Below are 57,372 nucleotides of genomic sequence, written 5' to 3'. Positions count from 1 at the left end.
GTTGACCCATCGTGCCCGCGGGTCCATCCTGCCCCCCGCCAGTGGCCTACCCGCTGGCAACACCCTTCCGGAGTCCAACCCCCATGTCCAGCGACAGTAGAAGTCGACCTCGTTCGACGCCAGCGACGGCAACCGCCTGACAGGGACGGTTCGCCTGCGTTGGCGTTGCACCTGCAACGACGAAAGGCGAACCACGATGAACCAGAAGCAGATGCTGCGTCCTGCCACGGACGCTGCCACCACGGCCGCCCCCCTGGCCAACTTCAACACCGCCGACGCGGTGGAACATCTCAACACCCTGCCGCTCGCCGGCGCGGTCGAGCTGCTCGCCGCGCTGCCGCTGCCGCGCGCGGTGAAGCTGCTGGAGGCCCCCGAACTGCATCGCGCAGGCGAGCTGGTGGCCGCGTTGCCGCCGGCGCGTGCTGCCGCGCTGCTGGGGTTGATGGCCGACGACCGTGCCACCGATATCGTGCACGAACTGGACCAGGACGAGCGCGCGCGGCTGGTGCCGCTGATCGGCGCCGAGGCGCGCCAGGTCATCCAGACCCTGCTGAGCTACCCGCCGGATACCGCCGGCGCACTGATGACCACCGAGTTCGTCAGCGTGCCGGCCCACTGGACGGTGGGCCAGACCCTGCAGCACATCCGCGAAGTGGAGCGCACGCGCGAGACCGTCTATGCCATCTACGTGCTCGACCCGGCCAGCCGCCAGCTGCGCCAGGTGGTGACGATGCGCCGGCTGATCACCGGCCTGCCCGATGAATCGATCCTGGACGTGGCGCAGGTCAACGCGCCGGTGACGGTGGACGTGGCGATGGACCAAGAGGAAGTGGCGCAGCTGATCCGCCGCCACGACCTGCTGGCGATCCCGGTGGTGGATGCCGGCATGCAGATGCTGGGCATCGTCACCGTGGATGACATCCTGGATGCGTTGATCGAGGAATCCACCGAGGACGCGCACAAGTTCGGCGGCATGGAGGCGCTGGAAAAGCCGTACATGCAGATCGGCTTCGTGGAAATGCTGCGCAAGCGCGGCGGCTGGCTGAGCGTGCTGTTCCTCGGGGAGATGCTGACCGCCAGCGCGATGCAGCACTACGAAGACGAACTGGCCCGCGCGGTGGTGCTGACCCTGTTCATTCCGCTGATCATGAGCTCCGGTGGCAACTCCGGTTCGCAGGCCACTTCGCTGCTGATCCGCAGCCTGGCGCTGCGCGAACTGCGGCTGCGGGACTGGTGGAAGGTGGCGCTGCGCGAGGTGCCGACCGGCATCGTGCTGGGCACGATCCTGGGCAGCCTGGCGATGCTCCGCATCGTGGTCTGGCAGCTGGGTGGCCTGCATGACTATGGCGAGCACTGGCTGCTGCTGGCGCTCACCGTGGCCGCCGCGCTGGTCGGCATCGTCACCTTCGGTTCGCTGTCCGGATCGATGCTGCCGTTCGCGCTCAAGCGCCTCGGCTTCGACCCGGCCAGCGCTTCGGCGCCGTTCGTGGCCACTCTGGTCGATGTCACCGGCCTGGTGATCTACTTCAGCATCGCCGCCACCATCCTCCACGGGACGCTGCTGTAAAAAAGGGGACGGAGGGGATTAAGTCGCGTTCGGCCAGTGGGGCAGGTCCGAATAAGACTTAATCCCCTCCGTCCCCTTTTTTGCTCTACTAGCGGCATGAGCACTTACAACCTGCAGTCCGTGTTCCGTCCGCAGTCGGTCGCCGTGATCGGGGGTAGTCCGCGCGATCGTTCGGCCGGCCGGGCGGTGATGCGCAACCTGCGCGGGGCGGGATTCGCCGGCAAGGTCGCCTGGGTCAACCCGCGCCATGCGGAGATCGACGGCATCCGCACCACCAGGCGATTGAAGGACCTGGATTGGGTACCGGAGCTGGTGGTGGTGACCGCGCCGGCCAGCATCGTGCCGCAGGTGATCGCCGATGCCGCCGCGCTGGGCGTGGCCGCGGCGATCATCCTCACCGCGCACCTCGGTGAAGGGCCCGGCTCGCTCGCCGCACAGGTGGAAGCCAGCGCCCGCGCCAAAGGCCTGCGCATCCTCGGGCCGCATTGCCTGGGGGTCATCGCACCGCATGCGCGCCTGAATGCCAGCATCGCCGCGCATGTTCCGCAGGCCGGTGACCTGGCGCTGATTTCCGAGTCCAGCGCGATCGCCGCCGCGCTGGTGGAGTGGGGCGTGGCGCGCTCGGTGGGCTTCTCGGCGGTGGTGTCGCTGGGCGATACGATGGACGTGGACTTCGGCGACCTGCTGGACTACTTCGCCACCGACTACCGCACCCGCGCCATCCTGCTGTACGTGGAACAGATCAAGGACGCGCGCAAGTTCATGTCGGCCGCGCGTGCCGCCGCGCGCTCCAAGCCGGTGATGGTGGTCAAGTCCGGCCGTGCCGAGCGCATCATGCCGGGCAACGATACCCACGTGCAGGCGCTGGCGCGCGCCGATGATGTCTACGGCGCGGCCTTCAACCGCGCCGGCCTGCTGCGGGTGAGCGCGCTGGACGAACTGTTCACCGCCGCCGAGACGCTGGGGCGGCTGGGCTCGTTTCCCGGGCGCAGGCTGGCCATCCTCAGCAACGGCGGTGGCGTCGGGCGGCTGGCGGTGGACCAGCTGGCGGCGCTGCGCGGCACCCTCGCCACGCTGTCGGACAGCACCGTGCAGCAGCTCGATGCGGTGCTGCCGCAGGGCTGGTCACGCTCCAATCCGGTGGACATCGTGGTCGACGCCGATGGAGACCGTTATGCCGCCGCCATCGAAGCGCTGCTGGCCGACAATGAGAACGATGCGCTGCTGGTGGTCAACGTGCCGACCGCCTTCACCTCCTCCGCCGATGCCGCGCAGGCGCTCACCCGCACCCTGGGCCTGCGGCCGCGCCACCAGCGTGACAAACCGGTGTTCGCGGTGTGGCTGGGCAACGACGAGCGCGCCACCGCGACCCTGAACGCTGCGCGCGTGCCGACCTATCCCACTGAAGCAGAAGCCGTGCGCGGCTTCCAGCACCTGGTGCGCTACCGCGACGCGCAGAGCGCGCTGATGGAGACGCCGCCCAGCCTGCCGCAGGATTTCGTGGTCGATGCGGTGGCCGCGCGCGCGATCGTCGACGCGGCGCTGGCCGCTGGGCAGCGCTGGCTGGATCCTCTGGCCACGCATGCGTTGCTGAAGGCATACGGCATTCCTTCGGCGCCGGTGCTGCATGCGCGCGATGCGCATGAGGCCATGGACCTGGCCCAACCCCTGCTGGAACAGGGCGCCAGCGTGGCGTTGAAGATCCTCTCACCGGACATCCCGCACAAATCCGAAGTGGACGGCGTGCGCCTCAACCTGTCCACGCTGGCAGCGGTGCAGGCGGCGGCGACCAGCATCCTGGCGCGTGCGCGCGAACTGCGCCCCGATGCGCGCATCGACGGCCTGCTGGTGCAGCCGACCATCGTGCGCCCGAAGTCGCGCGAGCTGATCGCCGGCATCGCCGACGATGCGACGTTCGGCCCGGTGATCGTGTTCGGTCGTGGCGGCACGGCGGTGGAAGTGATCAATGACAAGGCACTGGCGTTGCCACCGCTCGACCTGCGGCTGGCACATGAACTGATCGGCCGCACCCGGGTCTCGCGCATCCTCAAGCCGTACAGCGATTTCCCGGCCGCCGACGAGCGTGCCGTCGCCCTGGTGCTGGTCAAGCTGGCGCAGCTGGCAGCGGATATCCCGGAAGTGCGCACGCTGGACATCAATCCGCTGCTGGCCGATCGCGAAGGCATCCTGGCCCTGGACGCGCGGGTCGCGATCGCGCCTTCGCGCATCCTGCACAAAGGCCGCGGCCACCCGCGGTTCGCGGTGTTCCCGTATCCGAAGGAATGGGAGCGCACGCTGCAGCTGTCCGATGGCAGCCATGCTTTCGTGCGGCCGGTGCGACCGGAAGACGATGCGCTGTTCCGCGCGTTCTTCGCGCGCGTCAGTGATGAAGACCTGCGCCTGCGCTTCTTCCAGTCGGTCAAGCATTTCAGCCACGAGTTCATCGCCCGGCTGACCCAGCTGGACTACGCGCGCTCCATCGCGCTGGTGGCGATCGATCCGCGCAGCGGTGACATGCTGGGTGCCGTGCGCCTGCATGCAGACGCCGATTACCATCGCGGCGAGTACGGCATCCTGATCCGCTCGGACCTGAAGGGCCACGGCATCGGCTGGCGCCTGATGACGATCATGATCGAGTACGCGAAATGGCTGGGCCTGGACCTAGTGGAAGGCCAGGTACTGCGCGAGAACAGCACGATGATCGCGATGTGCCAGAGCCTGGGCTTCAGCACCCGGCTGGATCCGGATGATTCGACGGTGATGATGGTGAGCCTGCCGGTGCAGCAGGTGGCCGCGCAGCTGCTGGAATGATCCCGCTTCCGGTAGTGACGGCCGCTGGCCGTCAGGCTCCTGCCTGCCGCTGCCCGCGGCGCATGCTTTCCCGCGACCTCATTCCCGCAGCAACCATTCGCGCATGGCCGCACTGACCTCGCCCGGCTTCTCCATCGGGGCCAGGTGCCCGCACCCGGGCACCACCACCAGCGTGGCCTGTGGTGCCAGTGCCTGCATTTCCCGGCTGATCGGCAACGGGGTGATGCGATCATTCTCACCGCACACGATCAGCAGCGGGTCACGGTAGGACGCCAGCAGCGCATGGCCGTCTTCGCGGTCCAGCCCGCTTTGCCGCAGGAACACCTCCGCGCCAAGTCGCGCGGTCATGTCGCGGACGCGTTGCACCAGCACCTGGTCATCCAGCCGCGAAGCATCGATGTAGCTGCGCATCAGCGTGTCGCCGAACCCATGGAACCGGCCGGGCAGACGGACACTGGCGATCTGTGCGGCACGCTGTGCAGCACGTTGCGGCGAATCGGCATGGATCGAGGTGTCGATCAGGGCCAGCCGCAGCACCCGCTGCGGCGCACTGCGCAGGATCTGCTGGGCCACGAACCCACCCAGGGAGAAACCGGCAAGGGCAAAGCGGGGCGGTGCCTGTGCGAGCACGGCGTCGGCCACTGCCTGCATCGTTTCGCCGTGGGTGAGGTCACCGACGGTCGCCTCGGCGATGTCGGCCAGGTCGGTCAGCTGGTCACGCCACAGTTCGGCGTCGTTGAGCAGGCCGGGAAGCAGCAGCAGGGGAATGCGTTCTGTCATCGTGCCATTGTAGAAGACCAACCGGCCAGCGCCGGGGCATGCTCGGCGAGCGCAACGGCAAGCAGGCGCGTGACGACCAACGGTCGTCACCCACAGTGCAGCAGCGTGACGACCAACGGTCGTCACGCACCAGGGGAGAGGTCAGTCCCAGGCCGGGGCGATGCCGTCCGGATTGGCCAGCCGATGGCCGCGGTCCAGTACGGCGATCTGGGCGAGGTCTTCGTCGGTCAGGCGCAGGCTGGCAGCTTCCAGGTTGCTGGCCAGGTTCTCGCGCCGGGTCGAAGACGGAATGACCGCGAAGCCCTGCTGCAGCGCCCAGGCCAGCGCGACCTGCGCCGGGGTGGCCTGGTGGCGGCCGGCGATCGCCTGGATCACGGGATCCTTGATCACTTCGCCGTAGGCCAGGCTCATGTACGCGGTGACGTGGATGCCCTGTTCCTGCAGGAACGGCACCAGCAGGCGGTTCTGCAGGTACGGATGGATCTCCACCTGGTTGGTGGCGATCTCGCTTGCCCCCAGGATGCCGATTGCGCGGCGGGTCTGGGCGATGGTGAAGTTGGAGATGCCGATCCCGCGCGTCAGGCCCTGTGCCTTGGCTTCGGCCAGCGCCGGCAGGTATTCCTCCATCGGCACCGCGTCATCCGGCGACGGCCAGTGGATCAGGGTCAGGTCGACGCGGTCGGTACGCAGCTTCTCCAGGCTGCGGTGCAGGCTGGCCAGCAGCGCGTCTCGCTTGAATTCGCTGATCCAGATCTTGGTGGTCAGGTAGATGTCATCGCGTGGCACGCCGGATTCGGCGATCGCCTGGCCGACTTCGGCTTCGTTGCCGTAGATCTGTGCGGTATCGATGGCGCGGTAGCCGACGTCGAGCGCATTGCGCACCGAATCGATCACCGCCTGGTCTTTCAGGCGGAACGTACCGAGGCCAAAAGCAGGAACGGTCATGGGGATACTCCAGCGGGGGACAGGAAGAGGGTAGGGCAGCTGCCGTGTGCATGCGGGCAACGCTGCGTTGTGGTGCCCGGCCGCAGCGGGCGACCCGGCAGCGGGCTGTTCAATGCGCCGCCACGGTGATGCCGTCGGCGCGGTCGTCGATGCCATCGCGGCGGTCCAGCCGGCCGCTGAGCGCGGTCAGGGCGTAGGCGCCCACCACCACCAGCGCGCCCAGCCACGGGGTGTGCATCAGGCCGATGTGTTCCACCACCAGCCCACCCAGCGAGGCGCCGAGGGCGATGCCGATATTGAACGCGGCGATGTTCAGCCCCGATGCCACATCGGTTGCCTGCGGCGCATGGCGCTGCGCCTGCTTGACCACGTAGACCTGCAGGCCGGGCACGTTGCCGAATGCCACCGCGCCCAGCGCCAGCACGGTCAGCAGCACCAGCCAGGTGTTGTACGCGGTGAAGGTCAACACCAGCAGCACCAGTGCCAGCAGCGCGAAGATGCGCTTGAGGGCCGGAATCGGGCCGAGCCGGTCGGCCAGGCGGCCGCCCCACACGTTGCCGAACGCTACCGAGATGCCGTACACCAGCAGCACGCCACTGATCGCATTGGCGGAAAAACCGGTGACCTCCTGCAGGATCGGCGCCAGGTAGGTGAAGGACAGGAACGTACCGCCGTAGCCGAGCGCGGTCATCGCATACACCATCAGCAGCCGCGGCTGCGCCAGTACGCCCAGCTGCTGGCGGAAGGTCGCCGGTGCGCTCTGCGCCAGGTTGCGCGGCACGAAGGCCAGGCTGCCCAGCAGCGCCACCACGCCCAGCCCGGATACCGCCAGGAAGGTCGCGCGCCAGCCCAGGTGCTGGCCGATGAAGGTGCCCAGCGGCACGCCGGTAACGAGGGCGACGGTCAGGCCGGTGAACATGATGGCGATCGCGCTGGCGGCTTTTTCCTTCGGCACCACCGACGTGGCGATGATCGAGCCGATGGAGAAGAACACGCCATGGGCGAGGCCGGTCAGGATGCGCGCGACGATCAGCGAGTTGTAGCCCGGTGCCAGGTAGGCGACCAGGTTGCCCACGGTGAACACCAGCATCAGCGCCACCAGCAGGGTCTTGCGCGGCACGCGGCCGGTCAGCGCGGTCAGCACCGGCGCGCCGATCGCTACGCCGAGCGCGTACAGGGACACCAGCAGGCCGGCCGAGGGCAGGCTGACCTGCAGGTCGGCGGCGATGGTGGGAAGCAACCCGACGATCACGAACTCGGTGGTGCCGATGGCAAAGGCACCGAGGGTGAGCGCCAGCAGGGCGAGGGGAATGCCACGGGTCATGACAGGGTCCGGCAGGAAAGGAAGGAGCGCAGTCTGCGCCGCTGACCTTTGCCGAAAAACACGTCTTCACGCCAATCACTCTTGCCTGATGGTCAATAATGCGGCGATGAAGATCACCTTGGATGAAATGCAGGCCCTGTTGGCGGTCATCGACAGCGGCACCATCAGCGCGGCGGCCGAGCAGTTGGGCCAGACCCCGTCCGGGGTCAGCCGCGCGCTGGGCCGGCTGGAAGAAAAGCTGGGCACCACGCTGCTGACCCGCACCACGCGCCGCCTGCACCTGACCGCCGAAGGCGAGGCCTTCGTGCGCCAAGCGCGGCAGATCGTCGAGGCAGTGGAGACCGCGGAGGAACAGATGGCGCTGCGTCGCCAGCGTCCGGCTGGTCGCCTGCGCGTGGATGCGGCGATGCCGTTCGTGCTGCATGTGATCGCCCCGCTGGTGGCCCGCTATCGCCAGCAGTTTCCGGAGGTGGCGCTGGAAGTGAACAGCTCCGAGCGTTACATCGACCTGCTCGAGCGGCGCACCGACCTGGCCATCCGCATTGGTCCGCTGGCCGATTCCACCCTGCATGCCCGCCTGCTCGGCCGCTGCCGCCTGCAGCTGGTGGCCAGCCCGGCCTACCTGCGCCAGCACGGCACGCCGGACAGCGTGGCCGCCTTGTCGGCGCATACGCTGCTGGGCTTCAACGAACCCGAATCGCTGAACCGCTGGCCGCTGCCCGGCGACGACGAGGGCCAGTTGCGGGTACGCCCGGACATCGCCGCCTCCAGTGGTGAGACCCTGCGCCGGCTGGCGGTGGAAGGCGCCGGCATCACCTGCCTGTCTGATTTCCTGACCCACGCCGACCGCGCCAGCGGCGCGCTGGTGCCGGTGCTGATCGCGCAGACGCTGGATGTCTACCAGCCCATCCACGCGGTGTACTACCGCAACACCGCCGTATCGGCGCGCGTGCGGTCGTTCGTGGATGTGCTGGCAGATGGCATGCAGCGCGAGCCGTTCGCAATGTAGCCCGAAGCGTGACGACCAACGGTCGTCACCCACCGGGAGCGCATCGGCTGACGGCCAGCGGCCGTCACTACGGGGCCAACGGCGCCATGCGTCAGGCCAAGGTGAACACGCCCACCGACTCGACCAGGCGCGCAGCCTGCTGTTCCATGCTGCGCGCGGCAGCGGAGGCTTCTTCCACCAGCGCGGCATTCTGCTGGGTGGCGCCGTCCATCTGCACCACGGTCTGGTTGACCTGTTCGATGCCTGCGCTCTGTTCCTGCGAAGCGGCGGAGATGTCGGCCATGATGTCGGTCACGCGCTGCACCGAGGCAACGATCTCGCCCATCGTGTTGCCCGCCTGGCGCACCAGCGCCGAGCCATCGGCAACCTTTTCCACCGATTCATCGATCAGCCCCTTGATCTCCTTTGCAGCGGCCGCCGAACGCTGTGCGAGCGTGCGTACTTCACTGGCCACCACGGCGAAGCCGCGGCCCTGGTCGCCCGCCCGCGCGGCTTCCACGGCCGCGTTCAAGGCCAGGATGTTGGTCTGGAAGGCGATGCCGTCGATCACCGAAATGATCTCGGCGATCCGCCGCGAAGACGTTTCGATACCGCCCATCGTTTCCACGACCTGACCGACCACGTCGCCACCCTGCGAGGCCACGCCCGCCGCGCTGCGCGCCAGATCGTTGGCGGTGCGCGCATGTTCTGCGTTCTGGCGCACGGTGGAGGTGAGCTCCTCCATCGAGGCAGCGGTTTCTTCCAGGTTGGCGGCCTGCTGTTCGGTGCGCTGTGACAGGTCGCTGTTGCCGCTTGCGATCTCCATCGCGGCTTCGCGGACGCCACCGGCCACCTGCTGGATGTCGGCGACGATCGTCGCCAGCTGCGCCGCCGTGGTGTTGGCGTCGCCGGCGATCCGCGCGAACACGCCATGGAACTCACCCTCCATGCGCGCACGCAGGTCGCCATCGGCAATCGCGCGCAGCATGCGCGATACGTGGGCCAGGTTGCCGTCGGTGGTCTGCATCAGCTGGTTGAGGCCGGCCACCATGTCGGCGAAATCATGCTCGAAGCCGGCCACGTTGCCGCGCTGGCTGAAGTCACCGGCGGCAGCGGCACCTGCCAGTCGCTTGATCTCGGCATTGATCGCGCCGAGGTTGGCCTTGGCGGCATCCAGTGCATCGGTGATCACGCGCTTCTCGCCCGGCAGGCGGTCCATGTCTTCGGACAGATCACCGACGGCATAACGACCCATGACGGCGATGGCACGCATCTTCACCTGGATGTGCGCAGCGACCAGTGCATTGCAGTCGGCCACCATGCGGCCGTAGGCGCCGGGGAACGCGGCGGCGTCCATGCGATGGCTGATCTGCCCCGCCTCGTGGGTGCGGGCCATTTCCGCCTGCGCTGCCAGCACACCGCGCAGCGTGCCCTGCACGTCCTGCATGGCCGTGGCCAAGCGGCCGATCTCATCGCGCCCCTGCACCTGCACGCGGTAGTCAAGGTCGCCAGCGGCCACGGCGCGCGCGGCGACTTCCACCGCCACCACCGGCCGCACCACGGCGCGGCGCAGCCACCAGGACAGCGCGAGCAACAGCAGCACGGCGCTGATGACCGTCACCACGGCACTGGACACCAGCAGTTCGCGTGCGTGGCTTGAGCGGCGTGCGATGGCCGCATCCGCGACCTGTGCGGTATGCGCGGCCAGGCCATCCAGCGCCTGTGCCAGCGGGCGGTCGCGGCCGCGCACCCGCGCATCACCGGCGGCCGGGTCGTAACCCGATGCGATATAGGCCTGCAGTGCGGCCTGGTAGTCACGCTGCAGCGCGGCCTGATCGGTCATGAACGCGGCGACCAGCTCGCGTGTCCGCCCATCGTCGGCACGGCCGACCTTGGCGGCCAGTTCCGCTACCTTGCGCCCCTCTTCGGCCAAGGCGGCCGCGTGCTTTTCGCGCAGCGCATCGTCCGCACCCCGCAGCAGCACGTTCTTCCACTCCTGCACCTGCAGGCGGAACTCCCGCTGCAGCTGCTCGGCGTCGCGGCTCACCGAATAGGAGGCCGGCATCGCCGCGCCGAGGTCGAACCAGGCCGATGCCAGGCCGGCCAGGGCACTGACCACCAGCAGCAGTACGCCCAGCGAGGTCGCACCGATCAGCTTGAACTGGATGCCGCGGGCAGCGGGGGAAGGAGCGGGAGAAGCGTTCCGCATGAGCGCACGGGTCCGGGAAGGGGAGACTTCCTTATCGGATTGACCCTTCAATGCTTAAGTGCGCAGTCCGTCACGGTTTGTGTTCCATTCAATGACGTGAAAGATCTGTGATCTTCACCGTGGCCCATTCAGTAGAACAGTGGGGGCGTGGAACAGCGGTCCTGCGCGATATTCGAAAGCCCGCGCCACGCTGGTTTACGACACTTCCGGTCACCTTCCGCACACGAAGAAGCTCCGCCCGACGCGCGGCAGTGCACGCGTCCAGCGACCTCTCACCTGCCATGATGACGCCTGTACCACACCCCTCGGCAGCGGCCGGAGCCTTTGCCAGGCCGTTCAACCCGGCGCGCTGGTTGCAGGACATCGCCCAGCCGCTGCTGCCGGGGCGTCTTGTCCCGCGGCTGCAGAACGCGCCCGTGCCGCCGCCGCGCGCGGAGCCAGGCCTGTCGCGCGAGCTGCATGCGCTGTGCGATGGCGCTTCCAGCCAGATGTTCAGCTGGGGAGCCTCGATCGGTGTCGCGCGCCTGCTGCAGTTCGCCGAACGATTGGCGCCGGGGATCTCCTGCCCGCTGGTTGCCTACCAGGCGTTCTGTGCGCTGTCCGATGTGGCGCGCGGCAACCTGCTGCGCGCCGTGCAGGCGATGCCGATGACCGCCCTGACCCCGGCAGTGCTGCAGCAGCGGATCGCCGATGGCCTGCGGCCGTTCCTGCCTGCAGGGTTCCCGGCGGCAACCGGTCACCAGGAGCTGGTCATGGGACTGGCCTGCTGCGCCGCGGTGTACGAACTGACCCGCAACCATCCGGTGCAGACGCCGCGCAGTGCGTGGGCGGCGACCCTGCTGCAGACGCTGGGCCGGTTGCGCGCCGCGCTGAACGTGGTCGGCGGCCTGCAGGCCATCTGCAACCCCCCGGCGGCCGATCCCCATGCGCTCGCCGGCGCCCGCACCGGGCCGGCAGCCTGCACGGCGCTGCTGCCGGGGGCCGATGCCGGGGGGGCGAAAGCCAAGCCTGTCGTGCCGGTGCGCAGGCGACCGCAATTCGCTTCGATGGGCCGGCCCCGGCTGCGGTTCAACGTCAGGCGCATTACGGCGCGGCAGCGCAACCTCGGCCGGATGCGCCAGCGACACGGCCCCGGCGGCCAATCCGGGCCACCGATCCACACCACCGCCAACCGCAACAAGGAAAGCCTGCTCTGGCCCCTCCCGAAAAGGCCCGCAGTGCGTGCGCCCCCCTCCATACGCGACCACCATGCCAGGCCCGGGGAGACCAGATCCCGCATCAAGCAACCCGCCGGTACGGACGTGGGCCGTCCCGACAGGCCGCCACCGGCAAACGTCGCACCGACCACCACCGAGCCAGGCACCCTGGCGCCGGTCACCACCGAACCCACGCTGACCGATGCAGCGGATCAGCCACCCTCCTGCCTGCACTTCCACCGGCTGCACGAGGCCGAAGTGCAGGTGAAGAAACTGCGCCGGGAGCCACAGCCCGTGCGTTTCTGTGTCCACGACCGCGCACGCCCGGCCTTCGAGTGGATGCTGGAATGGCCCCGCCCGGGCAGCGACGACCCGAGGCACTGGATGGTCGCGCTGCCGGTGCATGAACGCTACGACCCCGCCCTGCGGGAGGCGCAGATCAGCAAGTACAGCGGCCTGGGTCAACTGCAGACGCGGGCGCCGCGCAACACGAGCGCACTGGGCGATGATGAACTGTTCGTCGTGCTGACCGTGTCGGTGGTCCCCGACCATCGTCTGAACCACCTCGAGGTGCCCGGCAACCAGATCCTGCCGCGCAACAGTTTCAGCCTCATCGAGCACACCGAACTGGACGGCGACACGCGGCAGTTCCTTGTCTGGTTCATCCACCGCCCGGCAGGCGTGGCCCGAGGCACGCGCGCCGGTTTCATCGAGATCGAGCGGGACGATGGGAACTACATCATTGCTGACCAGGAGACGGGTTTCAGCTTCTTCAGCGACAACCTGGACGACCTGCTCGCGGGTGTGGAGAAGGTATCCGGATGCCGCTTCCGTCCCGATGCGGATGATCTGCCGGTGCTGCAGCGCTACCGGGTCGACGACCTGCCGAAGATGCCGACGCTGAACCGCTTCGTCGGCGAAGCGGCCGCGCACATCAGCGGTGCGTCTGGCATGGGGACGACCGGTTTCAACCGGGAACTCCGTTTTTTCGAGCCGGTCGCCTTCGGCCACCTCGGTGGCCACAGTGGCCGGCTGCTGCCCAGCTGCTTTACCCTGGTCGGGCAGGACCTGGTCGCCGTGGACGAAACGGGCACCCTGTGCACGCTCAGATTCCTCGCAGATCCGCAACAGCCGGAACTGCACATCCTGATGCGGCACCAAGGAACCGACGCACAGTTCATCCGCGAGCATGGACTGCTACAGGACGAACGTTATCTGCGGCAGGAGATCATCGACATCGTGGAAAACTACGGCATGACCTACCTGCCATTGGACCAGACCGTCCCTGCCGAGCAGCGGTCACGCCTGGACGCCTTCTACATCGATGCCTCGGTCGCGCATCCCGGGCGCCCTGGCGACCCCGGCAGCCTCAAGGACGCGATCGAACCGCTGCCCGTGCGGTTGCTTTCAAGCTTCCGGGTGGTCGATGAGCGGATCCATTACGTCGACAACGACGGTATCGACGGCACGCTGATCCTGGCCGTCGACAACCAGCAGGGACCGCGGGTGAGGGTAGCCGCCCACAACACGCCGGAAGCCCTCGCGTTTGCCCGCAGCAACGACATCCGCGTCGACCGGTTCTACGCGATGCCTGCCATTCTGGCGGCGCTGTTCCGTCACGGCTACGTGCAGACCGAGGACTGACCAGGGCCAGGCCTGCCTGTCCCGCGCGGCTAGGCGCTGGCCGCGTCCAGTTCGGCTATGTCCTGCGCCGACAGCGCCAGCGTTGCGGCCGCCAGGATCTCGCGCAGCTGCTCCACGCTGGTCGCGCTGACGATCGGCGCGGTGATCGAAGGGCGCGCGACCAGCCACGCCAGTGCAACCTGCGAGGCGGTCGCGGCGTGCTTGCCGGCGATGTCGTCCAGCGCCGCCAGGATACGGTTGCCGCGCGGGTTGAGGTACTTCGCTACCACGGCCTCGCCGCGCGCAGGGCTCCTGGACGCGTCTTCACTGCGGCGGTACTTACCGCTCAGGAAACCGCTGGCCAGCGAGTAGTAACTGATCACGCCGAGCTGCTCACGCTGCACCAGCGCTTCCAGCCCGGCTTCATAACCGGAGCGGTCGTAGAGGTTGTATTCCGGCTGCAGCGTTTCATAACGGGGCAGCTGGTAGTCGGCTGATACCTTGAGTGCATCGGCCAGCCGCTCGGCACTGTAATTGGAGGCGCCGATGGCGCGGACCTTGCCCTGTTCGATCAGCCGCGCGAAGGCGCCCAGCGTCGTTTCCAGTGGCGTGGATTCGTCATCCTCGTGCGCCTGGTAGAGATCGATGACATCGGTCTGCAGGCGACGCAGCGAACCTTCCACCGCCGCGGTGATGTTGTCCGCCGACAGGCCGGGCTGTTCGGACCACTTCGCCACCTTGGTGGCCAGAACCACTTTGTCGCGCCTGCCGCTACGCGCGAACCACCTGCCGATCAGTGTTTCCGATTCACCGCCCTGGTTTCCCGGTACCCATGCCGAATACGCATCGGCGGTATCGACCAGGTTGAAGCCGGCATCGACAAAGGCATCAAGCAGGGCGAAGGTCGTTTTCTCGTCCGCACTCCAGCCAAACACATTGCCGCCGAAGGCGATGGGATGCACCTGCAGGCCGGAGCGGCCCAGTTCGCGGGTTGCCGTCATTCGAAATCTCCTCGGGTAGCGATCACAGCAGCATACGGGCAGGGAGATGACGCTGCTGCGGCAGCTGCCGCAAAACTGTGTTCCGGCGTGCCGCGTGGCGATAACGCTTTGTGAACACCGGAACCGCTTGGGCTGCTAGTCTGCGCCCACCATCCAAGGGAGCCCTGCCATGAAGAACCTGATCAACGTGTCTGCCTGTTGCCTCGCCGTGGCAGTGGCGCTGTCCGCATCGCCGCTTTACGCGCGCACGCCCGCTGCCGCCGGCGCGGCGTCGCAGGTACAGGTCAGCCCGGCGATCGAGGCGGCGGTGAAGTCCACCACGCGTGATCCGGCCAATGTCACCCGCGATGGCTTCCGCCATCCGGCGCAGACGCTGTCGTTCTTCAAGCTGACCCCGACCAGCACGGTCATCGAGATCACCCCCGGCAATGGCTGGTATTCGGAAATCCTGGCACCGCTGGTGCGCCAGCAGGGCCAGTACATTGCCGCGGTGGTGGATCCGGCAGCGGTGCCGGAAGGACGTGGACGCGACTACCAGCAGCGCAGCCGCGACGGCCTGCAGAAGAAATTCAGCACCGCGCCCGCACAGTTCGACAAGGCTACCGAAGTCGCCTACGACCCGGCCGCGCCGGTGTTCGGCAAGCCTGCTTCGGCCGATGTGGTGCTGACCTTCCGCAACGTGCACAACTGGCGCAAGTCCGGCCAGGCACCGGGCATGTTCAAGGGCTTTTACGACGTGCTGAAGCCGGGCGGCGTGCTGGGCGTGGTCGAACATCGCGCCAAGGCTGATGTCGGCGACGACGACGGCACCGGCTATGTCGGACAGCAGCAGGTGATCGCGATGGCCGAAGCCGCCGGCTTCAAGCTGGATGGCAGCAGCGAGATCAACGCCAACCCGCGCGATACCAAGGATCATCCCAACGGCGTGTGGACGCTGCCGCCGTCCAACAACCATGACGCAGCCGACGCGGCGAAGTACCGTGCCATCGGCGAGAGCGATCGCATGACCCTGCGCTTCGTCAAACCGCGCGGTTGAAGCGGGAGGGCCGGCATCCAGCGGCATCCGGCGTGCGCCGTCGGATGCCGGGGATGTCAGAGCAGTGACGCGATTCCGTTGCGGGTGACCGGTACCGGCTCCTGTTGAACGCCGAACGCCAGCGCAAGGGCGTTTACATAATGGGTGGCCAGGGCGTCCCGATGGGCACGCAGGCCCAGCTGCGACAGCAGCGCCTGTCCGGTGCAGGCGGCGTCGCCCGGCTGGTCCACGTCCAGCGTGGCCTGGCGCAGCGATGACGGACAGTCTGGCGCCCGGGACTGGTCGATCGCCCAGCGTCCAAACGCGGTCACCCGCTCCACCGTCGAGGTGTCCACGTGCTGCAGCCAGTGCAGCGTTGCGCCGATCAGCTCCAGCCCTTCCGGCGGCAGCTGATGGGCATGGCGCTGGCACAGTTCACCGAAGCGGAGGATCAGCCGGGGTTCCATCCGCGCTACACGGTTCACCAGCGGCACAAGGCCGGTGGCATGCGCGAACGCGCCGTCGGCCCTGCCCAGCGCCAAGTCCTGCAGCAGGACCAGGTAGGCGGTGGCCCCCATGTCGAACACCTGCGCGGCGGCGCCGGCGCGCAATGACGGCAGCGAACGGATCAAGGCGATACCAGCGGCATACGGACCGGCCTGTGCATCCAGCGCCAGCGGCAGCTCGGCAGCATGGCGTAGTGCCCAACCGCCCACTGCCACCAGCCGGCTGGTGCTGCCAGCAAAGGCGCTGTCGATCTGCGCGACCGTTGCCGGCATGTCGGCTCTGCGCAGCGCGATGTAGGTCTGGTCACGCTGTGTGGCATCTGCGACGGCCGGAAATCCGGGGAGCGGCACGGTCTGCGGTGCGGCCGGAGGCGTCGATGCAGCATTGGCTACGCCACGAATCACGCCGGCCAGCGGCGCGGCGGGCGTGCCGGGCGGGGTGCGTGCCGGTGGCGCAGCAGGGCGCGTCGCGGCGGCTGCCACACTGAATGGGGAAGGGTACAAGGCGGCCTCCAGCTGATGCAGGGGGGGACGGTCATGCCGGCTGGCATGACTGTACTGTCCGTCGCGGTCGGCACCGGCGACAATGGTCAGTGACGTCATTCCAGCCCGCATGACCGCGTTGCCGGTCATTTTGCAGATCTGCCCATGCCCCTGATTCTGTTCAACAAGCCGTTCAACGTCCTGTGCCAGTTCACCGACCGCAGCGTGCCGCCACGGCCCACCCTGGCGGGGTTCGGCTTACCGCCGGACGTGTACGCCGCAGGCCGCCTGGACCACGACAGCGAGGGGCTGCTGCTGTTGACCGATGACGGTGGGCTGGCCCACCGCCTGACCGATCCGCGGCACAAGGCGGATAAAACCTACTGGGTGCAGGTGGAAGGCGAACCGTCGCCGGAACGGCTGGCACAGCTGCGCCGTGGCGTGCTGCTCAACGACGGACCCACCCTGCCTGCCCGGATCGAGCAGATCGATCCACCTGCGCTGTGGGTGCGTGATCCGCCGGTGCGTTTCCGCAAGACGGTGCCCGATGCTTGGCTGTCCGTGACACTGCGCGAAGGGCGTAACCGGCAGGTGCGACGGATGACCGCCGCCGTCGGCCTGCCGACGCTGCGGCTGGTCCGTGCATCGATGGGGCCGTATCAGTTGGGCGGGCTGCAGCCGGGACAGTGGCGGCAGGTGGAATAAGGGCAGGTGCGGGGGGCGGGCAGCCCGATTGGCCAGAACCCAGCGGCCGAACGCTTCCAAGCGCAGTGCAACCAAGGCGTAAGTGGCCCCTATCTGCGCAATCAGCGGGGCGTGGATGGCATCCACTATGCTGGCGTAACGCCGGTCTCTTGCCATCGCCACGGCCATGTCGGCAGCGGTAAGCGCAGGGCCCAATGGCCGCAACGGCGCCGGCGGGCAGGGTGAGGCAAGCAGGCGCGGATCGAATTCGGCTGCCGGTGAATTGCCCACGGCGCAGGGGCGGAGTGCAGGCGCTGCAGGGCCTGGGGTGCTGGCCAGCGGGGCGTGCCTTGCCGGCGCAAGGGAGGCAGCGGCGGCGGCGCTGCTGGCGGAAAACATAAGCGGCTCCTGCGCACGACGGTGGATGGTCCACCGAACATGCAGGCACTGCAGCGGCCAACGCAACTGGCAACAGCGACATCGCCACCGCGAAAACGACGAAGGGCGTGGCATCCGCCACACCCTTCGTATCTGCCGAACCGGCCAGCACAGCGGCGGGTCTTCACCCCCGCGGCAAACGCTCAGGCGTCGCTGCCGATATCGCTGTGTTCGTCCACCACCGTGTTGACGCGGCGGTCACGTGCGGCAACCCGCTGCGCTTGTCCGTTGACGACATGGCCACCGGCCAGCTTCTTCTTCTGCTGCTTGCGATACAACGCGTAGCCCAGCAGACCGACGCCAACGGCAGCAGCGGCGATGGTCACCGCCGGGTTGCGGCGCACTGCCTTGGTGGCGATCCGGCCGCCGGTCTTCACTGCGCCCAGTGCTGCGCCGGTCTTCAGCCAGTCTGCAGCGGTGGGGCCGAGATGGCGCAGGCTGCCGCCCAGGTTGCCGCCTGCGTGCTTGATGCCATCACCAGCGCTATGGGCCAGGTCCAGCGCGCGTTCCAGTGCACGGTCGGTGATTACGGTCAGTCTGCTCATGTGGGGTCCTTTGCCTCGGGTCGAACTTCAGTGTCGCGCGGTTGCTGTAAACGGCATGTCAGTCAGGGCCGGATGGGGCGTGAGGCCGCAGCCCCCGTTCAGCCTGTCACGTCCCCCGCGGCTTGGCACGGTGCGTGGCCGTCGCGGTCCACGGGTCGTCAGGCCACGGATGGCGGGGATAGCGCCCCTTCATTTCCTTTTTTACTTCGGCATAGGTGTTCGCCCAGAAATTGCGCAGGTCCTGGGTGACCTGCAGTGGGCGACCGCCCGGCGAGAGCAGATGCAGGGTGAGCGCGACACGGTTGTCGGCGATGCGGGGCGTGTCGGCCAGCCCGAACAGCTCCTGCAGCTTCACCGCCAGGATCGGGGGCAGCGGTTCGCCGGATTCGCTGTCCAGGCTGTAGCTGATGCCACGTTCCAGGCCGGACGGCACACTGATCCGGGTCGGCGCATGGCGGTCCACCAGCTGTCGCTGCGACCAGTCCAGCGGGGTCTTCAGCGCCTCGCCGAAGCTGGCTTCGTCCAGTGCGTCCAGGCGCGTCCTGCCGGCGAAGGCCGGCTGCAGCCATGCCGCGCGGGTGGCCAGCAGGGCGGCGTCGCTGACATCAGGCAGTCCCAGTTCGGGCATCCAGCGGCGCAGTCCTTCCACCCGTGCCTGCCACTGCCGCAGGCCGTCGGTCCACGGCAGGGCCTGCAGGCCGAGTTCGGCCACCGCCTCGGTCAGCGCCGCGGCGGCCTGCGCCGGATCGACGCGTCCGGCCGATCGGCTGTCGAACACGATGCGTTCGAAGCGGCTTTCGCGCAGCGCCACCAGCGCCCGGCGCTCGGCGTCCCAGCGCACGATGTCTTCGCTGACGAAGCGCGACGCGAACACGCGGCGCAGGTACTGCTCATCCACCGGCGAGGCGCGCAGCAGCAGCCCATCACGCGCTTCGAAACGCAGCTCGCTGGCCACCAGCCAGGGTTCGCCGCGCAGGTCGCTCAGCTCGTGCAGGCGCGCGCTGCGGCCGTTGGCCAGCAGGTAGCGCAGCGGATCGTTCGGGTGGCGGAAGGCGATGCGGTCCGGGAACGCATGCGCCAGCAGGTCACCCAGCTGGTGCGCTTCGATGCTCGACGGCGGCGCGGCGTCACAGCGCAGGCGTCGCCGCCACTGTCGCGCTGCTGCATCGATGGCGGCCAATCCGCCGCGGTTCGCCTCATGCGGCGCGCGGCCACTCCGGAACGCCGCCAGCGCGCGCCAGCGGGGTGCCAGCGCGTCGCCGCCCTGGCGCAGCGGATCACGCGCTTCCAGCAGGGCGGCGACATCGGCCGCCAACGCCTGCTCGGTGCCGGCGGTTGCGGCCAGCAGCATTGCCGCCAGCCGCGGATGGGTGCCGATCGCCAGCATCCGCCTGCCCTGTGCGGTGATCGCATGGGTGGGTGACAACGCGCCCAGGCGCTGCAGCAGCTCACGCGCGGCGGCCAGTGGCCCGGCCGGTGGCGCGTCCACGAAGCGCAGGTCACTGCTGCCCCACGCCGCCAGTTCCAGGGCCAGCCCGGTCAATTCGACCTGTTCGATTTCCGCCCGGCGTTGCGGCTCGAGCCGCTGTGATTGCGGCCACAGGCGCCATGCCCAACCGGCTGCCACGCGGCCGGCACGCCCGGCGCGCTGGTCGGCCGACGCCTGCGCCACGGCCACCACGTCCAGCCGGGTGAAGCCGCTGTTGGGGTCGTACTGCGGCTCCCGCGCCAGCCCGCTGTCGATCACCACGCGTACCCCGGGCAGGGTGACCGATGATTCGGCCACGTTGGTGGCCAGCACCACGCGGCGGCGGCCATCGGCCGCAGGCTGCAGCACGCGCCCCTGCTGTTCCACCGGCAGCTCGCCATGCAGCGGCAGCACCTCGGTGGCCGCATCCACGGTGTCCTGCAGGCCCGCCAGCACACGCTGGATCTCGCGTTGCCCGGGCAGGAACACCAGCACGTCACCGGGATGGGTGGCCAGCGCCTGCTGCACCGCGCGGCGCACCTGCAGCTCGAGGGCTTCGTCGCGGCGGGCGGGGAAGTGCGAGACCTCCACCGGGAAACTGCGGCCCTCGCTGGACAGGCGCGGCGCATCAAGCAAGCGCGCCAGCCGCTCGCCGTCCAGCGTCGCCGACATCACCACCAGGCGCAGGTCGTCGCGCAGCTGCGCCTGCACGTCCAGCGCCAGCGCCAGGCCGAGATCGCCGCTGAGGTGGCGCTCGTGGAACTCATCGAACACGATCGCACCGATGCCCTCCAGCATCGGATCGTCCTGCAGCATGCGGGTCAGGATGCCCTCGGTGACCACCTCCACGCGGGTGCGCGCAGAGACCTTGTTCTCGAAGCGGATGCGGTAGCCCACGGTGTCGCCGACCTCCTCGCCCAGCTGCCGTGCCATGAACTGGGCGGCAGTGCGCGCGGCGACCCGGCGCGGTTCCAGCAGGATGATCTTCTGCCCGGTAAGCCACGGCGCATGCAGCAGCGCCAGCGGTACCTGGGTGGTCTTGCCGGCGCCCGGCGGGGCTTCAAGGACCAGTCGCCGGTGCTGGTCGAGGCTGTCCTTGACCTGCGGCAGCAGCGCGGAAATCGGGAAGTGCGGGGTGCTCATCGCACAAGGATAAGGGGCCATGGGGCCGGCAGGTACAATGAGCCGGCGTTCCCCACTGCGATGACCATGCAATTGATCGATATCGGCGCCAACCTCACCCACGACTCCTTCGACCGCGATCGCGATGCCGTGCTGGCGCGTGCGCGCGATGCCGGCGTGGCGCAGATGGTGATCACCGGCGCCAGCCGCGAACATTCACCGTTGGCGCTGCAGCTGGCGCGCCAGCACCCCGGCTTCCTGTATGCCACCGCCGGCGTCCACCCGCACCATGCGGTGGACTACACCGACGAATGCGACGCGGAAATGCGCGCGCTGCATGCGCACCCGGAAGTGGTCGCGGTGGGCGAGTGCGGGCTGGATTATTTCCGCGATTTCTCGCCGCGCCCTGCGCAGCACCGTGCGTTCGAGCGCCAGCTGCAGTTGGCGTCCGAGGTCACCGCTGCCGACGGTGCGCGCAAGCCGCTGTTCCTGCACCAGCGCGACGCGCACGCCGATTTCATGGCGCAGATGAAGAACTTCGAGGGCCGCATCGGCGCGGCGGTGGTGCATTGCTTCACCGGTGAACGCCAGGAAATGTTCGATTACCTGGACCAGGACTGGTACATCGGCATCACCGGCTGGCTGTGCGACGAGCGCCGCGGCGCGCACCTGCGCGAGCTGGTCAAGCACATCCCGGCGAACCGCCTGATGATCGAAACCGACGCGCCGTACCTGCTGCCGCGCTCGCTGAAGCCGATGCCCAAGGACCGCCGCAATGAGCCGATGTACCTGGCGCATATCGTGGAAGAGCTGGCCCGCGACCGCGGTGAAGCGACCGACGTCGCGGCGGCCACCACCACCGCCGCTGCGCGCGCATTCTTCCGACTGCCGGGCTGATCCCGGCAGGCCCGTGGGTGACCACCGGCGGTTCTGGTGGGTGACGACCGCTGATTCTGGTGGGTGACGACCGTTGGTCGTCACGCCCCTGCGGGCAAGCGCTGCCCATCCCCGTGTTCCCACGCATCCTGCAGTCCCTCGCGGTAGCTCGGAAAGCGCGGCTGCCACTGCAGCATCGCGCGCGTGCCGCGGCTGTTGATGCGTTTGTTGCCCTCGTAGAACCGCCGCAGCGACGGGCTGACCGCCGGATCGTCCCACTGCTGCTGCGTCGGCAGCGCATATCCGCCCAGCTGCGCGGCATAGGCCAACACCTGCTGCGGCGGGGCCGGTTCGTCGTCGGCGGGCAGATACCGTGCGGCAGGCCGTGGGTGCTGCAGGGCCGCGACCACCACATCGGCCAGGTCCTGCACATGCAGCCGGTTGAAGACCAGCCCGGGACGTACCACATGGCGGGCACGTCCGGCAGCCAACTGCACCAGCGCGTTGCGACCCCGCCCGTACAGACCCGGCAGCCGGAACACCGCCGAGTCGATGCCCCGTTCGCTGGCCAGCGCCTGCCACTGCCGTTCGGCATGCAGCCGCTGCAGCGCCGACGGCGAGCTGCCATCGGCCAGCGAGGCTTCGTCGACCCAGCCACCGTCGCGGCCTGCGTAGACTGCCGTGGACGACAGATACCCGACCCAGCGCAGCGACCTGCTGCTGGCCAGTGCGGCACGTACCAGGCGCATGGCCGGATCGCCGTCGGCATCGGGCGGCACCGTGCACAGCACGGCATCGGCGCGGCCGAGGGCCTCCAGCAGCGTGGCATCGACGGGCTGGTCGCTGGCAAGTCGGTGGCGCGCCAGGCCGTCGATGGCGTGTGCCGCCGGCTCCCGCACCGTGCCGTCCACCGTCACGCCCAGCGCCAGCAGGCGGCGGGCAATGGCCTGGCCGCTGTAGCCAAGCCCCAGGATGAAGATCCGCTTCGGCAGGTCTGCCACGATGCTCAGCCCGCGCGCTGCGCCTGGTAGGCCTGCAGGGCGTCGTAGGCCTGTGCCAGCAGCGGAGCCTGCTGGCCGAAGCTGCGCGCACGCGCCAGCATGTCACCGACGATGTGGTCTGCTTCGACCTGCTGCCCGGCTTCCAGGTCGCGCAGCATCGACGCCTTCAGTGCCGAGCCCGGCTGGGTCAGCGCGGCCAGCGCGGTCTCCTGCGCCGGCTCCGGGATGGGTTCACCGGTGGCTTCGGCCACCGCCACGCATTCGGCGTACAGCGCGCGCAGGAAATCCTCGCCCCCCGGCGCGGCCACGATGCTGCCGATATCGGCGCGACGCAGGCAGGTGGCGGCCGCAAGCGCGGTCAGGAAGGTGTACTTCACCCACTGTTCCTGTCCGATCTTTTCGCTGGCGGTGTGGTCCACGCCGCCCTGCACGCAGGCGGCGGCGAAGGCCAGCACACGGGCGCTGAGACCGACGTCATCGCGCTCGCCGAAGGTCAGCCGGGCTGGCTTGGCCAGGTGCTGCACGGATCCGTCTTCGGCCTTGGTCGCGCTGATGAAGCACAGTCCGCCCATCACCGCGTCGCGGCCGAAGCGTGCATCCAGCGCGGCATAGTGGCGCAGTCCGTTGAGGATCGGCAGCACGCTGGTTCGCGGTCCCACCGCCGGCGCGATGGCCTCGATGGAACTGTCCAGGTCGTAGGCCTTGCAGCTCAGCAGGACCAGGTCGAACGGGTGCCCGGCGACCAGCGCCGGCAGTGCATCGGCGGTGACCTGCTGCACCGGGAAAGCGGCGTCGCCGAGCGGGCTGTGGATGACCAGGCCATCGCGCTGCAGCTGCGCCGCACGGGCGGGGCGCACCAGGAAGGTGACGTCCACGCCGGCCTGGGCCAGGCGTCCGCCGAAGTAGCCACCGGTACCGCCGGCGCCGAGGATCAGGATGCGCATTGCAGTCTCACCACGTTGTCAGGAATCGCTGTGGGGATTGTGCCTGTTTCGCGCGTGTCGGGGCCGTCGTGCTGGGCGTGCTGGTCGGTAGGGGTATCGGGCTGGGTCGTGCGGGTGGGGGGCGCGGGGCACGCGCAAGTACGTCCATGTAGCTCTTCGCGGCTCCTGCCGCTCAAGGCCCCGCACCCCCCACCCGCACGCCCCCCGGACAGTCCGCGCGTGTTCCCGCCACAAAAGAAAATAAAAAAAAGAGCAAAAGCAAAAAACAAAGCCAAAGCTCATGCCTTGGCCAAGCCTAGCCTTGGCAAGGCGCCCTTGCTCTGCCATCTCGTGGCCACCGGGGTGTGTCGGGGGGTGGGGGGCAGGGGAGTGCGGGGGTGTGAGCCGCATGGATGCGGCGACCAAGCCCCCAGGGAGGGGTTTACGGCGTCCCCCGCAATTCCCTGCCCCCCACCCGGCCCACATCCCAGCCGCAGTTGCCTTTGACGTTGTACTTGCCTGCAAGGCAGGGTGCCGGGCCGCAGGCCCGGCGTCTTCCCTCAGCTGCGCAGGCCGACGCCACGGCGCAGCAGCCACAGTGCCACGAAAGTCAGCGCCACCACGAAGCCCAGCATCAGCGCATAGGCCACCCACAGCGGTACGTCGCTGGTGCCCAGCAGGCCGTAGCGGAAGGCGTTGACCATGTAGAAGATCGGGTTGGCGTGGGTTGCGGCTTCAGCCCAGCCCGGCAGCAGCTTCACCGAATAAAACACGCCGCCCAGGTAGGTCAGCGGGGTCAGGATGAAGGTCGGCACGATCGCCACGTCATCGAACTTCTTCGCGTAGACCGCGTTGATGAAGCCGGCCAGCGAGAAGATCGTCGCGCCCAGCAGCACCGTGGTCAGCGTCACCAGCGGATGCGGGATGCGCACCGGGGTGAAGAACATGGCGATGATCAGCACGATCACGCCCACCATCAGGCCGCGCAGCACCGCGCCGGCCACGTAGCCCCACAGGATCACCCAGTTCGGCATCGGGCTGACCAGCAGTTCCTCCACGTGGCGCCCGAACTTGGCGCCGAAGAACGAGGAACTGATGTTGCCGTAGCTGTTCTGGATCACGCTCATCATCACCAGGCCCGGCACGATGAACTGCATGTAGCTGTAGCCGCCCATCTCACCGACGCGCGAACCGATCAGTCCGCCGAAGATCAGGAAGTACAGGGTCATGGTGATCGCCGGCGGCACCAGGGTCTGGCCCCAGATGCGCAGGATGCGCGCCACTTCGCGGCGCACCACGGTCGCCAGGGCGATGCGGTTGCGCTGGCCATCGGTCAGGACGGGGGTCGGGGTGCTGCTCATGCCACGTTCTCCGGGGTGCCGGTGAGGCGCACGAACAGCTCCTCCAGGCGGTTGCTCTTGGTCCGCATCGAACGCACGCGGATACCCGAGGCGTTGAGTGCGGCGAATACACGGTTGAGGTCCATCGCGCGCGGCATGTCCACGTCCAGCGTGTGCCCGTCGGTGGCGATCAGCGTGGCGCCCTCGATCTGCGGCAGCTCGGCGGGCAGGGTGCCGTCGATGTCGAACAGGAAGCCCTCCACGTCCAGCTTGGCCAGCAGTTCACGCATCGGGCCCTGGGTGACGATCTGGCCGTGGTTGATGATGGCCAGGTTGCGGCACAGGTGTTCGGCCTCTTCCAGGTAATGCGTGGTGAGGATGATGGTGGTGCCGGCGGTGTTGATCTCCTTCAGCACCCGCCACATGTCGCGGCGGATCTCGATGTCCACGCCGGCGGTCGGTTCATCCAGGATCAGCAGGCGCGGCCGGGTCATCATCGCCCGGGCGATCATCAGCCGGCGCTTCATGCCGCCGGACAGGGTGCGGCTCATCACCTGCGCCTTCTCCCACAGGTGGGCGCGCTTGAGCTCTTCCTCGGCGCGCTTTTCCGCCTCGGCGCGGTCCACGCCATAGAAGCCGGCGTAGTTGACCAGGATGTCGAAGGGCTTCTCGAACAGGTTGAAGTTGATCTCCTGCGGCACCAGGCCGATCAGCCGCATGGAGGCGCTGCGTTCACCCACCAGATCGGTGCCGAACACCTCCACCTGGCCGTCGCTGAGGTTCACCAGCGAGCTGACGATGCCGATCAGGGTCGACTTGCCCGCGCCGTTGGGCCCCAGCAGGGCGAAGAAATCGCCCGGGGCGACTTCCAGCGAGACGCCCTTCAGGGCAACGGTGCCGTTGTCATAGGTCTTGCGCAGGTCGCGCACGCGCAGGGCGGGCGCGCTGTTGTTCAGGGAAGCCAAGCGGAAAGCCTTTGCGCCTGCGGGTGGCGCATGGAGGAGTGCAGGGAGGGCTATTATAGATCCCCCCACGGGCTTGCCCCGGCTACACACTGTTCCCACTGCCGTGCCAGTCCAATTTCCCATGAAGCTGGTCGACCGCCGCATGCTGGCGCCGACCGTAGGCCATTACCAGTTCCTCCGCGACGACGGCCAGCCGCTGGATTTCCAGCCCGGCCAGTTCATCCAGGTCCATTTCCAGTACGCCGACGGCACCGAAACCAAGCGCAGCTACTCGCTGGCGACCCTCCACGACCATGCGCTGGGGCCGGGCGAGGCGGTGGATATCGCGGTCAGTTTCGTGCCCGGCGGTGCCGCCACGGCGCTGTTCGAAGGCCTGGACATCGGCGGCCAGCTCAGCGCCAGCGGCCCGTATGGCCGGTTCTGCCTGCAGCCGGGCGACCACAATGGCCGCTATCTGCTGATCGCCACCGGCACCGGGGTTACCCCGTACCGCTCGATGCTGCCCCTGCTGGCCACCGCCATGGCCGAACGCGGCGTCCAGGTGGTCCTGCTGCAGGGCGCCCGGAGCCCGGCCGAGCTGCTGTACAGCGAGGATTTCGAAGCGTTTGCCGCGTCGCAGCCGAACTTCCGCTATATCCCGTGCCTGTCGCGCGAGCTGCCCGCCGATCCCGGGCCGGACGTCCGCCATGGTTACGTGCAGCAGCAGCTGGCCGATCTTGCGCCGGATGCCGCCACGGACATCGCCTACCTGTGCGGCAACCCGGACATGGTGGATGCCTGCGTGGATGCGCTGAAGCTGGCCGGGCTCGGCAATCCGCAGATCCGCCGCGAGAAGTACGTTTCCAGCAAGTAGGCTGGTCGAATGGGTGGGACCCCCTCGCGGGTGGCGTTGTTGTATCTGGGGGTGGGCCGGGCGGGGAGGCTGTGCGGGGGACGGCAAAAACCGCATCCATGCGGGCCTCGTTTCGCGCCATCCATGGCGCTCGACGCCCCCGCACAGCCTCCCCGCCCGGCCCCCTGACAGGTTCCGGCGCCGCCCCCCGCGTAGAAAAAGAATGAAAAAGCGGTAGCGCCGACCCATGGTCGGCGGAATCCATCAGACCCCATTCCCCCACCATCCGCAGACCATGGGTATGCCGGTCGTCCTGACCGGCACCCTGCGGGCCGTCGCAAGCGACGTTGGCAGCGGCTCCTGCCGCTGCCTTCGGTGCTACCAGAGCACCGGGGACGGGTGGAGGGAGCCCCTGAGTAAGGGGCGGCCGCGAAGCGGCGGGGTGTGGGTGCTGGTGAGAGGGGGCCCGCGGTTTGCGCAGCAAAGCGTGGGAGCGACAGCGCGAATGCGATGGCGTGGTCCCGCGCCATGGATGGCGCGAAACGAGGCCCGCAGGAGCGGCTCCTGCCGTCCCCCGCCAACCCACCCCGTCCCGCCAACCACCAGCCCTGCACGCTCTTGACGTTGACGTTGACGTTGACGTTGCTCCGCGCTTTCAGCCCTGGCCCGCCCACAGCGGTACGTCATACACCACCATCACGCGGTTCTCTTCGGCATCGCGCTGGTAGTTGGAACGGAAGAAGCCGTTGCGCCAGCGCACCGACAAGTGCTTCAACGCTTCGCTCTGGAACGTGTAGCCGACTTCAACATCCCGCTGCCACTGCCGGCCCTCGCCGCTGAACGTGGCCGGGCGCGCGTTGTCACCCTTCACGTAACGCACCAGGAACTTCAGGCCCGGCAGGTTGATCTGCTTGCCGTCCAGCTGGTAACGCAACTGCCAGCTGCGCTCATCGCGTTCCATGAAGTCGTTGATGAACGTCCAGTTGAAGACATTCCCGTCCGTGCCACCGACGAACGGCATCGCGGTGTCACCGTTCATGTCCTGCCACATCACCGCGAACTCCTGCCCGGCGACCTGCCAGGCCACCAGGGCGTTCAACGCCCGGTTGTCGACCACCCCGGCCAGCGCGGGACCCACGTCATCGGACACGTAATAGCGCACTTCCGTACTCAGCTTGCCGCGTTCCAGCGGCTGCTTGAACGCCACCGACGCCACCTGCTGGCGATACAGGTCACGCAGTTCGCCGTGCTCGTAATGCAACGTGAAACGGTCATCCGGCGCCCATGACGCGGTGACCAGCTCGAAGCCATCGGCATCGGGCGTGCCACTGAAACGGCGGTCCTTGTTGGTGATGGTCAGGTCCACCCGCTCGGTGCCGTCGCGGTACCAGGAACGGTCGTAGCGTGCATAGCCGAGTTCCACGCCGTTATCCCATGCCGCGCCCAGCGACGCGCCTTCGAAGGTCTGCGGCAGCAGCCGGCTGGTGTTGGATTTCAGCACCAGGTCCGAGGCGATGTGGCTGCCGACGCGCAGTTCAGCCGGACCCGCCTTGGCCTTGCCGGTCAGCGCGATGCGGCCGAAAGCCGAGCGCGCACCGTCCTCGTCATAAGGCAGGATGCCGGTGCCCACTTCCGATGGCAGGCCATCCAGCTTGAAGTCGGCCAATCCCAGTACATCGATGCCGAAGCCGACCACGCCCGGCGTATAGCCGCTGCGCGCATCCAGCACGAAGCCCTGCGCCCATTCTTCGCGCTTGCCCTGGCCGCTGCCGCTGCGGAAATCGCGGTTGTAATAGAAGTTGGTCGCGGTCAGGTCCGCGCTGGCACCGGCCAGGAAGCCTTCGCCATCGGCGGCCAGTGCAGGGGCACTGGCCAGTCCGAAGGCGATCAGGATCGCATTGCGTGTGATGTTCATGAGTCCGGCCCCTCCGCCGTACACAAGTAGGAAAAAGGATCGGTCAGAAGATCGCGCTGGCTGCCAGGATCAGCAGCAGCGACACCACCGAGGCCAGCGACACCGGCAGGCTCAGCGTCTTCAGCGTGCCGCGCAGGGTCATGCCGAAGGTGGTCTGCATCAGCCAGAACGTGTTGCTGGTGACATGCACCAGGAACAGCGAGCCGGAGCCTGCGGCCAACGCCACCAGCACCGGCGGCACATCCAGCGAATGCAGCGCCGGGGCCAGCATGCTGGCGGCGGTGATCGCCGAGGCCGACACCGAGCCGATGGCGATGTGCAGGATGGCGGCCACGACCCACACAAGCAGCAGCGGCGCGGCCGCGTTGGCGCTGAAGTAACCGGACAGGATGTCGCCCAGCCCGGTGGTGGCGACCACCGCCGACAGCGAACCGGCCACGCCGGTCAGCAGCAGGATCTGTCCGCTTTCCTTGAACGCATCGGTCACCGCGCCACTGCGGTCGTGCGCGGGCACGGTGAAGCGGGCGATCACGAAGGCCAGCACCAGGCCGCAGAACAGCGCGAAGGTCGAGTTGCCCACCGCGGCCAGCGCCGGGATGTCCAGCCCCAGTGCACGGTCCAATGCGCCGGTGGCGATCATCAGCAGCGGCACGATGATCGGCAGCAGCGACAGCTTCAGCGGCACCGCGTTGTCCTCGTCCTTGATCTCGGCGGCAACCACCGCCGGTGCCTGGTCATCAGGGAGTTCGTCGGTTTCCGGATTCCAGAAGCCGCGACGCAGCAGGAAATGGAAGCCCCACAGGGTCAGGAACACGGTCGGGATCGCGATCGCCAGGCCGACCAGCAGCATCGTGCCCAGCTCCACGTCCAGCACCGCCGACAGCGCCAGCGCCGCCACGCCCGGCACCACCATGGTCAGTGCCAGGTAGATGCCCACGCCCACCGCACCGGCCATCTTCGGCAGTGCGTCGCCACCGATGCGCTTGGCCGTGGCACGGGCCAGCGGCGCGGACATCAGCAGCAGCACATCGGTATAGATCGGCGGGAAGATCGAGGTCAGGATGGTGGCGAACGCATACGGCATCTGCGTCGGCTTGAACGTGCGCACCAGCAGCCGCACCACCTGCTGGAAGGCGCCCATGCGGTGCAGGAACGCACCGATCATCACGCCGAAGCCGATCAGCAGGCCGATCTTCCCCATCAGGTCGCCGAAGCCATCGGTGATGGCCTCGATGGTGGGGCCGAAGCCGAGCCCGGACGACAGCCCCAGGTACAGCGGGCCGGCGATCAGCGCGATCATCGGGTTGACCTTGAAATAGATGATCAACAGGACGATCAACAGAATGGCGAACAGAGCGTTCGCCAGCACAAACCACTCGTGCATGATTCCCTCCCAGGAATGAAGCGTTGTTGATTTCGCAGGGCGATGCCCTGCGCGATGAAGGACGGAAGGCTTACGCGGCGCGCAGCCCGGGCGGTGCGGGATGCAGGTCGGCGACCCGGCCGGCCTTGGCGACCTGGCCGGCGGTCTCATGGCCGACCAGCGCCGGCAGTCCGCGCGACAGGGCGATCAGCGCAGGCAGGTCCAACCCGGTCGGGATGCCCATCTCTTCGCACATCGCCACCAGGTCTTCGGTGCAGATGTTGCCGGAGGCACCGGGAGCGAACGGGCACCCGCCGAGGCCGCCCAGCGCGGCATCGAAACGCTGCGCCCCGGCATCATAGGCAGCCACCACGTTGGCCAGGCCCAGCCCGCGCGTGTTGTGGAAATGCAGGGTCAGCGCATCGGCGCCGACCAGCGGCAACGCCTGCTCCACCAGCGCGGCGACCTGGCGCGGATTGGCCATGCCGGTGGTGTCGGCCAGGGTGATCCCGGTGCAGCCCAGGTCCAGGTAACGGCGGACCAGGTCGAGCACCTTGGCGACCGGCTGCGCGCCCTCGAAGGGGCAGCCAAACGCGGTCGCCACGCTGCCGTTGAGCAGCACGTCGCCACGTGGCAGCGCGGCGATCCGCGCAAAGCCCTCGAAGCTTTCGTCGGTGGTCATGCGCATGTTGGCCAGGTTGTGGGTCTGCCCGGCCGACATCACCAGGTTCAGTTCACCCGCACCGGCGGCCAGCGCACGCTCGGCGCCTTTCAGGTTCGGCACCAGCGCTACGTACACCGTGCCCGGCGCGCGCTGCATGCCGGCGAACACCTCGGCGGCATCGGCCAGCGCCGGCACTGCCTTGGGTGAGACGAAGCTGCTGACTTCGATCCGCGCAAAGCCGAGTGCGCTGAACGCATCGGCCAGGCGGATCTTGTCGGCGGTGGCAACGAAGACCGGTTCGATCTGCAGGCCATCACGCAGGCAGACTTCCTGCACGACCAAGGGACGGACGGTGTTCATGCGGCGTCTCCGGTGCGACCGCTGGCGGTGGCGATGGCCGCTGCGGTCATGCCCAGCGTGGCCAGCACCTGGTCGGTGTGTTCGCCCAGGGCCGGACCGGTCCAGTGCATCTGGCCCGGCGTGGCCGACAGCTTCGGCACGATGCCCGGCAGGGTGACCGGCTGGCCGTCGGGCAGGGTGGTTTCCAGCAGCATGCCGCGTGCCCGGTAGTGCGGATCGGCGACGATGTCGGCGGCCGAGTAGATGCGCCCGGCGGGCACGTCGGCGGCATCCAGCGCGGCCAGCACCGCATCGATGTGCAGCCCGCTGGTCCAGTGGGTGATGGCCGCGTCCAGTTCGGCATTGCGCAGTACCCGGCCCGGATTGGTCGCCAGCGCGGCATCATCGGCCAGGTCGGCGCGGCCGATCGCGCGCATCAGGCGACGGAAGATCGGATCACTGTTGCCGGCGATCACCACGAAGCCGCCATCGGCGGTGGGGTAGGTGTTGGAGGGGCTGATCCCCGGCAGTGCGCCGCCGGTGCGCTCGCGCACCGTGCCGAACATCGCGTGTTCGGGCACCAGGCTTTCCATCAGGTTGAACACGCTCTCCACCAGCGACACGTCCACTACCTGGCCGCCGCCCTGGCCAGTCTTGACCCGCAGCAGCGCCATCAGCGCGCCCATCACCCCATGCAGCGAGGCCAGCGAGTCGCCCAGGCTGATACCCACGCGTGCCGGCGGCGTGCTCGGGTCACCGGTGGTGTAGCGGATGCCGCCCATCGCCTCGCCGATCGCACCGAAGCCGGGGCGGTCGCGGTACGGGCCATCCTGGCCGTAGCCGGAGATGCGCACCATGACCAGGTCCGGATTCAGCGCGGACAGCACGTCCCAGCCCAGGCCCAGCTTTTCCAGGCCGCCGGGACGGAAATTCTCGATCACCACATCGGCGCTGGCGGCCAGTTGGCGCGCCGCCTCGGCGCCCTCGGCGGATTTCAGGTCCAACGCCACCGACTTCTTGTTGCGCGCCTGCAGCGACCACCACAGCGACGTATCGCCATGCAGCTTGCGCCACTTGCGCAGCGGGTCGCCGCCCTCGGGCGATTCGATCTTGATCACCTCGGCGCCGAACTCGGCGAACAGCCGCGCGGCAAACGGGGCCGCGATCAGTGTTCCGAATTCAACAACGCGGATGCCGTGCAATGGACCGGACATCTTCTACCCTCCCAGGACTAGATCGGCAGGGTAGGTCGCAATCATCAGGTAACGCCATGCCTTTCTGACGAAAAACCGTTCGCGAAACGCGAACGCCTACGCCTTTAGTCGAAGGTGATCGACCAGCTGCTGGGCGGCGGTGGACAGCGGACGGTCACCGCGCCAGACCAGTTTCAGCTCGCGCTGGGCCCAGGCGTCGGTCAGCGCTTCCACATGCAGTTGCATGGCCCGCCCGAACAGCGCGAACACCGGCTCCGGCACCACGCCGATGCCCAGCCCGGCCTGCACGGTGCGGCAGATCGCATCGAAGCCGGGGACGTGGATGCGCCGCCGCAGCGGCCGGGCGGCATCGCGCGCGGCCATCTGCGAACGGGTGAAGATCGAGCTCTCCGCATGCAGCGCGATCTGGTCGAAGGGCAGCGTATCGGCGAACGCCAGCGGTCCGCTGCCGGCCAGCGGATGGTCCGGCCGCATCAGCATCACCAGCCGGTCGCGGCGGAAGGTCACGGCGGTCAGTTCGCCCAGTTCGCCATCGCCGGAACACACGCCGATTTCCGCCCAGCCTTCCTGGATGCCGCGCACCACGCCGCCGGTGGGGCGTTCTTCCAGCTCGATGCGCAGGTCCGGATGGGTCAGGAAGAACTGCTCCAGTTCTTCGGGGAGGTAGGCCACGATGGCCGACAGGTTGGCCAGCATGCGGATGTGCCCGCGGATGCCGCGACGGTATTCCAGCAGTTCCGATGACAGCGCCGAAGCGGCCAGCAGCATGCGCCGCGCGTGCTGCAGCAGGCTCTCGCCGGCGAGGGTCAGCTGCATGCCGCGCGAGTTGCGGGTGAACAGCGCGACATCCAGCCCGCTCTCCAGGTCATTCAGGCGACGGCTGGCGGCGGAGGTGGCGATCGCTTCGCGCTCGGCCGCACGGGTCAGCGAGCCTTCCTCGGCCACGGCCACGAACAGCCGCAGCGTGGTCAGGCTGATCCGGTCGATGGACATCGGCTGGCTGATGGCGGCGGTTTCCAGGGGCAGGAAGGTTCATTGTAAGGCGCACGTCCGTGCACGCTGCGCGCTGTGTCCGCGCGGAATCTGCAAGTCGCCCTGCCGGTTGCCGGATGAGAATGGCCGCCCCGATCAGGCGCCCTGCATGCACACCGCCCAGCATCCGCCCTGCGGCACGGCCGGCAGCGTCAACGTCATGGCGCAGATTGGCCGGCTGATTCCGACTCCCCGCCTGCGCCCGATCGGGATAAGCAACGCGCCGTCAGCGCACGGCGTGCTCCGATCGATCCTGCCGGTGGCGCTGTCACGCGAGCTTGTCGACTGGGGTCGGCAGATCGTCGCGATCCATGCCGTGCGCTGGGCAGACCAGCAACTTCCCGGCGTCGCCTGGGTGCATGATGCCCTGCAGCTGGGGCGTGCCGTCGCCGCTGCGCGTCGCGGGGATGTCATGCAGGCCGTTTGCGGTGTTCCAGGCACGCTCGTACTCAGCGCAGTGGGCGAAGCGCTGATCGAGGCGTCGCCGCGATCACGCGAGGCCTGTGCCACGCAGCAGGCGACGGTGCTGCTCATCGCGGCCGCCGCGTGGGCCACCCAGTCGCGCGAGCCTGTGGGCGACGCGCCGCTTTCGCTGCCACAGCGCGCCGTGCTGGTCTCGCTCAGGGGCATCCGGATGCTGTCCGGTGTGCTCGACGCCCTTCATCACCGCCCGCGATCGGCGGTGCGGGATGCCTGTGCCAGCGGCGCATGCATCGCGGCGGCACGGGGGTCGCCAGGCGCCTTGATGGCCGGCGACCAGGCTGCCGTGCTCGCCGCCTTCGGTCCGCATCCGCCTGATCGCGCCGATCGGGGCGGCTTCGGCATGTTCCCCCTGGTGTCTGCCAGGAGTGCAGGAGGCCAAGGCGCGCCCGCGCGCCCGGCCAGGCCCAAGCCCCCCGCGCGCCCGGCCCGGCCACGGCAGCGCGCCGGCATCACGATCAGCAGGAGCCGCAAGCTGGATCCTGCCGCCGCCGCCGACGACGTCGCCAGCGGGCTGCCCGCACGTAGAGAAAGCGGCGCGTTCCAGATCCGTGGAGCGGCCAGCAACAGCGGCGCCATGGCCGGGCATGCGCAGGCCGCCAATGCCGATGGCGCTCGGGAATCGATGACGGGTCCGTTGTCCCATTCCTCAAGTGCAGTCTTCAAGGCGCCCGATCTGGAAGACCGACGCAGGGACGGCGCCGCGCATTCCACGCCCACGCAGACGACCCTTGCCCCTCCGCGGGCGCGGCCTGGGACCGGAACAGCGCGCGCGGCATCGGCGGCGCCGGCCGTGCCGCGCGCGGTGGATCCACCTGCCGTGGCCGCACCCCACTGCATGCGGTTCCACGATGTCCGCCAGACGAGCAGCCAACTGCGCGCGCTGCGTGGACAGAGCGCGCTGGCCCGATACTGCATCCATCCCGGGGCCCGGGAGCGCTTCACCAATACCTTCAGGTTTCCCGGCGCCGTGCTTCCCGGCAGGGGGGCGCTCACCATCGCCCATCCGATCCGGGAGCGGATCCCCAAGGCCCTGCGCACGTCCGCCATGCAGATTCTCCGGCATCCCGTGCACGCCACTTCCGCGCATCCGCCGCAGCCGGCGGTGATCGGCTCCCATCGGGTGTATGCGGTGATCACGGTCGCGATGCTGGACGGTCCCATCGGCACCTCGCTGGCCGAGCACCCCATGTCGTTGCTGCGTAATACCTTCCGCCTCATGGAGCACGTGGATATCGGCGGCACGCGGCACCTGTTCATTGCCTATCTGGTCGCCAACGAAGAGGCCGGAACGCCCGGCATCGCGGCGGGGGTGGTGGATGTGGCGGTGGATGCGGACGGTGGCGTGAGTGTCAGGGACGTACGCCGTGACTGGACCATTGGTGCGGCCGACCTGGGGGGGCTGTTGAACGTCCTGCAGGACGCGAGCGGCCTGCGTTACGACCCGGGCCCCGCCAGCCGGCACGCTGACCCCGACGCGCTGCTTCGCGTGGTTCCGGAACCGGCCGGCAACCTCTGGGTATGCGAGGAAGAGCAGCTGTCATGGACGCCGCCGCATGACCGCCTGCCGTACGACCGCACACTCGGGTTCATCAACCCCGTGGTGATACCGCCCACCGCGGATCATCCCGCGTTGGAGCTCTACGCCAACAGCTTTGCGGTCAGCGGCGAAAGCCTGGTCTACGCTGATGATGAGCGGGTGACCGGCGTGCTGCGCCCTGGCTGCCCGCCAACCGGCCAAAGCGGGTCGGCGATCCTTCACTGCCCGGCCCCGGCCGCCCCGGCGTTCGCCCGTCGCTTCGGGCTGCAGGCGGACCATGTGTACAGCCTGGAGGCGTTGGCCACGCAACTCGAAGCGGGCGGCATGCTCCGGGTGCCGGACCCGGGTATCGCGGCCGCCGCAGGACGCGGCACCGAAGCAACGCCGGCCTCCGATGACCTCGATACCGCGCCTGCCAGCCTGGCAGGGTGTGCTGCCTGCTTCAGCTTGCATGAGGGCCTGCTGCACTACGTGGACCCGCATGGGCAGCGCGGAAGCCTGCAGTTCGACCGCACGCCGGACCAGCGCGTGCGCTACGTGCTGGGCGATATCGAACGCGCGCAGGACCGCGCCTTCGCATTTGGAAACGGCTTCGAACGTCTCGCCCGCTACACCGAAGACGAGATCGCGCTGTGGCTCGTTGGTGAGGGCTATGAACGCGTCGCCGCCACCTAGGCGAAGGGACGTGCCGTCGGGCCTGCCGTTCGACGCCGTCCCCCATCGCGGCATTGCCGCCCTTCGGTGTAACTTGGTCACATCCGCGCCGGGGCTCCGTCCTTGTCGCATGACCATCAGCAAGGGGAAGCAAGGAAGATGTCCAGAAACCACCTGAAACTGGCCGGGCTGTTGGCCAGTGTCCTGTGTGCTGCGTGCAGTGCGCCACCTTCGGCAAGCGAAGGCGGGGCCAGCGGGCGCCATTACGGGCAGATCGAATTCAAGCCCTGCACGCTGACCGGCGCGGTCGCTGCGGCGAATGTCGAAGCGTTGTGCGGCACCTTCAGCGTGCCGGAAAACCCCGCCGCGCCGGAAGGCCGGAAGATCGACCTGCGCATTGCCTGGCTGGATGCGGACAACGGGGGCAGCGGCCTGCCGGATCCGGTGTTTTTCCTGGCCGGCGGCCCCGGCCAGGCGGCCAGCGACGTGGCGCTGCAGGTCAGCACCGCGCTGCGCCAGGTGCGCAAGCAGCGCGACATCTTCCTGATCGACCAGCGCGGCACCGGCGGTTCCAATCCGCTGAGCTGCCTCGGCCCCGACGGCAAGGAGCTGCCGATGGATGAGCACGCCGATCCGACCGAAGCGTATGTCCAGGGCTACGCCGCCCAGTGCGCCAAGTCGCTGGAAGGCCGTGCGGATCCCCGTTTCTACACCACCTCGCAGGCCATCGATGACCTGGATGCCGTGCGCAAGGCGCTCGGTGCCGGGCAGCTCAACCTGGTCGGCGGTTCCTACGGAACCCGCGTCGCCCAGCGCTATGTCGCGCGCTATCCGCAGCACGTGCGCAGCGTGGTGATCGACGGGGTGGTGCCGAACGATCTGGTGGTCGGCGGTGACTTCGCCAACACCTTCGAAGACGCGATCATCCTGCAGTCCGCGCAGTGCATCAAGGATGCGGCCTGCGCCAAGCGTTTCCCGGTCAATACCCGTACCCAGCTGCGCAGCGTGCTGGACACCCTGGCCGCCGCGCCGGTGACCGTCGACTACCGTGATCCGGCCACCGCGCAGGCGCGCCAGGACGTGCTCAAGCCGGACGACGTGCTGGGGCTGATCTTTGCCTTCTCCTACATTCCCGAGTTGTCCTCGCTGCTGCCGGTTGTGCTGGATGAAGCCGCGCAGGGACGTTACGGCCCGCTCGCGGCGCTGACCCGCAACGCATCGCGTGCGATGGACCTGCAGATCAGCCGGGGCATGCAGTGGTCGGTGATCTGCAGCGAAGATGCACCGCGCTTCCAGCCGGCCCCGCAGAGCGACCGCCTGCTGGGCCCGCACGTGGCGCAGATGTTCTTTTCCGCCTGCGCGGTGTGGCCGCACGACACGGCCGCCGCCGACGCCGCCACGCCGCTGAAGAGCGAGCTGCCGGTACTGCTGCTGTCCGGTGAACTGGATCCGGTGACCCCGCCGCGTTACGCCGAGCAGGTGCTGAAGGGCCTGCCCAATGGCCGCCACATCGTCGCCCGCGGACAGGGCCACGGCACCATCAATGCCGGCTGCATGCCGCGCGTGCTGGGCCAGTACATCGACACCGCAGACGCCAAGGCAGTGGATGCCGGCTGCCTGGATTCGCTGAGCCACGTGCCGGCGTTCACCTCGTTCAACGGATGGGAACCATGATCGTCGCAGAGGGCCTGCACAAGGCATTCAACACCAAGACCGGGCGCATCCAGGCGGTGCAGGACGTCAGCTTCCGTGCCGAGGATGGCCGCATCACCGGCCTGCTCGGACCGAACGGCGCTGGCAAGACCACCACCATGCGCATGCTGTACACGCTGATGAGCCCGGACCAGGGCCGGGTCACCGTGGATGGCATCGACGCGAACGTCGACGCCACCGAAGTACGCCGCCGGCTGGGCGTGCTGCCTGATGCGCGTGGCGTCTACAAGCGGCTTACCGCCCGCGAGAACATCGCCTACTTCGGCGAGCTGCACGGGCTGGACGCCGGGACCATCGCCCAGCGCACCGAGGCGCTGTCGCGCGCGCTGGACATGGCCGACATCCTGGACCGGCAGACCGATGGCTTTTCGCAGGGCCAGCGCACCAAGACCGCCATCGCCCGCGCGCTGGTACATGACCCGCGCAACGTGATCCTGGACGAGCCGACCAACGGCCTGGACGTGATGACCACCCGCGCCATGCGCCGCTTCCTGCATGGCCTGCGTGACGAAGGCCGCTGCGTGATCTTCTCCAGCCACATCATGCAGGAGGTCGCCGCGCTGTGTGACCACATCGTGATCGTCGCCAAGGGCACGGTGATGGCCGCCGGCAGCGCCGATGAACTGCGCGAGCAGGCCGGCGAGAGCAACCTCGAAGACGCCTTCGTCAAACTGATCGGCACCGAAGAGGGCCTGCACGCATGAGCATCATGTCCACGTTGTTCACCGTGATGCGCAAGGAACTGCGCGACCTCTCGCGTGACCGCCGCACCCTGGCGCTGACCCTGCTGATGGGGCCGCTGCTGTATCCGATCCTGATCCTGGGCATGGGCAAGCTGGCCGAAAGCCGGGTCAAGTCGCAGATCGAACAGCCGCTGGAAATCCCGACCATCGGCGCGGAAAACGCACCCAACCTGGTGCGCTTCCTGGCCGCGCAGGGCCTCAACGCGACCCCCGCCCCGAAGGACCTCAACCAGGCGATCAGTGACCAGCGCATCGACGTGGCACTGCGCATCAGCGAGGCCTTCGACGAACGCTGGCGCGACGGCCGGCCGGCGCTGGTGGAAATCCTGCAGGACAGCACCCGGCGCGCCGCCGACGTGCCCACCGCACGGTTGAAGGCGGCCCTGCAGACCTACAACGGCCAGGTCGGTTCGTTGCGGTTGATGGCACGCGGCATTGATGCGCAGGTCGCCCGTCCGCTGGACGTGGCGACCCAGGACCTGGCCTCGGCCGAGGCCAAGCAGGGCATGATGCTGTCGATGCTGCTGCCGCTGCTGCTGACCATCACCTCGTTCCTGGGCGGTGCCTACCTGGTGATGGACACCACCGCCGGCGAGCGCGAACGGCAGTCGCTGGAACCGCTGCTGGCCACCCCGGCCAAGCGCAGCGCGATCGTCAGCGGCAAGATCGCTGCCGCCTGCGCGGTGGGCATCGCCTCGCTGGTGCTGACCCTGGTGGCGTTCAAGATCAGCGCGCAGCTGTCGGACAGCAGCGTCGGCCGCCAGCTCAACATGGGCCTGGGTTCGATGCTGCAGATGCTGCTGGTGATGCTGCCGATGCTGCTGATCGGCACTTCGCTGCTGACCTTCCTGTCGGCCGCGTCCAAGAGCATGAAGGAAGCCCAGAGCCACATGACCTGGCTGATGCTGCTGCCGATGCTGCCCAGCTACGCGCTGCTGGTGTATCCGCTGAAGAGCGTGGTGTGGCAGTACGCCATCCCGTTCCTGTCGCAGAACCAGATGCTGTTGAAGGTGATCCGCCACGAGCACATCAGCCCGACCATCTGGGTGATCTACCTCGGCGCCAACCTCGGCCTGGCCGCCCTGCTGTGGTACGCCGCGATCCATCGCTATCGCCAGGAACGCCTCGCGATCTCCGGCTGACAAAAAAGGGGACGGAGGGGATTAAGTCGTTTTCGGCTTGGCCCCCGTCCCCTCATGATGTCTCGTCGCCCGTCTTGCGCGGACGCCCCGGTGCACGTGGGGTCACCGGCCGGCCCACTGTCTCAGCCAGCATCTGCAGGAACCGGGCGCTGCCAAGCGGGCACTGCGTCCTGCCGTGTTCCCTGATGCCTGCGGACTCCCTGTCGGCAGCACGGCGGTCCTGCAGGAAGGCGCGGTAGCGGGCGCTGCGTCTGGCGGGCGTCGTGCCCAGCATCAGCAGTGCGGAATGCGGGGTCAGCAGGGGATCCCGACGCAGGCCAAGGGTGCCGTGCACGCTGGACCAACGTGCCTGCTCCGGCGAAGACACCAGGCCGGCACGCACCGGGTTGAGTTCGATGTAGCGGTGCACCGCCAGCAGATAGGCGTCGTTGTCGACCAGGCTGGAATGGTAGCGGCCCTGCCAGAGCGGGCCGGAGCGCCCGTGGCGCTGGTTGAACGCCTGCACATACGCAGTCCCGAGCGCACGCATCGCAGACGCCAGGCCGCAGGGGAGCACCGGCGTGGCCAGCAGATGCACGTGGTTGTCCATCAGCACATAGGCATGCAGGGCGACGTCATGTTTGACGAATGCCTTGTGCAGCACGCGCAGGAAGTGGTCGCGATCGACGTCATCGGCAAAGATCGCGCCTTTGTTGACGCCGCGCTGGACGACGTGGAAAGGCAGGCCGGGCAACAGCAGGCGGGCGCGGCGGGGCATGGCGCGGGTCTCCACGGCAGGGCGGAAATCCAGCGTGCGGGTCGCTGCTGCCTGATGCCATCAGGCCAACGCGTACCATGCCATCGCGGCATGGCACGCGCTGCACCAGGAGGGGGGGATTACGACTTAATCCCCTCCGTCCCCTTTTTTCAGCCGCCGGGGCTGAAGGCCAGCGTGCGGCGAGTGGTGACCGGTGCGGCGACCGGCTCGAAGCGCCAGCGCTTCACGGCGGCCAGCGCTTCGCGGTCGAAGGTGCGGGCCGGCGTGGCGCGCAGCACGCGGGCGTTGGTGACCGAGCCGTCGGTACCGACGGTGATTTCCACCAGCACTTCGCCGGAGGTATTCGAACGCAGCGCGTCGGCAGGGTAGCGCGGCGCCGGCGTGCTGACCGGACGCAGGCTCGGCGCTGCGGTCTGGCGTGCGGCGGCAGCCGCGGCGGCCTGCGCGGCGGCCTGCTGCTGGCGCTGTTCGGCTTCACGGCGGGCGGCGGCCTGGCGTTCGGCATCCTGTGCGGCCGGGGCGGGCGCGGCGGCTGCGGGCGCGGCAGCTGCCTGCTGCGCGGCGATCTGCTGGGCCGCGGCGGCCTCGCGGGTGCGCTGCTCGGCCAGCTTCTGCTGTTCGGCCAGCTGCTTGGTCTTGGCTTCGGCTTCGCGCTTGACCCGCTCGGTCTCTTCGGTGGTGCGCAGCGCGGCCACTTCCACGCCGCGGGTGATGCCCTGCTTCAGGCGCGGCAGTGCCGGCGCCTTCGGGTCCACTTTTTCGATCAGCGCGATCAGGCGCTGGCCTTCCTCGAAATCCTCGCGCGCCATGTTCTGCTCGGCGGCGATCAGCGTGTACGGCAGCAGGTCGGTCAGCGCGCTCTTCACCGACGCATCGTCCGGGGTCTTGTCACGCAGGGCCAGGTAGTACTCGATGGCGTTGTCGCCGGCGGGGGCGTACATGCGGTTGTCGCGCAGCGCCTGGCTGGCCGATTCGCGCAGCTCTTCGCTGCCCATCGCCTGCACCTTGCTGGACACGGCCGGTTCGGCGGCAGGCGCGGTGGCGGCCGGCGAGGCGGCCGCAGGCTTTGCATCGGCGGCGGGTGCGGCGGTTTCGTCCTTGCCTGAACAGGCGGCAAGGCCGATCAGCAGGACGGCGGGCGCCAGCAGGCGCGCACGGACAATGACGGATTTCCTGACGTACGACATCCTGTTTCCCCCTTGAATACGACGATACGAAAGACCTGGCAATGGTCCCAGGCACGAGCCTGCGGCGTTTCCCGACGCCGTAGGCAGATACTGTCAGCAGTGCAATCTAGCATCCCGCGCGGGTGAAGGGGCAGGGGCAGCCGCGCCGCCCCTGCCGGTCGGTCAATGCGCGTCGCGGGACCCACCGTTGCCGCTGTTCATCAGCTTGTCGGTCCAGGCGATGCCGATCGCCGACAGGATGAATACGGCGTGGATGATGGTCTGCCACAACACCCCGGTGGAGGTCAGCGTGGCGCACTTGGCGGCGCCGGCATTGGCGGCCGAGGCAGCGGCGTTCATCAGTTCCGGCGGGCACAGCGGCAGGCCATCCAGCGCACCGGCGGCGATGAAGGTCTTCAGCAGGTGGATCGAGGAAATACCGATGATCGACAGCGCCAGCTTCACCTTCAGCACGCTGGCGTTGACGTGGCTCAGCCATTCCGGCTGGTCCGGGTGGCCTTCCAGGCGCAGCCGCGAGACGAAGGTTTCATAGCCACCGACGATCACCATCACCAGCAGGTTGGAGATCATCACCACGTCGATCAGCCCCAGCACGATCAGCATGATCTGCTGTTCGCCCAGGCTGCTGGCGTCCATGATCAGGTGCCACAGCTCCTTGCCGAACAGGTAAACGTAGACGCCCTGGGCGACGATCAGGCCCAGGTACAGCGGCAGCTGCAGCCAGCGCGAGGCGAAGATCAGGGTGGACAGAGGATTGGGGCGGTGCTGAGGGGTCATGGACGGCATGCTGCGTTGCAGGAGAGGGCGCAGAGTACTGGTCCAATGAGACAGTGCCAAGCCGGTCCACCTACTACACTCGCAGCACATCCCCGCTGAGTGACCCGCCATGATCGATCTGTATTACTGGCCCACCCCGAATGGCCACAAGGTAACCCTGTTCCTGGAAGAAGCCGGGCTGGAGTACCGCATCCATCCGGTCAACATCGGCACCGGCGACCAGTTCAAGCCGGAGTTCCTGGCCATATCGCCCAACAACAAGATGCCGGCGATCGTCGACCCGACCCCGGCCAGTGGTGGCGCGCCGCTGAGCGTGTTCGAGTCCGGTGCGATCCTGTTGTACCTGGCCGAAAAAACCGGAAAGTTCCTGTCCAGCGACCCGCGCGAGCGCGTGGAAACCCTGGAGTGGCTGTTCTGGCAGATGGCCGGGCTGGGCCCGATGAGCGGGCAGATGGGCCATTTCAACGTGTATGCGCCGGAGAAGATTCCGTATGCCATCGAACGCTACGGCAATGAAGTGACCCGCCTGCACGGGGTGATGGACAAGCGCCTGGCCGAGCACGAATGGCTGGCCGGCAGCGCGTACAGCATCGCCGACATGGCGAGCTACCCGTGGATCGGGGCCTACGACAAGCTGCCGCCGGACTTCGCCGCGTTCCCGAACCTGCAGCGCTGGCACCAGGCAATCGCTGCGCGGCCGGCCACCCAACGCGCCTACGCGCTGCGCCAGCAGGTCAATCCGGATGCCGGCAAGCCGCTCAGCGAAGAGGAGCGCAGGCACCTGTTCGGCAAGCGCTGACGGCGGACCCTGGCCGGTGCTTCCGCGCATGCGGCGGCGCCGGGTTAGGATTGGGGCAGCCGTATACCGGAACCTTTCATGCGCCACCTGTTTGCTGCCCTTGCCCTGATGCTCGCCACCACCACCACTGCCCACGCTGAAAAACTCACCCTGGAAGCGATCACCGGCGCGTTGCCGCTGTCCGGCCCGACGCTGATGAAACCCAAGGTGGCGCCCGATGGATCGCAGGTCAGTTTCCTGCGCGGCAAGGACAGCGACCGCAACCAGCTGGACCTGTGGACCTACGATATCGCCAGCGCGCAGACCCGCCTGCTGGTGGATTCCAAGGTGGTGCTGCCCGGCACCGAAACGCTGAGCGATGAAGAAAAGGCACGCCGCGAGCGCCAGCGCATCGCGGCCATGACCGGCATCGTGGATTACCAGTGGTCGCCGGATGCGCGCACTCTGCTGTTCCCGCTCGGTGGCGAACTGTATCTGTACGACCTGGGCAAGCAGGGCGCGGCCGCCGTGCGCCAGCTCACCCATGGCGAGGGCTTCGCCACCGATGCCAAGCTGTCCCCGCGCGGCGGCTTCGTCAGCTTCATCCGCGCCCGCAACCTGTGGGTGATCGACCTGGCCAGCGGCCAGCAGCGCCAGCTGACCGGCGACGGCAGCGCGACCATCGGCAACGGCGTGGCCGAGTTCGTGGCGGACGAGGAAATGGACCGCCACACCGGTTACTGGTGGGCGCCGGATGATTCGGCGATCGCCTTTGCCCGCATCGACGAAAGCCCGGTGCCGGTGCAGAAGCGTTACGAGGTCTACCCGGATCGCACCGATGTGATCGAACAGCGCTACCCGGCCGCCGGCGATGCCAACGTGCGCGTGCAACTGGGCGTGATCGCGCCGGCGCTGGATGCACAGCCGCGCTGGATCGACCTCGGCAAGGAGGCGGACATCTACCTGGCGCGCGTCGACTGGCGCGATCCGCAGCACCTCAGCTTCCAGCGGCAGAGCCGCGACCAGCGCCAGCTGGAGCTGGTGGAAACCACGCTGGCCGACGGCCGCCAGCGCGTGCTCGCCCGCGAAACCAGCAGCACCTGGGTGCCGTTGCACAACAGCCTGCGTTTCCTCGATGACGGCAGCCTGCTGTGGTCCTCCGAACGCAGCGGCTTCGAACATCTGTACCGCATCGACAAGGCCGGCAAGGCGCACGCATTGACCCACGGCGAGTGGCCGGTGGATGAGCTGCTGGCGGTGGATGAAAAAGCCGGGCTGGTGTTCTTCCGCGCGGGCATGGAATCGGCGCGCGAAAGCCAGATCTACAGCGTGCCGCTGCAGGGCGGCGCGCCGAAGCGACTGTCGCAGTCCCCGGGCATGCACAGCGCCAGTTTCGCGCGCAACGCCAGCGTCTACGTGGACAGCTGGTCCAACACCCGCACGCCGCCACAGATCGAACTGTTCCGCGCCAGCGGCGAGAAGATCGCCACCCTGGTAGAGAACAACCTGGCCGATCCGGCCCATCCCTACGCACGCTACAAAGACGCGCAGCTGCCGGTGGAGTTCGGCACGCTGACCGCCGCCGACGGCCGCACGCCGCTGAACTACAGCGTGATCAAGCCGGCCGGCTTCGATGCCGGCAAGCGCTATCCGGTCGCGGTGTACGTCTACGGTGGTCCTGCCTCGCAGACCGTCACCAACGCCTGGCCGGGCCGCGGCGACCATCTGTTCAACCAGTACCTTGCGCAGCAGGGCTACGTGGTGTTTTCCCTGGACAACCGCGGCACCCCGCGTCGCGGCCGCGACTTCGGCGGCGCGCTGTATGGCAAGCAGGGCACCGTGGAAGTTGCCGACCAGCTGCGCGGCGTGGAGTGGCTGCAGAAGCAGCCGTGGGTGGACCCGGCGCGGATCGGGGTGCAGGGCTGGTCCAACGGCGGCTACATGACCCTGATGCTGCTGGCCAAGGCCTCCAACCGCTATGCCTGCGGCGTGGCCGGGGCGCCGGTGACCGACTGGGGCCTGTATGACACCCACTACACCGAACGCTACATGGACCTGCCGGCGCGCAACGAAGCCGGCTACACCGAAGCACGCGTGCTGACCCACATCGAGGGCCTGCGTTCGCGGCTGCTGCTGATCCACGGCATGGCCGACGACAACGTGCTGTTCAGCAATTCCACGGTGCTGATGAGCGCGCTGCAGAAGCGCGGCCAGCCGTTCGAGCTGATGACCTATCCGGGTGCCAAGCACGGCCTGTCCGGCGCCGATGCGCTGCATCGTTATCGTGTAGCAGAAGACTTCTTGGGTCGCTGCCTGAAGCCCTGATCGCGTGACCCCGCTGTTGGCAAGGAGCCCGTTGATGCAACCACCGCCGCCGCTTCCTCCGCACGCTGCACGTGGCGGATGGTCTCGCCACTGGCGCTGGGCACTCCCGCTGGGCGTGCTGGCTGGCTTGGCCGTGATGGGGGGCTGCATCGGCTGGGCCCTGCTGCGCTGGAGCGAGAGGGCACATGACAGCGCGCCGATGCGCGAAGCGCTGCGCCGGGCCGGCTGTAGCATCGAGGTGGCCAGCGCCTTCGGCGAGCCCCTGCAGCCCGAGCGCCTGCCATACGGCAGCATGCGCACCCACGTCGACGGGCGGCATGAAGTCGGGCTGGTGGTCGGCGTGCAGGGCCCGCGCGGCGAAGGCACCCTGTTCGTGCGGGGCGTGCGCGTGGACGATGCCTGGGACTACCCGGTGATGTATGTGCTGGGCGAGGACGAGGCGACCTTCGACCTGAGCGCGCTGGACGATGCCGAGGCCGCTGGCGAATGCGCGCTGCAACAGTGTCGTGCCGAAGCGGGCGACGATGCCTGCGAGGATGCGCCGCCCGCGCTGCGGGTATGAGCCGGTGCTTGCGGCCGTGACCTCCGGCGCATTGCCGCCCCGGTCGTGAATGCGTAGGGTGCTGGCATTGCCCGCATCCTGGAGTGTGTGATGAAGCCGCTTGTCCTTGCCATTGGCCTCGCTTTGGGCGCCGCCCCGCTGCTGTCCACCGCCCCGGCCCATGCGGCCCCGGCCGCGGCGTCCAAGAAGCCCGTCGCCGCCCCGGCCTGGGTGGCGCGCAGCAACCAGCTGGCGCAGATCCTGCTGGATGCACAGGGCCCGTTCCAGCCGGAAAGCACCGGCTTCTTCGGCGTGCCCGGCTACGACGACAAGGTCGCCGACCTCGGCCCGGACAATGCCAGGCGCTACCGCGAGGCGATGACCAAGGCACGCGGTGAGCTGCAGGCCAAGCTGGCCAGCGAGAAGGATCCCAACGTCCGCCAGGACCTGGAGATCATGATCGGCGCGGCTACCGAAAGCATCGAAGGCAGCACGCTGGGCGAGCAGTACTTCCTGCCGTGGAGCGATGCGCCGCAGACCGTCTTCAGCGGCCTCAACCTGCTGCTGTCCGACCAGGTGCCGGCCGAGCGCCGCGCCAAGGCCGTGGATCGCCTGAAGGCCTATGCGGGCCTGCAGCCGGGTGGTACGCCGCTGACCACGCTGGCCCGCCAGCGTTATGAAGAACGCCTGTCCAACAGCGCGTTGCTGCAGCCGACCAGGATCGAAGTGCAGCAGTCGCTGGACAATGTGGAAACCTACATCAGCGGCATCGAATCGCTGCTGCAGAAGTACAAGGTGACCGGTGCGGACGAGGCCATGAAGACCCTCGCCGGGCAGCTGAAGGACTACGCCGCATGGACGCGCAGCACGGTGCTGCCGAAAGCGCGCGAAGACACCCGCCTGCCGGCGCCGGTGTATGCCTACCAGCTCAAGCAGGTCGGCATCGACATCGACCCGAAGCTGCTGATGCAGCGCGCCCAGCTGGAGTTCATGGAAACCCGTTCGGCGATGCGCCAGCTGGCGCCGCTGGTGGTGCAGGCCAAGGGCCTGAAGGTCAGCGATCCGACCGATCCGGTCGCGGTGATCCGCGCGCTGAAGAAGGAAACCATCGCCAACGACCAGCTGGAAGGCCACTACCGCAAGGTCATCGATGCGATCGACCCGCTGATCCACGAACACCAGATCGTCGACGTGCCGCAGCGAGCGATGCAGATGCGCCTGGGTTCGGCAGCGGAAAGCGCGGCCAGTCCGGCGCCGCATTTCCTGCCGGCGCCGCTGGTCAACAACACCGGGCAGCAGGGCACCTTCGTGCTGCCGCTGGGCAACCCGGCGGCCGGCGAAGGCGCGCAGTACGACGACTTCAACTTTGGTTCGGCGGCGTGGACGCTGAGCGCGCATGAAGGCCGTCCCGGCCACGAACTGCAGTTCACCGCGATGGTCGAGCGCGGCGTCTCGCTGGCGCGCACGATGTTCGCGTTCAATTCGGTCAACGTCGAAGGCTGGGCGCTGTATGCCGAAGCGGAAATGGTGCCCTACGAGCCGCTGGACGGCCAGCTGATCGCGCTGCAGTTCCGCCTGCTGCGTGCCGCGCGCGCGATGCTCGACCCGATGCTCAACCTGGGGTTGATCGAACGCGCCGACGCCGAACGCGTGCTGATCGACGAAGTGAGCCTGTCCAAGGCGATGGCCACCCAGGAACTGGACCGCTACACCGTGCGCATGCCCGGCCAGGCCGGCAGCTACTTCTACGGCTACACCCGCATCCTCGAACTGCGCATGCAGACCGAACTGGCACTCGGCGCGAAGTTCGACCGCAAGGCCTTCAACAACTTCCTGCTGGACCAGGGCCTGCTGCCGCCGGACCAGCTGGCCAAGGCGGTCAACGAAGTCTTCATTCCGAAGTATCGCTGACCCACTAAAAAGGGGACGGAGGGGATTAAGTCGGTTCTGGCCCGTTTACGGCTGAAAACGACTTAATCCCCCCGTCCCCATTTTTGTTCAGCGTGCGGGAATCTGCTGGGCCGGCAGGCGCGGGACGGGCTGTGGGTTGGGCACCCAGATCGCCACGCCGGCCGCCTTGCGCTGGGTGGTCGGGATGCCGATGCCAAGGCCCCCACCGACGTGCGAACCGTAACTGCCGGCACCCACCGACATGCCCACCGGCGAGCCGCTGGAGCCCACGCCCATCAGGATCACGCCGTTGGCGCCCAGCGCGGCGGCATCACGCTTCAGGCGGGCCACGGCCGCATCGGTCTGGCCCTGCGTGCCGAAGCCCACCGCGCTGGACGATTCCAGCTGGGCGATCTCCACCGAACCGGCCGGCGGGGTGGAATACACCTGTACCTGCGCCGGATCGATGGGCGCGCGGGCCTGGCCCAGCATCACCCGTGAGGTGCTGGCACAGCCGGCCACGAGCAGCAGCACGGCGGCAGCGGCGGTCCAGCGGAATGTGGTGGTCGTCTTCATGGCTCGAACCCCTGTAGGTAGGCAGCGGATCATCGGTCCATCGATCTGAATCGGCCCCAACGCCGGGACCCTGCAGGCACGCTAGCACCGCGGCGGTGAGCGCGGCGGCAAGCCCATGCGGGCCTATCCGACGCCCACGCGAACGGCTATGGTGGGCCCCAATCCATCGGCGAGGAGGGCGTATGGGACTGATCAGTCTGTTGTGGGGCATCGTGGCACTGGTATGGATGGTGGTCGCGCTGGTGCCGCTGCTCGGCTGGGGCAACTGGTTCCTGATCCCGTTCGCCGCGGTGGGCGCGCTGATCGCAGCGATCGGCATCCTGTTCACCCATCCCAGCAAGCGCGGCCGGGCCTGGACCGGACTGATCCTCAACGGCATCGTCATCGTGGTCGGCATCTTCCGCCTGGGGCTGGGCGGCGGCATCGTCTGAGGTCGCGGTGCGACCGTCGGTCGCAGGCGGGCCGGGAGGCCGCTGGCGCGGGCGTACAATGACCAGCCCGAGGCCCGTCCGGCCCTGCCCAGCGCCAGACCGGCGCGCAACGCTCCCGACGCCCCATGATCATCCGTCCACGCCCGCACGGCTGGCAGCTGCTGTACATCCTGCGCGGTTCCATCGTTCCGGCGGTGGCGCCCAAGGTGCTGGCAATCCTGCTGCTGGCCATCGCCGTGTCCGCGGTGGTGGAACTGGGCAACGTGCCGGGCATCGAACGGGTGTCTTCCGCGCCGTTCGCGCTGCTCGGCCTGGTGTTGTCGATCTTCCTCAGTTTCCGCAACAACGCCTGCCACGAACGCTGGTGGGAAGGCCGCAAGCTGTGGGGCCAGCTCATTTTCGAATCGCGCTCGCTGGCGCGCCAGGTGCAGCAGCTGTTGCCCGACGATGCGCCGCGGCGCGCGCGTATCGGGCACCTCGCCATTGCCTTCGCCCACGGTCTGGCCGCGCGCCTGCGCGGGGCGGATGAAGCGCAGGCGGCACGCGAATGGCTGGAGGCCGATCAGCGTGTCCTGCTCGACGACCGCCGCAATGCGCTGGATGCGCTGCTGTCGATGATCGCCGCCGAACTGGCGGTGCCGCTGCGCGACGGCCGCCTCGCGCCGATCCTGTATGCGCAGTTCGAAGAGCGCCTGCATGCGCTGTCGTCGATCCAGGCCGGCTGCGAGCGCATCCTCGCCACCCCGCTGCCGTTCGCCTACACCCTGCTGCTGCACCGCTGTGCATGGTTGTTCTGCGTGCTGCTGCCGTTCGGTTTGGCCAGTTCACTGGGCTGGGCCACGCCGGTGCTGTCGGCGGTGCTCGCGTATGCCTTCTTCGGCCTGGACCAGCTGGGCGAAGAGATGGAAGACCCCTTCGGCACCGAGCCCAACGACCTGCCGCTGGATGCGATGGTGCGGACGATAGAAATCGACCAGCTGGACGCGCTGGGCCAGCGCCCGCTACCCGACCCCCTGCTGCCGCGCGACTATCGCCTGCAGTGACCCGATGCCTTGACGGAGCCCCCCATGTCGCACCCCCTGTACCGCCCCCGCCGCATGCGCCGCGATGACTTCTCGCGCCGGATGATGCGCGAAAACACGCTGACCGTGGACGACCTGATCCATCCGGTGTTCGTGCACGAACATGCCGGCCGCACCGCGATTCCCTCGATGCCGGGCGTGGAGCGCCTGTCCATCGAAGAGCTGCTGAAGGTCGGCGAGGCGGCGGTGGAGCTGGGCATCCCGGTCATCGACATCTTCCCGGTGATCGACCCGGCATTGAAGTCGCTGGATGCCGAAGCCGCATGGGCCGACGATGGCCTGGCGCAGCGTGCGGTGCGCGCGTTGAAGGAACGCTTCCCGACGCTGGGCGTGATGACCGACGTGGCGCTGGATCCGTACACCACCCACGGCCAGGACGGCATCATCGATGACACCGGGTACGTGCTCAACGACATCACCGTCGCAGCGCTGGTGAAGCAGTCGGTGTCGCACGCACGGGCCGGCGTGGATGTCATTTCGCCGTCGGACATGATGGACGGGCGCATCGGCGCCATCCGCCGCGGGCTGGACGAGGCCGGCTTCATCAATACCCGCATCATGGCGTACTCGGCCAAGTACGCTTCGGCCTTCTACGGCCCATTCCGCGATGCGGTGGGCAGTGCCGGCAGCCTCGGCAAGGCCGACAAGAAGACCTACCAGATGGATCCAGCCAACGGTGACGAGGCCCTGCGCGAGATCGCGCTGGACCTGGAAGAAGGCGCGGACATGGTGATGGTCAAGCCGGGAATGCCGTACCTGGACGTGGTGCGACGGGTCAAGGAAACCTTCGGCGTCCCGACCTTCGCCTACCAGGTGAGCGGCGAGTACGCGATGCTGAAGGCAGCCGCGGCCAATGGCTGGCTGGACGAACGTGCCTGCGTGATGGAGTCGCTGATGTGCTTCAAGCGCGCTGGCGCCGACGGCGTGCTGACCTATTTCGCGCCGCAGGTGGCGCGCTGGCTGCACGAGCGCTGACAATAGCGGCTTGTGCACGAGGAGAACGGAACCATGGAAATCCTGGGCGTTGGCCACTGGATGATCTGGATCATCGGGGTGGTGGTGTTCGGCGCGCTGATCGTCTGGCTGGCGCTGGCAGCGTTCCGCGAAAAACGGCGTGCACCGGAACTGCCGTCGGCCGCCGCACGCGTGTCACGCGAACTGCAGCTGCCTGAAGCGGTGCAGGCCGAACTGGCGGCGTTGAACCAGCGCAAGGACGACGGCCGCATCAGCGAAGCAGAGTACGAACAGGCGCGCGCCAGACTGCTCGACCGGTAGAGACGGCCGCAGGCCGCCCGCATCGCCTGGCAGGGACGGCCGCTGGCCGTCCGCCGTTGGTGGGTGACGAACGTTGGTCGTCACGCTTCCGCGTCCGCCGTCAGCCCCCACACCCGGCTACGGCCACCCCCCGTGGCGCCATCATCCGGTACACATCGCTCCCCCCCGCCCGGGGCGCGCGTGCGCTGCTGCTGGCCAACAGCAGTTCACCCGGCTTGGCCGCGTCGATCACCGGCGCACGGGTCATTCCGTCGGCGGTATTGAACGACAGCGCCACCGGCTGCAGGCCGGTCGCGGTCCACGCGCAGTCGCTGCGCCACAGCTGGGCCGTGCCCTCGCCGGCACGGGTGAACACCACTCCACCTTCATTCCCCAGCCAATCGCCGTCGGTTTCGTCGGCCGCACTGTTCAACGCGTCCAGCGCGACCGCCGGGCCGCGCACACCGGCGCGTAGCGTCGCCACCTGCAGGTCCCAGCCGCGCCCCTTGCCGGCCTGTCGCGCGAACAGCAAGCGCTGCCCGTCCGCGCTCAGCGCCGCGCCGCGCTCGGCCGCCTGCACGCCGGTCTCCTGCCAGCGCTCGGCTGCGCCAAATCGCCCGTCCGCGTCGATGGCCACCCGATACAGCGCCATCGTCCCATCGCGGTCGGAGGCGAACAGCAGCCAGCGCCCGTCGTGGCTGAAGTACGGGTCCAGGTCATCGGCCGCGCTGTTCAGCGCCAGTGGCTGCGGTGCCTGCCAGCGGCCGTCGTGCAGCTCGGCCTGCCACAGGTCCCAGCCTCCGCTGCCGCCGCCGCGGTCACTGGCGAACACGATGCGCTGGCCATCCGGGCGCAGGCTGGCGCGGCCTTCCCCGGCCTTGGTCGAGACCACGCCCATGCTTCGATGCCGAATTCATTCAACGCCATCGCCACGGGGGCGCAGAGTAAACTGGCGGCCACAACCAGCAGGGGCAGGGCAGATCGCATCGTCCAGGTCCAGGCAGTACAGGGACGTCCAGTGTAGGGCGTCCCCTTCGAACCATCCGAGGATTCCATGACCGATCGCTACGCTGTCTTTGGCCACCCCATCGCCCACTCCCTGTCGCCGGACATCCACGCCGCATTCGGCCGGCAGGAAGGCATCGCGGTGGACTACCGTGCCATCGACGCCACGCCGGACGGCTTCCTCGCCGCGCTGGAAGCCTTCGCTGCCGAAGGCGGCCGCGGTGCCAATGTCACCCTGCCGCACAAGGAAGCCGCCTACGCGCTGTGCACCACGCGCACCGCGCGCGCCACCCGCGCCGGCTCGGTCAACACGCTGCTGCGCAAGGGCGACCGCTGGCACGGCGACACCACCGACGGCGCCGGGCTGGTGCGTGACCTCACCGATCGCCACGGCCAGGACCTGCGTGGTCGCCGCGTGCTGCTGCTGGGCGCCGGTGGTTCGGCACGCTCGGTGGCCCCGTCGCTGCTGGATGCCGGCATCCGCGAACTGGTCGTGGTCAACCGTACGCCGGAACGCGCCGATGAGCTGATCGATGCGATGGGCGAGCCCGGCCGCGCGCTGAGCCGCTACTGGGACGACCTGCACGACCTGGGCGACTTCGAACTGATCGTCAACGCGACCTCGGCCGGCCGCGACCCCAGCGCATCGTTCAAGCTGCCGCTGTCGCTGGTCAACAGCATGACCACCGCGGTGGACCTCAACTACGGCGACGCCGCCATCGCCTTCCTGGCGTGGGCGCGTGCGGCCGAATGCCGCAACACCGTCGATGGCCTGGGCATGCTGGTCGAACAGGCCGCCGAAAGCTTCCAGCAGTGGCACGAAGTGCGCCCGGACACCGATGCGGTGTACGCCGGGCTGCGTGGCAACCGCCGCCTCACCGGAGAGGAATGAGCATGCAGGGCACCGACCTGTTGATGACCGTGTTGAGCCTGGTAGGCGTGCGCCTGCCGGTGTTGATCGCGCTGACCATCGGCGTGGTCTGGGTGATGGACGTGCCGCGCGGGCCGGTGCGCAGCGGTGCGCTGGCCGGGTTGCTGCTGCTGGCGGTGACCACCGTGGTCGGCCTGCTGGCCTCGATGCTGCCGATGGTGCTGGTCAGCATGGGCCGCTACGAGTCCATTTCCGGGATGAACATGATCTTCGGTGTCGTCCACTTCGTGCTGTCGCTGATCGAAGCGTTCGGGCTGGTGCTGGTGGTCTGGGCGCTCACCCGTGCCCTGCGCGGTGGCGTGCCGCGCCCGGCCTGACCCTGCACGGGTCCCTGCGGCAGCGCAGGGACCGCTCCGCAGCGGCCTGACAGGTTCAGCGTCGGGGCCCGGGCGGACCGGCCCGGCATGCGACAATACGCAGCCTGATCCCGTACCGGTAATCCTGGCGTGACCGAACCTGTCGCCGTGCCGCGCATGCTTGACGACGCCTTGAAGGATGCAATCCGCAAGGCGTACACCACGCTGCAGGCCAACACCCCCGGCTTTGCCACCCGCCGCTCGCAGAGCCAGATGATCGGCGTGGTGTCGCGTGCGCTGGCCAAGAGCGGTGGCGTGGGCGTGGTTGAAGCACCGACCGGCGTCGGCAAGAGCCTGGGTTACCTCACCGCCGGCGTGCCGATCGCCATCGCCACCAAGAAGAAGCTGGTGATCAGCACCGGCACCGTGGCGTTGCAGTCGCAGCTGGTCGAGCGCGATATCCCGAACTTCCTCAAGGCCACCGGGCTGGAAGCCACCGTGGCGCTGGCCAAGGGCCGCACCCGCTACCTGTGCACGCGCAACGCCGCCGAAGCGCAGGGCGAGGCCTCGCAGGGCGGCATGTTCGAAGACGAACAGCCGCTGTACGACCGGCCGCTGGCGCCGATTGAAATGGACATCGCCGCGCGGCTGACGGTGGCCTTCACCTTCGGCAGCTGGGACGGTGACATCGACAACGCGCCGGAAACCATCAGCCCGGGGCTGCGCGGCCGCATCACCACGCCGGCCTCTGCGTGTGCCGGACGGCGTTGTGCGTATTCGGCGCAGTGCGCGGTGCTGCGTTCGCGCAACACCGTGCGCGATGCGCAGATCGTGGTCACCAATCACGCACTGCTGCTGTCAGCGCTGTCCATCGGCGAAAGTGAGAACAACCAGCCGCTGATCGCCGCACCTTCGGAGATGCTGCTGGTGCTCGACGAAGGCCACCACATCGGCAACGTGGCCATCGACCAGGGCGCGGCCAGCCTGGCGCTGGATGACATGGCCAAGCGCGTCGGGCGGCTGCAGATCCTGATCGCCGGTGCATACCGTGCGGTGGACAAGGACCGCCTGGGCAACCTGCTGCCGAACGAGGCCATCGAGGTCGCCAGCAACGTGGCCAAGCAGCTGCGCGCCTTCCGCGACCACGTCGAAGCCTTGTGGATGCCGGCCCCGGCGGACGAAGAACCGATGTGGCGCGCGGCCAACGGGCGGCTGCCCGAGGCCTGGCGCGAGCCGATCGAAGCGCTGGCCGACGACACCCGCAGCCTGTTCAACTGGGCGCACGCGGCCAACGCCCAGGTCGCCAAGGGCAAGCAGGATGACCCCGCCCGCGAGCGCCTGCAGCGCAACCTCGGCATGGCGCTGGAAATGATCGAAAGCCAGTACAACCTGTGGCAGGCCTGGCGCCGCGAAGACAAGGACGGCGCACCGCCGATGGCGCGCTGGATCACCGCCACGCGCGAAGGCGACCTGGTACTGCACGGCTCGCCGGTGTCGGCCGCGCACGTGCTGCGCAAGCTGCTGTGGGATGAAGTGGATTCGGTGGTGATGACCTCCGCCACGTTGACCGGCGGCGGCGATTTCCAGTCGCTGGCCATCGACAACGGCATTCCGGAGGACGCCGAAATGGTGTCGCTCTCTTCGCCGTTCGACCTGCCCAACCAGGCCGAGCTGATCGTGCCGCCGTTCCCGGTCACGCCGGACGACCGCGAAGGCCACCCGCGCGAAGTGGCGCGTTACCTCGGCAAGGAACTGGACTGGAAGAAAGGCTCGATGGTGCTGTTCACCTCGCGCTGGAAGATGGAAAAAGTGGCCGGGCTGATGCCTGCCGCCAAGCGCAAGCAGGTGCTGGTGCAGGGGGAAATGTCCAAGACCCGGCTGATCGACGAACACCTGCGCCGGGTTGCCGCCGGCGAAGGCTCGGTGCTGTTCGGCCTGAACTCGTTCGGCGAAGGCCTGGACCTGCCCGGCGAAGCCTGCACCACGGTGGTGATCACCCAGGTGCCGTTCGCGGTACCGACCGATCCGCAGACCGCCACCCTCAGCGAGTGGTTCGAAGCCCGCGGGTTGAATGCCTTCAACCTGATCGCCGTGCCGCACGCGCTGCGCACGCTGACCCAGTTCGCCGGCCGCCTGATCCGCACTTCCACCGATACCGGCCGCGTGATCATCCTCGATTCGCGCCTGCTCAGCCGCCGCTACGGCAAACGCATCATCGATGCGCTCCCCCCGTTCAAACGCGTGATCGGCTGATTGCCCGCCGCCCCTGGATCACACGTGATCGGCTTATCGCCCTGGGTAGTGCCGAGCCATGCTCGGCGGCTTCCCACTTCCAGTATCTGTTCCCCTCAACGTCCCGTCGGGTCCGGCCGACCTGGTGCGCAAGCGGACGCTCACCACCAGGCTGGGCACACAGCGCGATTCGCACTGGCCTGATCCGTCTAAAGATGGACTTCGGCACTCTCCATCAACGCTACAACCCTGGCTACAACCGACACCGGTAGATTCCTAGACGAGGCGATCATCCTGGATTCCAGCGACGCCCTCGCTCCTCCTGCTGCTGCACGTGCGTCGATCCCTCTACCCTGTGCCAGCCACGAAAGGCTGACGTTCATCACTTCGCTCAGGCGCTGGAGATGTGCGATGGACGGCGAAAAGCCGTGCTCACGTTCCCAATGACCGACTGTCGAACGGTTGACGTTCAAGGCAGCGGCGAGATCGGTCTGTGAGAGCCCACGGTCCACTCTCGCTCTGCGTAATCGTGCAGCCAGTGTCGTCTCTGCGTCCAGATCCAAAGCAGTCTCCGCGAAGCGCTCTCGAGCATGGTCCTAGTGTTCGAGAAGGCGCGTCGCCAGTCAAAGGTCGACGGCGACCTTTCGCCGCATCCCGGTGTGGATCAAGGCAGCGAAATCAAAGCCGAAAATGCCTTGCTGTGTGCTCCACAGCAACACGCTTGCGATTGTCTCCAGGAGCGGGGATTAATGGCCGCGGACGTTGAGCAGGAGCGTATCTGGTGTCACCACGGCATAGATCGGGGAAGCCATGGATTCTGGGCTTGATGCACCTCATTGAAGCCCGGGACCGGGTACAAAACAGTACCGCTTGGCTCTCGGTGGAGCCGGCGGACGTGGTGCCTACGGCTGCCACCCTTCTCCACTGACCTGAAGGCGGCAATCGTGATCGCTTACTACTTCAGCTTGGCGTACAGGCGCCTGCTGGCAACCAAAGGCATGAGCATTGCGTTGATGCTCGCACTGGGCCTGGGTGTCGGGGCCAGCATGACGATGCTGACCGTCGTCGACGCAATGACATGGGATCCGTTGCCAGGGCGCAGCAACCATCTTTTCCATCCCATCCTGGATCCTCTGCCGGCGTCATATCCTGTCCGCGCTGGACGCGATCCACGAATGGCCATGGCATGGCCGGATGCCCAGGCGCTGCTCAAGCTGGGACCCGCCTCCCACCAGGTGGCGCTTGCTTCCGGCAGGCTGCTCGTCGACAGCCAGATGGGTGTTCCCCGACCGTTTCATGCGAGAGGGCAGTACGCCACTGCCAGCGTTTTCGAGATGTTCGGGATAGCCTTGGTGGCCGGCCGCCCATGGACACAAGGTGAACAGGAGCGTCGCGCGCGCGTGGTGGTGCTGAGCCGCTCGTTGGCCGCGCGGGTCGGTCTTGGAGAGAGACAGGTGGGTAACACCGTCAGGCTGGGCGGGCGCTCGTTTACGGTGATTGGTATCGCCGAGGAGTGGAAGCCGCGGCCCCGTTTTCACACCGATCTCCAGCAGGATGTCTTCAAAGGCTCAGAGGAGTTCTTCATTCCTCTGGGCTTGACGATGGACCTCGACCTGGAGGTAACAAGCAGCCTGTTTTCCTGGTCGGACGCGGGCACGGGAAACAGGCTGGAGGATCCCCGATCCTCGTGGCTCCAGTACTGGGTCGAGCTTGGCGACGATACCCGGAAAACGGCATACATGCGCTTCCTGGAGCACTACGTCCAAGCCCAGGTCGACGTGGGTCGCTTTGAACGATACGTCACGCCGCGTCTGCCGAGCCTGCACGAGTACCTCAACGAGCAGCAGATCGTGCCGGATGAGGTCAGGT

Annotated in this window: 46 protein-coding genes and 1 pseudogene (1 of these 47 running past the window's edge); 24 read left to right on the top strand and 23 right to left on the bottom strand. The window is 68.1% G+C overall.

Features of this window, described 5'->3' with window-relative positions:
• Positions 1 to 196 precede the first annotated feature (196 nt).
• Positions 197 to 1,567: a magnesium transporter gene (gene mgtE, locus RTX79_RS06960; RefSeq protein WP_312682922.1), complete on the top strand. Its 1,371-nt coding sequence runs from the start codon at positions 197 to 199 to the stop codon at positions 1,565 to 1,567.
• A gap of 96 nt (positions 1,568 to 1,663) precedes the next feature.
• Positions 1,664 to 4,378, top strand: a complete 2,715-nt coding sequence (locus tag RTX79_RS06955; protein WP_309682442.1) for a bifunctional acetate--CoA ligase family protein/GNAT family N-acetyltransferase — start codon at positions 1,664 to 1,666, stop codon at positions 4,376 to 4,378.
• Between the two features lie 78 nt (positions 4,379 to 4,456).
• Here the strand turns inward: RTX79_RS06955 and RTX79_RS06950 are convergent, their stop codons facing one another.
• The 3 genes from RTX79_RS06950 to RTX79_RS06940 form a co-directional block, all read right to left on the bottom strand.
• Complete coding sequence (locus tag RTX79_RS06950) at positions 4,457 to 5,158, bottom strand: alpha/beta fold hydrolase (RefSeq protein ID WP_312682921.1); 702 nt, start codon at positions 5,156 to 5,158, stop codon at positions 4,457 to 4,459.
• Between the two features lie 141 nt (positions 5,159 to 5,299).
• Positions 5,300 to 6,103, bottom strand: a complete 804-nt coding sequence (gene dkgB, locus RTX79_RS06945) for a 2,5-didehydrogluconate reductase DkgB (RefSeq protein ID WP_312682920.1) — start codon at positions 6,101 to 6,103, stop codon at positions 5,300 to 5,302.
• 109 nt (positions 6,104 to 6,212) lie between these two features.
• The gene (locus RTX79_RS06940; RefSeq protein ID WP_312682919.1) at positions 6,213 to 7,427 is read right to left on the bottom strand and encodes an MFS transporter; all 1,215 of its coding nucleotides are present in this window, start codon (positions 7,425 to 7,427) and stop codon (positions 6,213 to 6,215) included.
• A gap of 106 nt (positions 7,428 to 7,533) precedes the next feature.
• Here RTX79_RS06940 and RTX79_RS06935 point away from each other — a divergent pair, with 106 nt between their 5' ends.
• Positions 7,534 to 8,436, top strand: coding sequence for a LysR substrate-binding domain-containing protein (locus RTX79_RS06935; protein WP_312682918.1), 903 nt, complete (start codon positions 7,534 to 7,536; stop codon positions 8,434 to 8,436).
• Between the two features lie 91 nt (positions 8,437 to 8,527).
• Here the strand turns inward: RTX79_RS06935 and RTX79_RS06930 are convergent, their stop codons facing one another.
• Positions 8,528 to 10,624 (bottom strand): methyl-accepting chemotaxis protein, encoded by a 2,097-nt coding sequence (locus tag RTX79_RS06930; protein WP_312682917.1) that lies wholly within the window; start codon positions 10,622 to 10,624, stop codon positions 8,528 to 8,530.
• 353 nt (positions 10,625 to 10,977) lie between these two features.
• Between RTX79_RS06930 and RTX79_RS06925 the strand changes: the two genes are divergently transcribed.
• A complete protein-coding gene (locus tag RTX79_RS06925; RefSeq protein ID WP_312682916.1) occupies positions 10,978 to 13,464 on the top strand; it encodes a hypothetical protein in 2,487 nt (828 codons plus the stop codon).
• Between the two features lie 29 nt (positions 13,465 to 13,493).
• Here RTX79_RS06925 and RTX79_RS06920 read toward each other — a convergent pair whose 3' ends face one another.
• Positions 13,494 to 14,444 carry an aldo/keto reductase gene (locus RTX79_RS06920; protein WP_312682915.1) on the bottom strand — a complete coding sequence of 317 codons (951 nt, stop codon included), beginning with the start codon at positions 14,442 to 14,444 and terminating at the stop codon, positions 13,494 to 13,496.
• Positions 14,445 to 14,613: 169 nt separating this feature from the next.
• Between RTX79_RS06920 and RTX79_RS06915 the strand changes: the two genes are divergently transcribed.
• Positions 14,614 to 15,480 carry a class I SAM-dependent methyltransferase gene (locus RTX79_RS06915; protein WP_312682914.1) on the top strand — a complete coding sequence of 289 codons (867 nt, stop codon included), beginning with the start codon at positions 14,614 to 14,616 and terminating at the stop codon, positions 15,478 to 15,480.
• Positions 15,481 to 15,536: 56 nt separating this feature from the next.
• Here the strand turns inward: RTX79_RS06915 and RTX79_RS06910 are convergent, their stop codons facing one another.
• On the bottom strand, positions 15,537 to 16,469 hold the full coding sequence (locus RTX79_RS06910) for a hypothetical protein (RefSeq protein WP_312682913.1): 933 nt from the start codon (positions 16,467 to 16,469) through the stop codon (positions 15,537 to 15,539).
• A gap of 144 nt (positions 16,470 to 16,613) precedes the next feature.
• Between RTX79_RS06910 and RTX79_RS06905 the strand changes: the two genes are divergently transcribed.
• Positions 16,614 to 17,153, top strand: a complete 540-nt coding sequence (locus RTX79_RS06905; RefSeq protein WP_312682912.1) for a pseudouridine synthase — start codon at positions 16,614 to 16,616, stop codon at positions 17,151 to 17,153.
• A 560-nt stretch (positions 17,154 to 17,713) separates the two neighbouring features.
• On the opposite strand, the gene RTX79_RS06900 is transcribed toward RTX79_RS06905, so the two are convergent.
• Together RTX79_RS06900 and hrpB are read right to left on the bottom strand one after the other, a co-directional pair.
• A complete protein-coding gene (locus tag RTX79_RS06900) occupies positions 17,714 to 18,115 on the bottom strand; it encodes a hypothetical protein (protein ID WP_057507158.1) in 402 nt (133 codons plus the stop codon).
• Between the two features lie 106 nt (positions 18,116 to 18,221).
• Positions 18,222 to 20,726 carry an ATP-dependent helicase HrpB gene (gene hrpB / locus RTX79_RS06895; protein ID WP_312682910.1) on the bottom strand — a complete coding sequence of 835 codons (2,505 nt, stop codon included), beginning with the start codon at positions 20,724 to 20,726 and terminating at the stop codon, positions 18,222 to 18,224.
• Positions 20,727 to 20,792: 66 nt separating this feature from the next.
• On the opposite strand from hrpB, the gene RTX79_RS06890 reads away from it, so the two are divergent.
• Positions 20,793 to 21,602 (top strand): TatD family hydrolase, encoded by an 810-nt coding sequence (locus RTX79_RS06890; RefSeq protein WP_057507169.1) that lies wholly within the window; start codon positions 20,793 to 20,795, stop codon positions 21,600 to 21,602.
• 80 nt (positions 21,603 to 21,682) lie between these two features.
• On the opposite strand, the gene RTX79_RS06885 is transcribed toward RTX79_RS06890, so the two are convergent.
• The 4 genes from RTX79_RS06885 to RTX79_RS06870 all read right to left on the bottom strand — a co-directional run bounded on the left by RTX79_RS06885 (position 21,683) and on the right by RTX79_RS06870 (position 25,810).
• The gene (locus RTX79_RS06885) at positions 21,683 to 22,585 is read right to left on the bottom strand and encodes an NAD-dependent epimerase/dehydratase family protein (RefSeq protein ID WP_312683027.1); all 903 of its coding nucleotides are present in this window, start codon (positions 22,583 to 22,585) and stop codon (positions 21,683 to 21,685) included.
• Positions 22,586 to 22,587: 2 nt separating this feature from the next.
• The gene (gene panE, locus RTX79_RS06880) at positions 22,588 to 23,526 is read right to left on the bottom strand and encodes a 2-dehydropantoate 2-reductase (RefSeq protein ID WP_312682909.1); all 939 of its coding nucleotides are present in this window, start codon (positions 23,524 to 23,526) and stop codon (positions 22,588 to 22,590) included.
• Positions 23,527 to 24,065: 539 nt separating this feature from the next.
• Positions 24,066 to 24,866, bottom strand: a complete 801-nt coding sequence (locus RTX79_RS06875) for an ABC transporter permease (protein ID WP_042612435.1) — start codon at positions 24,864 to 24,866, stop codon at positions 24,066 to 24,068.
• Positions 24,863 to 25,810 (bottom strand): ABC transporter ATP-binding protein, encoded by a 948-nt coding sequence (locus RTX79_RS06870; RefSeq protein WP_057687599.1) that lies wholly within the window; start codon positions 25,808 to 25,810, stop codon positions 24,863 to 24,865. Before RTX79_RS06870 ends, RTX79_RS06875 begins: the two co-directional genes overlap by 4 nt.
• Positions 25,811 to 25,913: 103 nt before the next feature.
• Between RTX79_RS06870 and RTX79_RS06865 the strand changes: the two genes are divergently transcribed.
• Entirely contained in the window at positions 25,914 to 26,663 is a 750-nt protein-coding gene (locus tag RTX79_RS06865) for a ferredoxin--NADP reductase (protein WP_312682908.1), read from the top strand.
• A 634-nt stretch (positions 26,664 to 27,297) separates the two neighbouring features.
• Here the strand turns inward: RTX79_RS06865 and RTX79_RS06860 are convergent.
• The 5 genes from RTX79_RS06860 to RTX79_RS06840 all read right to left on the bottom strand — a co-directional run bounded on the left by RTX79_RS06860 (position 27,298) and on the right by RTX79_RS06840 (position 33,130).
• Positions 27,298 to 28,557, bottom strand: a complete 1,260-nt coding sequence (locus tag RTX79_RS06860; RefSeq protein WP_312682906.1) for an OprD family outer membrane porin — start codon at positions 28,555 to 28,557, stop codon at positions 27,298 to 27,300.
• 43 nt (positions 28,558 to 28,600) lie between these two features.
• Positions 28,601 to 29,941: a GntP family permease gene (locus RTX79_RS06855; RefSeq protein WP_312682905.1), complete on the bottom strand. Its 1,341-nt coding sequence runs from the start codon at positions 29,939 to 29,941 to the stop codon at positions 28,601 to 28,603.
• A 70-nt stretch (positions 29,942 to 30,011) separates the two neighbouring features.
• A complete protein-coding gene (locus RTX79_RS06850; protein WP_312682904.1) occupies positions 30,012 to 30,944 on the bottom strand; it encodes a hydroxymethylglutaryl-CoA lyase in 933 nt (310 codons plus the stop codon).
• On the bottom strand, positions 30,941 to 32,137 hold the full coding sequence (locus RTX79_RS06845; RefSeq protein ID WP_312682903.1) for a CaiB/BaiF CoA transferase family protein: 1,197 nt from the start codon (positions 32,135 to 32,137) through the stop codon (positions 30,941 to 30,943). Before RTX79_RS06845 ends, RTX79_RS06850 begins: the two co-directional genes overlap by 4 nt.
• 96 nt (positions 32,138 to 32,233) lie before the next feature.
• Complete coding sequence (locus tag RTX79_RS06840) at positions 32,234 to 33,130, bottom strand: LysR substrate-binding domain-containing protein (RefSeq protein ID WP_312682902.1); 897 nt, start codon at positions 33,128 to 33,130, stop codon at positions 32,234 to 32,236.
• Between the two features lie 148 nt (positions 33,131 to 33,278).
• Between RTX79_RS06840 and RTX79_RS06835 the strand changes: the two genes are divergently transcribed.
• From RTX79_RS06835 to RTX79_RS06820, 4 genes are all read left to right on the top strand, one after another.
• Positions 33,279 to 35,864, top strand: coding sequence for a hypothetical protein (locus RTX79_RS06835; RefSeq protein ID WP_312682901.1), 2,586 nt, complete (start codon positions 33,279 to 33,281; stop codon positions 35,862 to 35,864).
• 138 nt (positions 35,865 to 36,002) lie between these two features.
• Positions 36,003 to 37,517, top strand: a complete 1,515-nt coding sequence (locus tag RTX79_RS06830; protein WP_312682900.1) for an alpha/beta hydrolase — start codon at positions 36,003 to 36,005, stop codon at positions 37,515 to 37,517.
• The gene (locus tag RTX79_RS06825) at positions 37,514 to 38,260 is read left to right on the top strand and encodes an ATP-binding cassette domain-containing protein (protein ID WP_123700115.1); all 747 of its coding nucleotides are present in this window, start codon (positions 37,514 to 37,516) and stop codon (positions 38,258 to 38,260) included. Before RTX79_RS06830 ends, RTX79_RS06825 begins: the two co-directional genes overlap by 4 nt.
• On the top strand, positions 38,257 to 39,441 hold the full coding sequence (locus RTX79_RS06820) for an ABC transporter permease (RefSeq protein ID WP_309682519.1): 1,185 nt from the start codon (positions 38,257 to 38,259) through the stop codon (positions 39,439 to 39,441). Before RTX79_RS06825 ends, RTX79_RS06820 begins: the two co-directional genes overlap by 4 nt.
• A gap of 52 nt (positions 39,442 to 39,493) precedes the next feature.
• Here the strand turns inward: RTX79_RS06820 and RTX79_RS06815 are convergent, their stop codons facing one another.
• The 3 genes from RTX79_RS06815 to RTX79_RS06805 form a co-directional block, all read right to left on the bottom strand.
• Positions 39,494 to 40,198, bottom strand: a complete 705-nt coding sequence (locus tag RTX79_RS06815; RefSeq protein ID WP_312682897.1) for a transposase — start codon at positions 40,196 to 40,198, stop codon at positions 39,494 to 39,496.
• A gap of 149 nt (positions 40,199 to 40,347) precedes the next feature.
• Positions 40,348 to 41,385: an energy transducer TonB gene (locus RTX79_RS06810; protein WP_057508561.1), complete on the bottom strand. Its 1,038-nt coding sequence runs from the start codon at positions 41,383 to 41,385 to the stop codon at positions 40,348 to 40,350.
• Between the two features lie 162 nt (positions 41,386 to 41,547).
• Positions 41,548 to 42,162, bottom strand: coding sequence for a TIGR00645 family protein (locus RTX79_RS06805; protein ID WP_309682527.1), 615 nt, complete (start codon positions 42,160 to 42,162; stop codon positions 41,548 to 41,550).
• A gap of 109 nt (positions 42,163 to 42,271) precedes the next feature.
• On the opposite strand from RTX79_RS06805, the gene RTX79_RS06800 reads away from it, so the two are divergent.
• The 4 genes from RTX79_RS06800 to RTX79_RS06785 all read left to right on the top strand — a co-directional run bounded on the left by RTX79_RS06800 (position 42,272) and on the right by RTX79_RS06785 (position 47,717).
• Positions 42,272 to 42,961, top strand: a complete 690-nt coding sequence (locus RTX79_RS06800) for a glutathione binding-like protein (RefSeq protein WP_312682896.1) — start codon at positions 42,272 to 42,274, stop codon at positions 42,959 to 42,961.
• Between the two features lie 78 nt (positions 42,962 to 43,039).
• The gene (locus RTX79_RS06795; RefSeq protein ID WP_312682895.1) at positions 43,040 to 45,265 is read left to right on the top strand and encodes a S9 family peptidase; all 2,226 of its coding nucleotides are present in this window, start codon (positions 43,040 to 43,042) and stop codon (positions 45,263 to 45,265) included.
• 34 nt (positions 45,266 to 45,299) lie between these two features.
• A complete protein-coding gene (locus RTX79_RS06790) occupies positions 45,300 to 45,827 on the top strand; it encodes a cytochrome c oxidase assembly factor Coa1 family protein (protein WP_312682894.1) in 528 nt (175 codons plus the stop codon).
• A 90-nt stretch (positions 45,828 to 45,917) separates the two neighbouring features.
• Positions 45,918 to 47,717, top strand: a complete 1,800-nt coding sequence (locus tag RTX79_RS06785) for a DUF885 domain-containing protein (RefSeq protein WP_312682893.1) — start codon at positions 45,918 to 45,920, stop codon at positions 47,715 to 47,717.
• 87 nt (positions 47,718 to 47,804) lie between these two features.
• Here RTX79_RS06785 and RTX79_RS06780 read toward each other — a convergent pair whose 3' ends face one another.
• Positions 47,805 to 48,272, bottom strand: coding sequence for a hypothetical protein (locus RTX79_RS06780; RefSeq protein WP_057508555.1), 468 nt, complete (start codon positions 48,270 to 48,272; stop codon positions 47,805 to 47,807).
• A 182-nt stretch (positions 48,273 to 48,454) separates the two neighbouring features.
• Here RTX79_RS06780 and RTX79_RS06775 point away from each other — a divergent pair, with 182 nt between their 5' ends.
• From RTX79_RS06775 to RTX79_RS06760, 4 genes are all read left to right on the top strand, one after another.
• Complete coding sequence (locus RTX79_RS06775) at positions 48,455 to 48,703, top strand: hypothetical protein (RefSeq protein WP_042613201.1); 249 nt, start codon at positions 48,455 to 48,457, stop codon at positions 48,701 to 48,703.
• Between the two features lie 125 nt (positions 48,704 to 48,828).
• Entirely contained in the window at positions 48,829 to 49,746 is a 918-nt protein-coding gene (locus RTX79_RS06770) for a bestrophin family protein (RefSeq protein WP_312682892.1), read from the top strand.
• A gap of 24 nt (positions 49,747 to 49,770) precedes the next feature.
• Entirely contained in the window at positions 49,771 to 50,760 is a 990-nt protein-coding gene (gene hemB / locus RTX79_RS06765) for a porphobilinogen synthase (RefSeq protein WP_057508553.1), read from the top strand.
• Positions 50,761 to 50,793: 33 nt separating this feature from the next.
• A complete protein-coding gene (locus RTX79_RS06760) occupies positions 50,794 to 51,060 on the top strand; it encodes a gas vesicle protein GvpG (RefSeq protein WP_312682891.1) in 267 nt (88 codons plus the stop codon).
• A 100-nt stretch (positions 51,061 to 51,160) separates the two neighbouring features.
• Here RTX79_RS06760 and RTX79_RS06755 read toward each other — a convergent pair.
• Positions 51,161 to 52,026: pseudogene (locus RTX79_RS06755) on the bottom strand (hypothetical protein).
• 67 nt (positions 52,027 to 52,093) lie between these two features.
• Between RTX79_RS06755 and aroE the strand changes: the two are divergent.
• The 3 genes from aroE to dinG all read left to right on the top strand — a co-directional run bounded on the left by aroE (position 52,094) and on the right by dinG (position 55,524).
• Positions 52,094 to 52,936: a shikimate dehydrogenase gene (gene aroE / locus RTX79_RS06750; protein WP_312682890.1), complete on the top strand. Its 843-nt coding sequence runs from the start codon at positions 52,094 to 52,096 to the stop codon at positions 52,934 to 52,936.
• A complete protein-coding gene (locus tag RTX79_RS06745) occupies positions 52,933 to 53,292 on the top strand; it encodes a hypothetical protein (RefSeq protein ID WP_312682889.1) in 360 nt (119 codons plus the stop codon). Before aroE ends, RTX79_RS06745 begins: the two co-directional genes overlap by 4 nt.
• Before the next feature lie 156 nt (positions 53,293 to 53,448).
• Positions 53,449 to 55,524 (top strand): ATP-dependent DNA helicase DinG, encoded by a 2,076-nt coding sequence (gene dinG / locus RTX79_RS06740; RefSeq protein WP_312683026.1) that lies wholly within the window; start codon positions 53,449 to 53,451, stop codon positions 55,522 to 55,524.
• 188 nt (positions 55,525 to 55,712) lie between these two features.
• Here dinG and RTX79_RS06735 read toward each other — a convergent pair whose 3' ends face one another.
• Positions 55,713 to 56,066, bottom strand: coding sequence for a helix-turn-helix transcriptional regulator (locus tag RTX79_RS06735; protein WP_312682888.1), 354 nt, complete (start codon positions 56,064 to 56,066; stop codon positions 55,713 to 55,715).
• Positions 56,067 to 56,447: 381 nt separating this feature from the next.
• Here RTX79_RS06735 and RTX79_RS06730 point away from each other — a divergent pair, with 381 nt between their 5' ends.
• Positions 56,448 to 57,372, top strand: the 5' portion of a protein-coding gene (locus RTX79_RS06730) for an ABC transporter permease (protein WP_312682887.1). Its footprint extends 386 nt past the window's final position; only the first 925 of its 1,311 coding nucleotides appear in the window; its start codon is at positions 56,448 to 56,450; the stop codon falls past the right edge of the window.

Origin of the sequence: Stenotrophomonas chelatiphaga (genome assembly GCF_032054965.1) — a bacterium.
Lineage (GTDB): Bacteria > Pseudomonadota > Gammaproteobacteria > Xanthomonadales > Xanthomonadaceae > Stenotrophomonas > Stenotrophomonas chelatiphaga.
Note: the sequence above shows the minus strand (reverse complement) of the source record. Positions and strands in the feature narration are given on the sequence as shown.

What these genes read in the sequence shown, in the direction of transcription:
- mgtE (WP_312682922.1), top strand. Translation starts at nt 197, where the DNA reads ATGAACCAGAAGCAGATGCTGCGTCCTGCCACGGACGCTGCCACCACG.
- RTX79_RS06955 (WP_309682442.1), top strand. Translation starts at nt 1,664, where the DNA reads ATGAGCACTTACAACCTGCAGTCCGTGTTCCGTCCGCAGTCGGTCGCC.
- RTX79_RS06950 (WP_312682921.1), bottom strand. Translation starts at nt 5,158, where the DNA reads ATGACAGAACGCATTCCCCTGCTGCTGCTTCCCGGCCTGCTCAACGAC.
- dkgB (WP_312682920.1), bottom strand. Translation starts at nt 6,103, where the DNA reads ATGACCGTTCCTGCTTTTGGCCTCGGTACGTTCCGCCTGAAAGACCAG.
- RTX79_RS06940 (WP_312682919.1), bottom strand. Translation starts at nt 7,427, where the DNA reads ATGACCCGTGGCATTCCCCTCGCCCTGCTGGCGCTCACCCTCGGTGCC.
- RTX79_RS06935 (WP_312682918.1), top strand. Translation starts at nt 7,534, where the DNA reads ATGAAGATCACCTTGGATGAAATGCAGGCCCTGTTGGCGGTCATCGAC.
- RTX79_RS06930 (WP_312682917.1), bottom strand. Translation starts at nt 10,624, where the DNA reads ATGCGGAACGCTTCTCCCGCTCCTTCCCCCGCTGCCCGCGGCATCCAG.
- RTX79_RS06920 (WP_312682915.1), bottom strand. Translation starts at nt 14,444, where the DNA reads ATGACGGCAACCCGCGAACTGGGCCGCTCCGGCCTGCAGGTGCATCCC.
- RTX79_RS06915 (WP_312682914.1), top strand. Translation starts at nt 14,614, where the DNA reads ATGAAGAACCTGATCAACGTGTCTGCCTGTTGCCTCGCCGTGGCAGTG.
- RTX79_RS06905 (WP_312682912.1), top strand. Translation starts at nt 16,614, where the DNA reads ATGCCCCTGATTCTGTTCAACAAGCCGTTCAACGTCCTGTGCCAGTTC.
- RTX79_RS06900 (WP_057507158.1), bottom strand. Translation starts at nt 18,115, where the DNA reads ATGAGCAGACTGACCGTAATCACCGACCGTGCACTGGAACGCGCGCTG.
- hrpB (WP_312682910.1), bottom strand. Translation starts at nt 20,726, where the DNA reads ATGAGCACCCCGCACTTCCCGATTTCCGCGCTGCTGCCGCAGGTCAAG.
- RTX79_RS06890 (WP_057507169.1), top strand. Translation starts at nt 20,793, where the DNA reads ATGCAATTGATCGATATCGGCGCCAACCTCACCCACGACTCCTTCGAC.
- panE (WP_312682909.1), bottom strand. Translation starts at nt 23,526, where the DNA reads ATGCGCATCCTGATCCTCGGCGCCGGCGGTACCGGTGGCTACTTCGGC.
- RTX79_RS06875 (WP_042612435.1), bottom strand. Translation starts at nt 24,866, where the DNA reads ATGAGCAGCACCCCGACCCCCGTCCTGACCGATGGCCAGCGCAACCGC.
- RTX79_RS06860 (WP_312682906.1), bottom strand. Translation starts at nt 28,557, where the DNA reads ATGAACATCACACGCAATGCGATCCTGATCGCCTTCGGACTGGCCAGT.
- RTX79_RS06855 (WP_312682905.1), bottom strand. Translation starts at nt 29,941, where the DNA reads ATGCACGAGTGGTTTGTGCTGGCGAACGCTCTGTTCGCCATTCTGTTG.
- RTX79_RS06850 (WP_312682904.1), bottom strand. Translation starts at nt 30,944, where the DNA reads ATGAACACCGTCCGTCCCTTGGTCGTGCAGGAAGTCTGCCTGCGTGAT.
- RTX79_RS06845 (WP_312682903.1), bottom strand. Translation starts at nt 32,137, where the DNA reads ATGTCCGGTCCATTGCACGGCATCCGCGTTGTTGAATTCGGAACACTG.
- RTX79_RS06840 (WP_312682902.1), bottom strand. Translation starts at nt 33,130, where the DNA reads ATGTCCATCGACCGGATCAGCCTGACCACGCTGCGGCTGTTCGTGGCC.
- RTX79_RS06835 (WP_312682901.1), top strand. Translation starts at nt 33,279, where the DNA reads ATGCACACCGCCCAGCATCCGCCCTGCGGCACGGCCGGCAGCGTCAAC.
- RTX79_RS06830 (WP_312682900.1), top strand. Translation starts at nt 36,003, where the DNA reads ATGTCCAGAAACCACCTGAAACTGGCCGGGCTGTTGGCCAGTGTCCTG.
- RTX79_RS06825 (WP_123700115.1), top strand. Translation starts at nt 37,514, where the DNA reads ATGATCGTCGCAGAGGGCCTGCACAAGGCATTCAACACCAAGACCGGG.
- RTX79_RS06820 (WP_309682519.1), top strand. Translation starts at nt 38,257, where the DNA reads ATGAGCATCATGTCCACGTTGTTCACCGTGATGCGCAAGGAACTGCGC.
- RTX79_RS06815 (WP_312682897.1), bottom strand. Translation starts at nt 40,198, where the DNA reads ATGCCCCGCCGCGCCCGCCTGCTGTTGCCCGGCCTGCCTTTCCACGTC.
- RTX79_RS06810 (WP_057508561.1), bottom strand. Translation starts at nt 41,385, where the DNA reads ATGTCGTACGTCAGGAAATCCGTCATTGTCCGTGCGCGCCTGCTGGCG.
- RTX79_RS06805 (WP_309682527.1), bottom strand. Translation starts at nt 42,162, where the DNA reads ATGACCCCTCAGCACCGCCCCAATCCTCTGTCCACCCTGATCTTCGCC.
- RTX79_RS06800 (WP_312682896.1), top strand. Translation starts at nt 42,272, where the DNA reads ATGATCGATCTGTATTACTGGCCCACCCCGAATGGCCACAAGGTAACC.
- RTX79_RS06795 (WP_312682895.1), top strand. Translation starts at nt 43,040, where the DNA reads ATGCGCCACCTGTTTGCTGCCCTTGCCCTGATGCTCGCCACCACCACC.
- RTX79_RS06790 (WP_312682894.1), top strand. Translation starts at nt 45,300, where the DNA reads ATGCAACCACCGCCGCCGCTTCCTCCGCACGCTGCACGTGGCGGATGG.
- RTX79_RS06785 (WP_312682893.1), top strand. Translation starts at nt 45,918, where the DNA reads ATGAAGCCGCTTGTCCTTGCCATTGGCCTCGCTTTGGGCGCCGCCCCG.
- RTX79_RS06780 (WP_057508555.1), bottom strand. Translation starts at nt 48,272, where the DNA reads ATGAAGACGACCACCACATTCCGCTGGACCGCCGCTGCCGCCGTGCTG.
- RTX79_RS06775 (WP_042613201.1), top strand. Translation starts at nt 48,455, where the DNA reads ATGGGACTGATCAGTCTGTTGTGGGGCATCGTGGCACTGGTATGGATG.
- RTX79_RS06770 (WP_312682892.1), top strand. Translation starts at nt 48,829, where the DNA reads ATGATCATCCGTCCACGCCCGCACGGCTGGCAGCTGCTGTACATCCTG.
- hemB (WP_057508553.1), top strand. Translation starts at nt 49,771, where the DNA reads ATGTCGCACCCCCTGTACCGCCCCCGCCGCATGCGCCGCGATGACTTC.
- RTX79_RS06760 (WP_312682891.1), top strand. Translation starts at nt 50,794, where the DNA reads ATGGAAATCCTGGGCGTTGGCCACTGGATGATCTGGATCATCGGGGTG.
- aroE (WP_312682890.1), top strand. Translation starts at nt 52,094, where the DNA reads ATGACCGATCGCTACGCTGTCTTTGGCCACCCCATCGCCCACTCCCTG.
- RTX79_RS06745 (WP_312682889.1), top strand. Translation starts at nt 52,933, where the DNA reads ATGAGCATGCAGGGCACCGACCTGTTGATGACCGTGTTGAGCCTGGTA.
- dinG (WP_312683026.1), top strand. Translation starts at nt 53,449, where the DNA reads ATGCTTGACGACGCCTTGAAGGATGCAATCCGCAAGGCGTACACCACG.